Raw genomic sequence first — 55,384 nt, forward strand, 5'->3', positions numbered from 1 at the left:
TGGACTGGCGAACGCCGCTGGAAGTTTACGCCGAGGTGCTCAAGAAATCCGTCGGTGGACCGAGCACCCTTCAATAGCGTTGCGCTTGGAACTTGAGACCGCCGTTCTTATTGGTGTTTATACCTTTAGGTCTCTTTGGCGGTCCCTTGTAGGACCAGTTGCGATTGATGTATGGTGCCAGTGAGGTTTTTACCTTCGGCTATCGTTTAAATCGTTGTTTTTAAAAAGTTTTCTGGTGCGCTTCTATTTCGTGAGGGGATTCTGATGTAGATAAATTAATCGCACGATTGTATACAATAAAAATAAATTTTCTCAAATTGTTAGTTGCAATTCTAATTCAGTACAGGGTTATGTTTAAGAGCGAATACCATTCAAGCTATTGATTTTAAAAATGAAAAAATAATAAATGGATATGATTTTTTATAGGAAAAGTTTCGAGGGAATGTTTGTGATAGTATATGCTCATATTTTTTATAATCTTCGTATACAAAATAGTTATTTGGATTGATTTTTATATTGTATTGGCTAACTTTTATCGAAAGTTGTTGTGTGCAGTGACTCTCAAGGTGGTTGTCGTGTCTGATCACTTTCACGCCGCTCCCTTTTCTGGGCGGATCCGGTGCCCCTAACCTGCTGAATCGCCAATTCATGGTGGCTGCACCGAATCGGGCCTGGGTGGCCGAAATCACTGTGATCTGGACGCTGGCTCTATCTGGCGGCGGTGTTCGACCTCCATGACCGGCAACTGGCGGGCTGGGCGATGTCGGACCAAATGCGCACGCCGCTGGTACTGGACGCCCTGGAGATGGCCGTGGGTCGCCGGCAGCCTGGGAGAGGGTGGGTACATCACAGCGACCCCTTGAACCTAAGCAGCACGCGTTGCAGGAATACCGCTCCACGCTGGATTGGCACGGATTCCAGGCTCGATGAGCCGCAAGGGGTAACTGCTAGGACAATGCTGTCATGGAGCGATTTCGGCTCACTGAAAAGCGAACGGCTGACCAGCGATACGAGTCCCGCCAGACAGCACGGCGGGATGTGATTGAATACATCGAGATGGAATACAACAGTTGCCGGCTCCACTCGACCCTGGTCTACCCGACGCCGAGGGAGATCGAAATGGCAGCTGCTGCTTGAAAATGTGTCCGCTCTGACTTGACCTGAACAATGCGTCCCGGTTCAGCCAGCAATCTCGCACAACCGCCAGGCGCCGCCCTCGATGGGTAGGAAGGCGGCGATCGCCGCGGTGGCGATGACGTGGGTGGTGGCGTTGTCCGGGTCGTGGACGTTGAGCCCGCCGTGGACCACCTTGACCTCCGGCCGGCCGCGGGGCAGCTCGGTCGCCACGACCCCGGCGTCGACCCGCTCGGGGGCCTGCACGCCGATGGTCACCTCGACCCGCATCTCGCGGTGGTCGATGCCCAGCGACGTGAACAGCACGAGGGACGAGTGGTGCAGGGCGTCCTGCACGGCGCGGCAGGCCGCCTTGGTGTAGTCCTCGCCGTAGAGGTCGTTGCCGGTGCCCAGCTCGAGGATGAGGCGTCGTTCAGTCATGGCGGTACTCCATGTCGAAGGAGACGATGACGGCGGCGTTGGCGATCACGGTGGTGCCGCCGCCGTCGGGCTTGTCCACGTCGAGGCCGCCCTCGACCACCGAGATGCTTGGCTGGCCGTAGGGGAAGATGCCCAGCAGGGCCGCGGTCTCCACGGCCTCGGGCTGCTGCACGCCGATCTCGACATCGATCAGCATCGCCTCCTTGGGAAAGCCGAAGGCATCGGCCACATTGAGGGAGTGGTGCCACAGGGCGTCGCGGATCGCCCGTGCCGCGGCCGCGGTATAGTCGCGGCTGCGGATCGAGCTACCCATGCCGAACTGGTGCACCAGGCGGGTCTTGGCCATAGCGGTCTCCTCGGTATCGGCACGAATGCCGTGTTCTGGTCGTGCGATCGTCAACGCCGGTGGCGGCCGCCGATCAGCGCGACGATCTCGTCGAACAACGCCGTGTCCAGCGCCTCGGACATGTCGGTGGCCAGGCAGCGGCGGTAGAAGGGGCTGAGGTCCAGGCCCACGCCCAGGCCCAGGATCTCCACCCGGCCCTCCCGGGTGCGCCGGGCGACGACCTCCTTGAGGTGGTTGTCCAGGTAGTAGGCGTCGTTGGCCAGGTGGGTGGCGCCGTCCGCCGGGCAGCCGTCGGAGATCACGATCAGCAGGCGCCGGGTCTCGGGCCGTGCAAGCAGGCGCTCACAGGCCCAGTCCACCGCCTCGCCGTCGATGCCCTCGCGGAACAGGTCGGGCTTGAGCAGGGCGGCGATGTCGGTGCGCGCGCGTCGCCAGCTGCGCTCGGCGTCCTTGAACACCAAGTGGCAGACCTCGTTGAGGCGCCCCGGTCCGCGGGGGCGCCCGCCGCGCATCCATTCCCGGTAGGCGCGGCCGCCGTTCCAGGCCCCGGTGGTGAAACCGAGCAGCTCGGTGCTGGCGCCGATCATCTCCAGGGCGCGAATCAGGCTCTCGGCCATCATCGTCACGGGCATGATGTGGTGCTTCATGGAGCCCGAGCAGTCGATCAGCAGGCTCACGGCGCAGTCGGTGCCCAGCTTGACCTGCTCGCGATAGAACAGGCGCCGTTCGGTGGGCGAGCTGACCAGCTGGGCGAGGCGCCGGCCGTCGATGCGGCCTTCCTCCTCGCCGAAGGCCCAGCCGTCGGGGCGCGGCTCCCAGAGCACGCTGCCGAGTCGGCGGGCCAGGCGGGGCAGGTTGATGCCCTGCTCGGCGGTGGCCTGGTCGAGGCGTTCGCGGTTCTCGCGCAGCAGGGCCCGGCGCACCAGGCGGCCGGCGGCGACCTCGCGATCGAAGCGGGTGGTGAAGACCCGGTAGGCGAGGGCGGCGTCCTCGAATACCTTGCTGCGGCCGGTGGTCGCGGCGGCGATGCCGTCCTCGTCGCCGTCGCCCTCCTCGAAGTCGAGCAGCAGGGCGAAGGCGCCGGTGGCCTCCTCGTCCCGGTCCGCCGCCACGTCGTCGTCCCCGGTCCGGGCCCGTTCGGCGCGCACCCGCTCGCCGACGACCCGGGCGATCGCCAGGGCGTGCCCGGCGTAGGCGGCCTGGTCGTGGCGATGCCGGCGCAGGCCGTAAAGCGCCGTGCCCAGCTCGCCCACCAGGGAGGCGCGGGTGCCCTCGATATAGTCCTCGGTCTCCTCCAGCACCGGCCGGGCCTGCAGCCGCGACCAGCACATCTGGGCCACGGTGTAGAGCAGCAGGCCGAGGCTGCCCTCGGTCAGCCCGGAGCGATGGAAGGCCCGCGACCAGCGCGCGAAGCGGCGCAGCAGGTTGTCGGCCATGCCCGGCATGTCATGGGGGGCCCGGGTCTCGACGCGCAGCTGCTCGAGCAGCTCGAAGACCAGCCGTTCGACCGGGTCCTCCGGGCAGTGCCGGCGGTGGAGGGCCGCGTCGGAGTGCAGCAGACGCAGCGCCATGCCGTCGGCGGCGGCCCGGCAATCGGCGAAATCGTCCTGCGCGGGGTCGATGCGCAGGTGGGGCGCATGGGTCGGCAGGCGCGCCTCGCCCCGATAGAGGCGCCGCCCGCGATAGTGCAGGTCGGCATGGCCGGTCAGCGCACGCAGGCTGGCCGCGCACAACTCCTCGATCCGCTGCTGGCGGCGCGCCTGCTGCTGGGCGCTCGCGGTCATGACGGAGTCGCCTCCCGCATCCAGGACTCGTCGAGTTCCTCGCCGAAGCAGCGCTGGTAGTACTCGGCGACGAGGGGGCGCTCGGCCGCGTCGCACTTGTTGAGGAAGGAGAGGCGGAAGGCCAGGGCGGGGTTGCGGAAGATCTCGCAGTTCTCCGCCCAGGTGATCACCGTGCGCGGCGACATCAGCGTCGACAGGTCGCCGGCGGCGAAGCCCCGGCGGGTCAGGTTGGCCACGGCCACCATGGCGGCGATGAGCTTTCGCCCCTTCTCGCTGTCCTTGGACGGGACCCGGCCGAGCACGATGGCCGCCTCCTCGTCGCGGGGCAGGTAATCGAGCTTGGCGACGATGTTCCAGCGATCGATCTGGGCGTGATTGAGCACCTGGGTGCCCTGGTAGAGCCCGCTGAGGTTGCCCAGCCCCACGGTATTGGCGGTGGCGAACAGCCGGAAGTGGGGATGCGGGTGAATCACCCGATTCTGGTCGAGCAGGGTGAAGTGACCGTCCCGCTCGAGGATGCGCTGGATCACGAACATCACGTCCGGCCGGCCGGCATCGTACTCGTCGAAGATCAGCGCCACCGGCCGCTGCAGCGACCAGGGCACGATGCCTTCCTGGAATTCGGTGACCTGCATCCCGTCGCGCACCACGATGGCGTCCTTGCCGACCAGGTCCAGGCGGCTGATATGGCCGTCCAGGTTGACCCTCAGGCAGGGCCAGTTGAGACGGGCGGCGACCTGCTCGATATGGGTCGACTTGCCGGTGCCGTGCAGCCCCTGGACCATCACCCGGCGATTGCGGGTGAAGCCGGCGAGGATCGCCAGGGTCACGTCGGGGTTGAAGCGATAGGCCGCGTCGATCTCGGGGACGTATTCGTCGCGTTCGCTGAAGGCGGGCACCTGCAGGTCGCTGTCGATGCCGAAGAGCTCGCGTGCCGAGCGCATGACGTCGGGCTGGGCATTCATCGGGTCGGTCATCACTGTCTCCTCGGCCCGCCGGGGACCTTTCATCATGGGGACCCCGCATCTCGCCTGGCAACGACGACACGCTCGGGGTGTTCCGCGAGCATAGATCAATTCCATAAAAAGAATCAAATCGTACCGATTTATGGGATTTTTCTCGTTGGGCGGCGGGCCGGCCGGGGCGAGATCGCTGGACGCCTGTCGGATGCCATGTCCCGGGCAGGCGCCTGGCCCAACAAGCCGGGCGAATCTGGCGCTAATCCGGTGGGTGTCCGGCCAGTAGGCTCGGTTACCAGAGGTGGGGGCGAGCCGAGGGGCTTCTGCCATCCGCAAATGCACGACGACACATCCAGGAGAGAGCGATGAGCCTGCCCACTGTGGAATTCCTGAAAGCCTTCAGCGATGCCTTGAACCGTCACGACATCGATGCCGTGATGGCGATGATGACCGAGGATTGCGTGTTCCACGCCATCGCCGGTCCGGAGCTGATGGGCAAGAGCTTCGTGGGGCAACGCGAGGTCCGCCAGGCGCTGGAGAATGCCTGGAAGACCGCGCCCGACGCGGCCTGGGTCGACGGCGAGCATTACGTGGTCGGCGATCACGGCTTCTCGGAGACCACCTACCAGGGCACCGCCGCCGACGGGGCCCGCTCCGAGGCGCGCATGGTGGATGTCTTCACCTTCCGTGACGGCAAGATCGCCGTGAAGAACGCCTTCCGCAAGAACCGGCCGCCGGTCAACGTCTGATCGGCGTCACCAGCGAGTCACGGCATCCAGACTGCGAGGAGTCCGATCATGGAAACCACGACGCCAACCGAGGGGGTGGGGGCCGGACGCAGCACCGCGCCGTCCCGACCCTATGACCCGGCCTATGATCCCCTGAAGAGCGCCAATCCGGGGCAGGGGCGCGACTACGCGCCCACCTACTGGATCGGCACGGCGGGCGAGCCGCCGGCCGACGACGGCCCGGTCGGCGGCGACATGGACGCCGATGTGGTGATCATCGGCTCCGGCTTCACCGGACTGAGCGCGGCGATCTTCCTGGCTCGGGAGCATGGCATCAAGGCCACCGTGCTCGAGGCCAATCGCGCCAGCTGGGGGTGCTCCACGCGCAACGGCGGCCAGGCCCAGTGCGCCTCGGGCCGCCTCAAGCGCTCGCAGTGGATCCAGCGCTACGGCCTGGATGCCGCGCTCAGGCTCCACGAGGAGTGCCTGGCCGGCATGGCGACCTTCAAGGAGCTGATCGCCGACATCGACTGCGATCCCCAGCCGGGAGGGCATCTCTATGTCGCCCATCGCGACAAGGTGATGCCCACCCTGGAGAAGGAGGCCAGGCTGCTGCGCGAGACCTTCGACTACGACGCCCGGATCCTGGATGCCGAGACGGTCAAGCGCGACTGGCTCGGCGACCGGGAGGCCGCCGGGGCCATGCACGAGCCCGAGGGCATCGGCATCCATGCCGGCAAGCTGGCCTTCGGCTATCATCGCAAGGCGCGAGCGCTGGGGGTGAAGATCCACCCCTCGAGCCCGGTGCTGGGCTTCGAGACCCGCGGCGGCGTCCACTACCTGACGACCCCGGGCGGGGTGGTCAAGGCGCGCGCCGTGGGCATCGCCACCGGCGGCTACACGTCGCAGCGCCTGCATCCCTCGCTGAAGAATCGCCTGTTGCCCATCCTCTCCAACTCGATCGTCACCCGGCCCCTGAGCGATGACGAGCTCGCGGCCTGTAACTTCAAGACGCGTCAGGTCATCACCGACACCCGGGTGCTGCGTCACTACTACCGCCTGCTGCCCGACAATCGCGTGCAGATCGGCAGCCGCAGCGCGGTGACCGGCCGCGATGCCCCACAGCAGAAGTACGAGGACCGGCTGATCGGCGACCTGCATCGCAAGTTCCCGGCCCTCGAGGGCATCCAGATCGACTACTCCTGGTGGGGCTGGGTCGACGTCAGCCACGACATGATGCCGCGCATCCATCAGCCCGACCCGCGCGAGACGGTCTACTACGCGCTGGGCTACGGCGGCAACGGCGTGATGTACTCGGCCCAGGCCGGGCGTCGCCTGGCGCAGTGGATCGCCGGGCAGGGCCGGACTCTCGACCTGCCGATCTTCACCTCCAGGCTGCCGTTCCCCAACGTCCGCGAGAGGGTCGAGTCCCAGGCCTTCGCCCCCTTCCGGCGCCTCGGCCAGCGCCTGCTGTACCGCTGGTACCACCTCAAGGACGAGGTGCTCTGAGCTTCCCGGAATCCCTCCCCCTACGCCATGGCCATCCACCGGGTGACCATGGCGTGGTCTTCCATCCCTAGCGTCGAATCGCCCGGGGAATGAGCGCCGCCAGGCGCTCGATGCCGGGCTCGATACGCTTCTCGGCGATCGCCGAGAAGCCCAGCCGGAAGAACTCGGTGCGCGGCCGGTCGAAGAAGTGGATGTCGCCGCACTCGATCAGGATGCTCTGCTCGCGGGCCAGCCGCCGGAGTTCGTGACAGTCGAGGCCGGCCGGGCCCTGGATCCAGAAACAGGAACCGCCGTAGGTCGAGGGTACCGAGGACTGCGGCATGTGCCGCGCCAGGGCGTCGCCCATGCACTGCCAGCGGCTGTGGAAGACCTGGTGGATCTGGCGCAGCAGGGCATCGTGATAGCCGCGGTCGAGGAACAGCGCCACGGCGCGCTGGTTGTTGGTCGGCGGGTGACGCAGCATCAGCCGCCGCAGCGCTCGCGCCTCGCGGATCAATGCCGGCGGCCCCACCATGTAGCCCAGCCGCAGCCCCGGGGCCAGGGTCTTGGACAGGCTGCCCACGTAGATCACCCGGTTGTGCCGGTCGAGGCTCTTCAGCGCCGGGGTGGGGTTGTCGAGGTAGTTGGTCTCGCTCTCGTAGTCGTCCTCGATGATCAGGAAGTTGTCGATCTCGGCCAGGTCGAGCAGCGCCCGGCGCCGCTCCAGCGGCATGGTCACTGTGGTCGGCGCCTGGTGGCTGGGGGTCACGTAGACCAGCTGGCAGTCGCTGATCGGGGGCTCGGGGCGCATGCCCTGCTCGTCCACCGGCAACAGCCGGATGTCGTCGGTGAAGGTGCGGGCGATGTTGTACATGTCGACGTAGCCGGGATTTTCGATGCCGAACCGCCGGCCCGCCTTGAGCAGCAGCATGCTGGCGATCCACAGCGCCTGCTGGGCGCCCACCGTGACCAGGATCTCGTCGGGCGAGGCCCACACCCCCCGGCGCGGCAGCAGACGCTTGTGGATCTGCTCGATCAGCAGCGGGTCGTCGTCGTTGAGGTGGTCCACCGACCAGCTGCGGATGGCCGGCACGCTCATGGAGTCGCGGCTGCACTCCCGCCAGTGCTGGGTGGGGAAGAGCTCGGGATCGATCTGGCCGTAGATGAAGGGATAGTCGTAGCGGGGCCAGTCGCTGGGCTTGTTGATCGTCTGCTGCTGCGACGGCCGCATGGTCAGCAGCTCCTCCCAGGGCAGGCGGTCGGCCTCGATGTCGTTGAGCCGTTCGGGCTTCTCCACGCGCCCCTCGAGGATCTCCGGGTTGACGAAGTAGCCGCTGCGGCTCTTGGCCACCAGGTAGCCGTCGTCGAGCAGCTGCTCGTAGGCCAGCATCACGGTATTGCGGGCGATATGCAGCTCCCTGGCCAGTTTGCGGCTGGAGGGCAGGGCCTCGTCGAGGGGGATATGACCATCGAGGATGGCGCGGGCGATCTGCTCGCGCAGCTGCTGTTGCAGGCTGGCCGGCAGGTCGGCATCGAGATGGAAGAGGAGCTGGCTCATGGACTCGTCGTTGTCGGGGGAAGGGGCGCAGGGAATCGGTTGCCCGAGCGCACGAAGCGCCCATCGCGTCTCCTCCGACTATAGCGGCATCCCGGCCCCGGGAAAATGCCCGCCACCCCCGCAGGCGCCGCCCAGGCTCGAGAAGGCTTTGCCGCCCCCGATCCCGCGTATCGTCCTCCCTCTTCCGCCATTTTCCCGTTGCCATCGTCGACCGCACGCGCCTGGACTCATCGACGAACCGGCACTGGTACTACTGGCGAAGCGGGGGAGTGCGTACAAGTGACACTCGAGGCGTGACGGCATGCCGACACGCCCGAAACCGCCCCGGCGAGGGGCGATCCTCGATGCAGAGGAAACCGATGGAATACTCACCGCATGGCAAGGGTCTCGTCGACAAGATCATCAACCGCGAGACGATTGCCATGTCGACTCCAGCAGGCACGACAGGGGACGGCCTTGCCGTGCCGACAACAAGAACCCTCGGAGGACGAAATGAGACTATCCAAGCGTATCATCCCCACCGCTGTCACCGTCGCCACCCTGGCCATCAGCACCCAGGCCATGGCCGATACCTGGAAGATGGCTCTCGGCGATGCCGCGGGCGGTACCCAGTACGAACTCGGCACCACCTTCGCGGACCTTCTCGAGGAAAAGACCGATGGCGAGATCCGCGTGGATCTCTTCCCCAACGGCCAGCTCGGCAGCGAACAGGACACCGTCAACAATGCCAGCATGGGGCTGCTCGACCTCTCGGTGCTGGCCATCAACAACATCACGCCGTTCTCGCCCACCGTGGGGGTCATGACCCTGCCCTACGTCATCCGCAGCCCCGAGGACGCCAGGACTCTGACCCAGGGCGAGATCGGTGAGGAGCTCACCGAGAACACCATCCGCGACGCCGGCGTGCGCATCCTGGCATGGGCCTACTCGGGCTGCCGTCGCCTGACCAACTCATCCCACCCGGTGGCCGAGCCGTCCGACCTCGAGGGCCTGGTGATCCGCGTGCCCAAGAACGAGATCATGATCTCGTCCTACCAGTCCTGGGGCGTCAACCCCAACCCGCTGGCCTGGTCCGAGACCTTCACCGCCCTGCAGCAGGGCGTGGTCGATGGCCAGGACAACCCCTACATCACCATCGATGCCATGAAGTTCTACGAGGTCCAGAACCACGTCACCGACGGCTGCTACGTGTTCTCCCTGGAGCCGCTGATCATCAGCGAGTCGAAGTTCCAGGGGCTCGGTCCCGAGCTGCAGCAGACCGTGCTCGAGGCGGGCCAGGAGGCGACGCAGCAAAGCTACGACTACCTGCTGGATACCGAGGCCTCGATCAAGAAGAAACTGGTCGAGGAGCACGGCATGGAGATCACCGAGCCCGCCAATGACGAGCAGCAATGGATCGAGATGGCGACGCAGATCTGGCCACAGTTCTACGACAGCATCGGCGGCAAGGAAAAGCTCGACCAGGCACTCGCGGCCCTGGGGCGCGATCCCGCGCCCGCCGAGTAAGGATTCCGGCCACCCGATGGGGGACATTCTCCTGCACCGGCTCGCGTGAGCCGGTGCCACGAGCCCTCGTCATTCGGAGGGGCAACCCATGAAAGTGCATCCCGTCTTCAAGCTGATCGACAACCTGGAAAACATCCTTTGCCAGGTATTGCTGGTGTCGTTCGTCGTCATCCTGTTCCTGCAGATCGTGCTGCGTAACCTGTTCAGCTTTTCGCTGTCATGGGGCGATGAACTGGCGACCTATGCCTTCGTCTGGTTCGCCTATCTGGGGGCGGTCTATGCCGCCAAGATGTCGGCACACAATCGCGTGACCTTCCAGTTCAAGTTCTTTCCCCGTTGGGTGGAGACGGCGTGCGGCGTGCTCACCGACCTGATCTGGCTGGGCTTCAATGCCGTGTTCATCTACCTGAGCTACGACTTCGTGTTCCACAAGATGAACCTGTTCTGGAAGTCGCAGACGCTGGGCGTGCCCATGAAGTATTTCTACCTGATCCTGCCCATCGCCTTCATCGCCATGTCGCTGCGGATCCTCCAGAACAACTATCTCAAGTTCGTCAAGCATGTGGATCTGGTCGACCCCGAGACGAAGGGCGTCGAAGAGCTGAAACACGCCCATGATCCGGGCAGCGACGCCCTCGGCCAGTCGGAGAAATGACCATGGATGCCACCATCATCTATATCCTGTTCGGCACCTTCTTCCTCTTGCTGATCATCGGTGCCCCGATCACCGTGTCGCTGGGGGGGGCGGCGCTGGCGACCTACCTGGCGCTCGGCGAGAATCCCATGGCCTTCGTGCAGATCGCCTTTACCTCGGTGGGTTCCTTCCCGCTGATGGCGCTGCCGGCCTTCATCCTGGCGGGGGCCCTGATGGAGGCCTCGGGTATCTCCAAGCGCCTGGTGGACATCGCCGAGGCCTTCGCCGGCCCGGTGACCGGGGGCCTGGCCGCCGCCACCGTGTTCGCCTGCATGTTCTTCGGTGCCATCTCCGGCTCGGGACCGGCCACCACCGCGGCGGTGGGCATGCTAATGATCCCGGCCATGGCCAACCGCGGCTACGACAAGGGCTACGGCTCCGCCATCACCGCCTCCTCCGGCGGCCTGGGGGTGGTCATCCCGCCCTCGATCCCGATGGTGATCTTCGGCATCTCCGGCATGGGGCTGCAGCCGCCCCCCGAGGCGGTGGCCGAGCACGGCGCCTTCCAGACCCTGTCGATTCCCAAGCTGTTCATCGCCGGCATCTTCCCGGGCATGGTCATCGCCGCCTGCCTGCTGACCATCAACTACCTGATCTCGCGCCGGCGCGGCTACCGCGGGTTGACCGATCGCTGGTCGTACGACGAGATCCGCACCACCCTGCGCCGGGGCGTCTGGTCGATCCTGGCGCCGATCATCATCCTCGGCGGCATCTACAGCGGCCTGTTCACGCCCACCGAGTCCGCCATCGTGGCCATCGCCTACACCCTCGTGGTGGGCCTCTTCCTGCACCGCGAGCTGAAGTGGAAGCCGGCCTTGAAGACCCTGGAGACCACCACCTGGATCACCGGGCGGGTGTTACTGATCCTGTTCACCGCCACGGTTTTCGGGCGGCTGCTGGTCGAACAACGGGTGCCGGCCTATATCGCCGAGCAGATGCTCAGCGTCACCGACAACCTCTACCTGATCTGGGCGATGATCATCTGCTTCCTGCTGTTCGTGGGCATGTTCATGGAGACCCTGGCGGCGATCATGATCCTCACGCCGGTGCTGCTGCCGATCATGTACATGCTGGGCATGGACCCGGTGCATGTGGGCATCGTGGTGGTCTGTGCGCTGGCAATCGGCTTCCAGACCCCGCCGCTGGGCGAGAACCTGTTCGTCGCCTCGGGCATCGGCGGTGCCTCGATCGAGGAGATCTCGCTGAAGGCGCTGCCCTTCGCCGCGGCCTCGATCGTGGCGTTGTTCATCATTGCCTACTTCCCGACCATCTCGCTGTTCCTGCCCCGGCTGCTGGGCTACTAGCGGACACATCATGACAACCGGTGCGGGGGCCGGCGAAAGGCCGGTCGCCCCGCCGGTGGAGGAGCAAGCATGGACCAACCGATCACCCGGATCCTCTGCTGTGTCGGCCTGCGGGGCGACTGCGACGTGGTCCTCGAACGGGCGGTGAGCCTGGCCCTGGCCTGTGGCGCCGAGCTGCAGGTGCTGCACGCCGTCAAGTCGCTGGACGACGACGTCATGAACACCCTCAGGGTCAACATCCGCAGCCAGGAGGTGCTCGACAAGCTGATGCGCCAGCGGCTCGCACAGGCCAGGGAACAGCTGGACTACCGCATGGACGCCTTCTGGAGCACCCATCCCGAGGCCCGTCGGGCGCTGGGCGACAAGCTCGCGCGCCAGGAGGTCGTCGAGGGCTATCCCGCCACGCTGATCACCCGCCTCGCCGCCCAGCGCGGCTGCGACCTGATCGTCATGGCGGCCAACAAGCGCGGCTTCGCGGCCTCCTATGCGGGCAAGGTGACCCGCGGCGTGATCAAGCGGGCGACCGTGCCCGTGGTGGTGGTGCCGCCCCCCGCCTGACGGCGGTCCGGCCGCCGTCCTCCACCCCTTTCGTCCATCACGCGGCGCCCCCTGGGGCGTCGCCAGGGCCCCGCGTATCGGTCTCGGCCGCGCGGGCCACCGACAACCGAGGGAGATCCCATGAGTCTCGAACGTGGCAAGCAGGCCCTGCACTGGCCTCTCGGCATCGCCAAGGGCGCGATGATCACCGTTCCGCGGGTGGCCCAGGGGGTGCTGATCTGCATCACCATCGCCCTGGCGACCACCTTCATCGCCGACCACTACGGGGGGCCGACGCTGCTGTATGCGCTGCTGTTCGGCATGTCGCTGCACTTCCTCTCCGAGGACCAGCGCTGCCTGGCCGGCGTCGACTTCGCCGCCCGCACCATCCTGCGCCTGGGGGTGGCCCTGCTGGGGGTGCGCATCACCATCGAGCAGGTCATGGCGCTGGGCATCGGCCCCTTGCTGACGGTCGTCGCCGGTGTCGCGCTGACCATCCTGATGGGCGCGGTGCTGGCCCGCTGCCTGGGGCTGCATCGCGACCTGGGCCTGCTCACCGGCGGCTCGGTGGCCATCTGCGGCGCCTCGGCGGCGCTGGCGCTGTCGGCGGTGATGCCGCGCCACGCGACCAGCGAGCGCAACACCATCCTCACCGTGGTGGGGGTGACCACGCTGTCGACCCTGGCCATGGTGACCTATCCGCTGATCGTCGGGGTCCTGGGGCTCGGCGACGACCAGGCGGGCATCTTCCTCGGCGGCACCATCCACGACGTGGCCCAGGTGGTCGGCGCCGGCTACATGATCTCCGAGAGCACCGGCGACGTCTCGACCTTCGTCAAGCTGCTGCGCGTGGCCATGCTGGTGCCGGCGGTGATGGCCTTCATGTTCCTGTTCCGCCACGCCCGGCGCGAGGAGAACGGCAACCGCAAGGTGCCGATGCTGCCGGGCTTCCTGGTGGCCTTCGTGGCGCTGGTGATCGTCAACAGCCTGGGGTGGATCCCGCCGCTGGTCACCGAGGGCTTCACCGACCTGTCGCGCTGGTGCCTGGTCACGGCGATCGCCGCGCTGGGGATCAAGACCTCCTTCCAGAAGCTGGCGGTGGTCGGCTGGAAGCCGGTGATCCTGATGGCCGCCGAGACGCTGTTCCTGCTGCTGGTGGTGCTGGCCTTCATCCTCTTCGGCGGGGTCGGCGGCTGAGGGGGGCGACCCTGGGCGCTGGGCGATGCGCTCCCGGGAGGCTATGGCCAGGGAAGCTCGGCATGCCCCCACCACAGGAGTAACAGGGCGATCAGCGCGAAGTGGCCGGGATACCAGCCGAGCCACAGGCGGCGTGGCATGGCCCTGGGCACCTCGCGGACGTAGCGGTGGGCGCCGGCGGCCAGCCACAGCACCGCCAGGCAGGTGGCCACGGCGAACGACTTGGCCAGGTCGGTACTGTTCATCAGGCCGGTGACGACTAGCGCCGGTACCGCCATGGCCACCGCCGCGGCGCGCTCCGGCAGGGGCGAGTCGGCGCGGTGGAGCGCCTGGAAGGCGAGCATGTAGAGCGGGATCAGCAGCAGGCCACGGTGGCCGTACTCCACCCGGTCGCCCAGCCACTGCCAGGCCAGCAGCGAGGCCGCTCCCGCCAGCACCAGCCAGGGCAGGGCGAGGATGCCGCGACGCTGGCGGGCCAGCAGCTCGCGCAGGCCGGCGCCCCACGCCAGCCCGGCGGCCAGGGTGAAGCAGACGTTGAGGAGGTAGGCGTCGCGGGGTATCAGGGCATAGGGCAGCTGGGCGACCAGGCCGATCGCCAGGATGCGCCGGGCGTAGCGTAGCGGGTTGCGGGTGTTGAAGAGCCCGTGCCAGGCGACCATGGCGGCGAACAGCGGGAAGGCGATGCGTCCCAGGGTGCCGCCCACCCACTCCAGCCCCCAGCCGGGCGGTGTCACATGGCGGCTCAGGTGGTCGAGGGTCATGGTGACCAGGGCCAGCCACTGGGCCCAGCCGGTCCACCTGGAGCAGGGACGGGGCGTGTCCCCTTCCAGTAGGGTGAGTTGTCCCTGGGCATTCATAGGGTTCCTCCCGATTGGCGTCTCGGCCTGGTGGACTGGCATGGCTCGTGGGGGTTCCCTGTCGGCATCGGACGACAGGGCGAGAGCCGTCCCGCATCCGACCTCCCTTCGGCTCGCCGCCATGTATCGGTGCAGCGGCCCTGGGGAGTGCCCTCGCCGCTACGTGATCGACCTGTCCTTTAGCGCCGTCGTCGTTGTCAGCGATGCCGCCTACGTATCGTTGCGGGCCTTGCCAACATTCCGATTACCTCCGGTAATGGAGAGAGCGCGGCGACCATGTCGAGGCCGTCCAGGCAGTGTCACGATCGGGAGGGGCCATGAGCCGATTGCAGGCAAGAGAGATCACCGACGCCGACCAGGCACGACGCCTCGTCGAGGAGCGCGGGCTCAGCCACGTCAAGGTGGGGATGTTCGACATCGACGGCGTGATGCTCGGCAAGTACATGGGGCGCGAGAAGTTCTTCTCCGCTCTGGAGAAGGGGGTCGCTTTCTGCGACGTGGTGCTGGGCTGGGACAGCAAGGACGAGCTCTACGACAACGTGCGCTTCACCGGCTGGCACACCGGCTACCCGGACGCGCCGCTGCGCATCCTGCCGGAGAGCTGCCGGGAGGTGCCCGCCGAGGGCGACATGCTGCTCTTCCTGGCCGAGTTCGACGGCCGCGCCGAGGCGCTCTGCCCGCGCGGCGTGCTGCGCCGGGTGCTCGCCCGCGCCGCCGAGCTGGGCTACACGGCGCGCGCCGCCCTGGAGTACGAGTTCTTCCTCTTCCAGGAGACGCCGGAATCGATCCGCGAGAAGGGCTTTCGCCACCTGCGTCCCTTCACCCCCGACATGATGGGCTACTCCATGCTCAGGAGTTCGGTGCACGGCGAGCTCTACCATGACCTGCTGGGCATGGCCGAGGCGATGGACTTCCCCATCGAGGGGCTGCACACCGAGACCGGCCCCGGGGTGCTGGAGGCCGCCATCGCGGTGGACGAGGCCCTGGCCGCCGCCGACAAGGCGGCACTGTTCAAGACCTTCACCAAGGTGTGGGCCCAGCGGCGCGGCCTGATGGCCACCTTCATGGCCAAGTGGTCGCCGGACTATCCCGGCCAGAGCGGGCATATCCACCTGTCGCTGCGCGAGGCGGCCGGCGGCCGCTCGGCCTTCTTCGATGCCGCGGCGCCGGATCGCATGAGCGACGTCCAGCGCCACTTCGTGGCCGGCCAGCAGGCGCTGATGCCCGAGCTGCTGGCCATGCTGGCGCCGACCGTCAACAGCTATACTCGGCTGATTCCCGGCTTCTGGGCGCCCACCGACGCTACCTGGGGGGTGGAGAACCGCACCACGGCGCTGCGGGTGATTCCCGGCGGCGACGCCGCCCAGCGCGTCGAGTATCGGCTGGGCAGTGCCGACGCCAACCCCTATCTGGCCATGGCCGCGGCCATCGCCTCGGGCCTCCACGGCATCGAGCATCGCCTCGAGCCCGACCCGCCGGTGACGGGCAACGCCTACGACCGCGATCACCCGGCCCACCAGGCGCTGCCGCGCACCCTCTGGGAGGCCGCCCAGCGCCTGCGCGGCTCCGCGGCGGCCCGCGAGTTCTTCGGCGACGACTTCGTCGAGCACTTCGCGGCGACCCGGGAGTGGGAGGAGCGCCAGTTCCGGCGCCATATCACGGACTGGGAGTTGGAGCGCTACTTCGAAATCATCTGAGTCATCACACTTCGTCGTGAAGGTTGCCAGTAGGAGGGCAATTCATTGCGCGACTGGCGCCGCCAGGCGCCCGGCGGTGCTAGCAAGCGTCGAGGTGGTCTCCACTGGGGAGGCCTTCGGCCTCCATCGCCCAATAAATTGGCCTCCTACAACGCGGTTTCACGCTGATCGGCGATGAACCAGTCATTTGAGGCTCGGGCCGGCTACACGCCAGCCCTCAGGACAAAGTGAGCATCTTGTATGGCCATACAGCAGACGATTTCGCCGGTGGACGGCTCGGTCTACGTGGAACGGGAACAGGCCGAGGCAGCGGCCATCGAGGCGGCCCTCGAACGGGCGGTGGCGGCGCAGCGCGCCTGGCGCGAGGTGCCGATCGCCGAGCGGGCCGCCTGCTGCTCGCGCATGGTGGACGCCTTCGTGGCGCGGCGGGACGACCTGGCCCGCGAGCTGACCTGGCAGATGGGCCGCCCCATCGCCGCGGCACCCGGCGAGGTGGGCGGCTTCGAGGAGCGGGCGCGGACCATGATCGCGCTCGCCGAGGAGGCGCTGGCGCCGCTGAGGCTGGCCGAGAAGCCCGGCTTCACGCGCTACATCACCCGCGAGCCGCTGGGCGTATCGCTGGTGGTGGCGCCCTGGAACTATCCCTACATGACGGCGGTGAACGCCATCGTGCCGGCGATCATGGCCGGCAACGCGGTGCTCCTCAAGGCCTCGGCCCAGACGCCGCTGAGCGCCGAGCGCCTGCAAGAGGCCTTCGATGCGGCGGGGCTGCCCGCGGGCGTCTTCCAGTACCTGCACCTGGCGCATGATGACACCGAGGCATTGATCCGCGACGCCCGCCTCGACCACGTGGCCTTCACCGGCTCGGTGGCCGGCGGGGCCATGGTGGAACGCAACGCCGCCGGACGCTTCATTGCCACCGGCCTGGAGCTGGGCGGCAAGGATCCCGCCTACGTGCGCGCCGACGTCGACCTGGAGGCGGCCGTGGCGGGGGTGATGGACGGTGTCTTCTTCAACTCCGGGCAGAGCTGCTGTGCCGTCGAGCGGGTCTACGTGGACCGGCGGATCTTCGACGCCTTCGTCGAACGGGCGGTGGCCTGGGTGCGTCAGCTGCGGCTCGGCAACCCCACCGACTCGGCCACCACCCTGGGGCCCCTGGTGCGCCCGGCCGCCGCCGACCTCGTGCGCGGCCAGGTGGAGGAGGCCGTGGCCGCCGGCGCCCGGGCCTGGATCGACCCCGGCGACTATCCGCTGTCCACGCCCGGCAGCGCCTACCTGGCCCCGCAGCTGCTGACCGGCGTCGACCACGGCATGCGGGTGATGACCGAGGAGAGCTTCGGCCCGGTGGTGGGCATCATGCCGGTGACCTCCGACGACGAGGCCGTGGGACTGATGAACGACAGTGCCTTCGGCCTCACCGCCGCGGTGTTCACCCGGGACCTCGCCGCCGGCGAGGCCATCGCCCGGCGCCTGGAGGCGGGCACGGTGTTCACCAACCGCTGCGATTACCTGGACCCCGAACTGGCCTGGACCGGCGTCAAGCGCTCGGGACGCGGCTGCAGCCTGTCGCGGCTGGGCTACGAGACCCTGACCCGGCCCAAGTCCTATCATCTGAAGCACTGACAAGAGGGAAGAGCGAAGTCGGAAGAGGGAAGAGTTTGTCGTTTCTTCCCTCTTCCAGCCGCGTAGCGGCGATCTTCCGTCTTCCATCTTCGAAACGAGGTCACCATGCGTCACGTCGATATCCACCGCTTCACCATGGCCTGGAACTATCCGGCCCCGATCCTGACCGGAGCCGGCCGCATCCGCGAGCTGCCCGACCTGTGCCGCGAGCTGGGCTTGCGCGCCCCGCTGCTGGTGACCGACCCGGGCCTGGCGCGCCTGCCGATGGTCGAGGAGGTCGTCGCCCGGGCCCGCGACGCCGGGCTGACCCTGCGGGTGTTCAGCGACATCAAGGGCAATCCCACCGGCAAGAACGTCATGGACGGCGTGGCAGCCTTCAACGACGGTGGCCACGACGGCGTCATCGCCTTCGGCGGCGGCTCCGGCCTGGACGCCGCCAAGGCGGTGGCGCTGATGGCCGGCCAGCGCGAGGGACTGTCGCTGTGGTCGCTGGAGGACGTGGGCGACAACTGGAAGCACGCCGACGCCGCGGCCATCGTGCCCTGCATCGCCGTGCCGACCACCGCCGGCACCGGCTCCGAGGTGGGCCGCGCCTCGGTGATCACCGATGAGGCGGCGCAGCTCAAGCGCATCATCTTCCATCCCGGCATGGTGCCGGTGCGGGTGATCCTCGACCCGGAACTGACCCTGGGGCTGCCGCCCTCGATCACCGCCGCCACCGGCATGGATGCGCTCTCCCACTGCCTGGAGGCCTGGTGCTCGCCGCTCTACCACCCCATGGCCGAGGGCATCGCCGTGGAGGGCATGCGCCGGGTACGCGACTTCCTGCCCCGGGCCTTCGCCCACGGCGACGACCTCGAGGCGCGCATGAACATGCTGGTGGCCTCGAGCATGGGCGCCACCGCCTTCCAGCGCGGCCTGGGCGCCATGCACGCCCTGGCCCATCCGCTGGGGGCCCTGTATGACGCCCACCACGGCACCCTCAACGCCGTGCTGATGCCCTATGTGCTGCACGCCAACGAGCGCGCCATCGGCGAGCCCATGGTACGCCTGGGGCGCTACCTCGCCCTGGACCAGCCCGGCACCGCCGCGGTGATCGACTGGGTGCTGGCGCTGCGCGAGCGGCTGGCGATTCCGCATACCCTGGGCGAGTTGGGCATCGATACCGCCCAGGCCGACAGGGTGGGGCGGATGGCGGAGGCGGACCCCTCCGCCGCCACCAACCCCATCGCCTTCGATGCCGAGGCGTATCGGGAGATCCTGGTGGCGGCGGTGGAGGGGCGGCCCTGATCCAACAGGCGAGGCAATGGGAGGACGGGAGATGGTGATCGGACTGCTGCAGTGCGACGACGTGGCCCCCGAGCTGCAGGGCCGGCATGGCAACTACCCGGCCATGTTCGAGGCGCTCTTCCACCGGGTCGACCCGAGCCTGGCGTTCCGCGTGTGGCGCTGCCTGGACGGCGAGATCCCCGACGACATCGAGGCGGTGGACGCCTGGATGACCACCGGCTCGAAGTTCGGGGTCAACGACGACCTGGCGTGGGTCGCCGAATTGGAGGCCTTCGTGCGTGAGCTCTGGGCGGCGGACAAGCCGCTGGTGGGGATCTGCTTCGGCCACCAGCTGATTGCCCGGGCGCTGGGCGGCGAGGTGACCAAGAGTGCCCGGGGCTGGGGCGTGGGCATGTCGTTCAACCGGGTCGAGGCGCGCGCCGACTGGATGCGGCCCTGGCAGCCGGGCCTCGACCTGCTGGTCAGCCACCAGGACCAGGTCGAGCACCCGCCCCCCGGGGCGCGGGTGCTGGGCGGCAGCGACTTCTGCCCCGTCTACCTGATGCAGGTGGGAGAGGCCTTCCTGGGCGTGCAGGGCCATCCCGAGTTCACCCGGGAGTACTCCCGGGAGCTGATGGCGCTGCGCGCCGGCCAGGTCGGCGAGCACCGGGTGCGCGAGGGGCTGGCCTCGCTGTCGGCGCCGGTGGACGACCTGGTGATGGTGCGCTGGATCCTCAGCTTCCTGCGCTCGCGGTCGCCACGCCGGGGCTGACCTCGGCGGAGCGAGGAGCCGGCGCGGCGCGCAGCAGGCGCATGCCGTTGGCCACCACCAGCAGGCTCGAGCCCATGTCGGCGAACACCGCCATCCACAGGGTGGCATGGCCGGTGAGGGCGAGCAGTAGGAACACCAGCTTGATGCCGATGGCCAGGGCGATGTTCTGCTGCAGCACCCGGTAGGTGCGGCGCGACAGGGCCACGAAGGCGGGCAGCTTGCGCGGGTCGTCGTCCATCAGCGCCACGTCGGCGGTCTCGATGGCGGCGTCGCTGCCCGCCGCGCCCATGGCGAAGCCGATGTCGGCGCGGGCCAGCGCCGGGGCGTCGTTGATGCCGTCGCCGACCATGCCGACCACGCCCTGGCGGGCGCGCGCCTCGATGGCCGCCAGCTTGTCCTCCGGCAGCAGCTCGCCGCGCGCCTCGTCGATGCCCGCCTCGCGAGCGATGGCGGCGACGCTGGCGGCGTTGTCGCCGCTGAGCATCAGCGTCTTGACGCCCAGGGCGTGCAGCGCCGCGACCGCCTCGCGGGCCGTGGCCTTGAGCGGGTCGGTCACGGTGAACAGGGCCAGCACCCGTTGCGCGTCGCCCAGCAGCACCAGGCCCTGGCCGTCGCCCTCGGCGGCGTCGAGGTGAGGCGCCAGGTCCGGGGTGTCGAGGCCGAACTCCGCGGCCAGGCGGCGGTTGCCCAGCCACCAGGTCGCGCCGTCGATCTCCCCCTGCACGCCGCGCCCGGGCAGTTCGGTGAAGGCCTCCACCTCGCCGGCGGCGATGCCCGCGTCCTCGGCCGCTCGCCACAGGGCGCGCGAGACCGGATGGTTGGAGCGCGCGGCCAGGCTCGCCGCGCTCGCCTGAAGGCGTCGGCGCTCGGCGTCGGTGGCCTCCGCCAGCGGCCGCCAGTGACGCTGGCGCGGCTCGCCGCGGGTCAGGGTGCCGGTCTTGTCCAGGGCCACCCAGGCCAGGCGGTGGCCGCGCTCGAGGAAGCTGCCACCCTTGATCAGGATGCCGGCGCGGGCCGCCGCCGAGAGCCCGCTGACGATGGTCACCGGGGTGGAGATCACCAGGGCGCAGGGACAGGCGATCACCAGCAGCACCAGGCCGCGGTAGACGCCCTCCAGCCAGGCACCGCCGAACAGCAGCGGCCAGGCCAGGGCGGTGGCGATGGCCAGGGCGAACACCGCCGGGGTGTAGACGGCGGCGAAGCGGTCGACCAGGCGCTGGGTGGGGGCGCGGCTGGCCTGGGCGCGCTCCACGGCGTGGATGATCCGCGCCAGGGTGGTGTCGTCGGCCACCCGGGTGGTGCGGTAGTCGAACTCGCCGTCGCGGTTGATGGTACCGGCGAAGACGTTGTCGCCCATGGCCTTGTCGCGGGGCAGGCTCTCGCCGGTGATCGGCGACTCGTCGAGCACCGGCTGGCCGCGCGCAACCTCGCCGTCCAGCGCCACCCGCTCGCCGGGACGCACCCGCACCAGGCTGCCCACGGCGACCTGGGAGGCGGGCACCTCGTGCCAGTCGCCGCACGCCTTCTGCACCCGGGCCTGCTGCGGGGCCAGGGCCAGCAGGTCACGGATGGCATGGCGGGCGCGCTCCATGGAACGCGCCTCGAGGCGCTCGGCGAGGGTGAACAGCACCAGCACCATGGCCGCCTCGGCCCAATGGCCGATCAGCAGGGCGCCGGTTACCGCCACGCTCATCAGGGCGTTGATGTTGAGGGTGCGGTGGCGCAGCGCCACCAGCCCCTTGCGCCAGGTGGGCAGTCCCACCATGGCGATGGCCACCAGCGCCAGCACGGCGGCCGGCCATTCGGGCCCCGGGGCGAACCAGTGGCTGGCCTCGGCACCCAGGGCGATCAGCGCCGCCAGCACCAGGGGCCACCAGCGCTCGCGACGAGCGGGCGCCGGGGTGTCGGAAGATGCCGCCGTGGCATCGAGCGGGGTGGGCGTCATGCCCAGCTCGCGGATGCGTGCCTGCAGGGCCTGAGGGTCGGCGTCGCGGTGGTGGACGGTCAGCACCTGGTTGACCAGGTCGAACTCCAGCGCCTGGACCCCCGGCCGGTCGGCGAGGGCCTTGCGCAGCAGGCCCTCCTCGGTGGGGCAGCACATCTCCTGGATGCGCAGGCGCAGTGCGTCGGCGTCCGCCGGGGGCGGCGTCGTCTTGGGGGTGGCCTCGGCGCCGGGGGCACCGCAGCAGGAGGAGGCGGTGTCGTGTCGGGACATGACGAACTCCGGGTGGCGGATTCCTGTCTGATGACACACCCTGTAGTCACTACAGGGTCAAGGATTGTTAATTGAGGGAAGAGGCGTGTAAATACCGGAGGAGGGACGAGATGAAGATCGGTGAACTGGCCCGGCGCACGGGCTGCCCGGTGGAGACCATCCGCTATTACGAGCGTGAGGGACTCTTGCCCGAGCCGGCGCGCAGCGCGGCCAACTATCGGCTCTACGGCGAGCCTCATGCCGAGCGGCTGGCCTTCATCCGCCACTGTCGCGCCCTGGACATGACGCTGGGCGAGATTCGTGCCCTGCTCGACTGCCACGACCATCCGCAGCGCCCCTGCCAGGAGGCCGATGCGTTGATCGACGAGCACCTGCGCCATGTCGAGACGCGCATCGCCCAGTTGCAGGCGCTGAAGGGCGCGCTGATCTCGTTGCGAGCGCGCTGCAATGGCGAGAGCGCCGCCGGCGACTGCGGCATTCTCAACGAGCTTGCCCGGCCGCTGCAGACCTCGGAATTGGCGCCCCGGGGCGGGGACGACGTCCATGTGCCGGGCACCCATCGAGGGATCTGAACCGCCGCCTGCCGGGCAGCGACCACGGCGACTCCCGACCGGTGGAGCAGGCGTCAGGCGGGGCGCCAGGCCGCGGCGGCACCCTCGGGGCGGTGTCGCCGCGGCCTGTCGTCAGGCGGGGGTCACTCGGTGCCGAAGTACTTGGCGTGGATCTCGTCGTAGGTGCCGTTGTCGCGCAGGGTGGCGAGCGCCTCGTTGAAGGCCGCGGCCAGTTCCTCGTCGCGCTGGCGGAAGGCGATGCCGAAGCCGTCACCGAAGTATTCCTTGGGCTCGGTGATCATCTCGCCGACCACCTTGTAGTCGCCGGCCTCGCTGTCGAGCAGGGTCGACTTGCCGATCGGGAAGTCGAGGAAGACGATGTCCAGGCGCCCGGCGTCCATGTCCAGCACCATGTCGTCGGCGGTGGCGTAGCGGTTGACGTCGGCCACGTCGCCGTAGTGGTCGGTGACGTAGTTGTCCTGCAGGGTGCCGCGCTGCACGCCGATGGTCAGGCCCTCCAGGCTCTCGTCGCTGGGCGTGCCGACCTCCACGTCGGCCGGGGCGAACCAGGCCGAGGGCGGGGTGATGTAGGGGTCGGAGAACAGCACCTGCTCGCGGCGCTCGTCGTTGATGGTCATCGACGACATGATGGCGTCGTACTTGCGCGCCATCAGGCCGGGGATGATGCCGTCCCAGCCCTGCACGACCCACTCGCACTGGATGCCGATCTCGGCGCACAGGGCGTTGCCGAGCTCGATGTCGAAGCCGGTCAGCTCGCCGTCCGGGGTGCGGTACTCCATGGGCTCGTAGGGCACGTCGACGCCGATGCGGATGTCGCGGACCTCGGCGCTGGCGGTGCCGGCCAGCAGGGCGGCGCCCAGTACGCCGAGACTCAGGATCTTCTGGATCTTCATGGTTGTTGTCCCCTGTGTGGGTGGATTCACCTCGTGGGTGATGACAGGCCAACCTTAGCGGATCGCCGGCTGGCCCGGAAAGGGGAGCCGGCGGGGATTCAAACGCCGGTTCCCAACGAACGTTTTACGGTGGCTCAGCCGCCCGCCGGCTTGAGGTGGGCCAGCAGCCGCTTCTCCAGCCAGCGGAAGAGGTAGAGGATGGCGAAGGTCAGGCAGAGGTAGATGGCCGCCACGAACAGGAAGGCATCGAAGGGGGCGTAGAAGCGCGCATAGACGAAGCGCGCTGCCCCGGTGAGGTCCATGATGGTCACCACGCTGGCGATGGCGCTGGCGTGGAGCATGAAGATCACCTCGTTGCCGTAGGCGGGCAGCGCGCGGCGAAATGCGCTGGGCAGCACGATGCGCCGCAGCATCAAGGCGCGGGACATGCCGTAGGCCCGCGCCGCCTCGATCTCGCCGCGGGGGGTGGCCTTGATGGCGCCGTGGAAGATCTCGGTGGTGTAGGCGGCGGTGTTGAGGGTGAAGGCGATCAGCGCCGGCACGAAGGGCTCCTCGAGGATCACCCACAGCCAGCTCTCCTGGATCCCCTCGACGAACACCACGCCGTAGTAGATCAGGTAGAGCTGGACCAGCAGCGGCGTGCCGCGGAACACATAGGTGTAGGCGAAGATCGGCCACTTGATCCAGGGGCGCCTGGCGCCGCGGCCGATGGCCAGGGGCACCGCCGCCACCAGGCCGATCACCAGCGAGAGGAACACCAGCTGCACCGTGGTGACCAGCCCCTCCCCGTAGTAGGAGAGGGTCTGCAGGGTGAAGATGCTGTTGTCGGCCAGCAGCCCTTCCAGGCGTTCGAGCAGGGCGTCCATCAGTCCACCTCCCCGTAGCCGATGCTGTAGCGTTTCTGCAGTCGGGCGAAGGTCCACTCCGAGACGCTGGCGATCAGCAGGTAGATGGCCGCCACGATGATCATGAAGGTGAAGGGTTCACGGGTCGCCTTGGAGGCCTCGGAGGCCACCCGCACCATGTCGGAGAGCCCGATCACCGAGACCAGGGCGGTGGTCTTGAGCAGCACCATCCAGTTGTTGGAGAGGCCGGGCAGGGCGTGGCGCATCATCTGCGGGAAGCGGATGCGGCGGAACACCAGCCAGGGGCCCATGCCGTAGGCGCGGCCCGCCTCGATCTGGCCGCTGTCCACGGCCAGGAAGGCGCCGCGGAAGGTCTCGCCCATGTAGGCGCCGAAGATCAGGCCGATGGTCACCACCCCGGCGACGAATTCGTTGATGTTGATGAAGATGTCGATGCCGAAGCGGTCATAGAGGGCGTCGGTGATCAGGTTAACGCCCATCTGGCCGCCGAAGAACAGCAGCATCATCAGCACCAGGTCGGGGACGCCGCGGATGATGGTGGTGTAGAGGGTGCCGATGCCGTGGGCCACTCGGCTGCGCGACATCTTGGCGCTGGCGGTGACCAGGCCCAGGACGATGGCCAGGAGCAGCGACAGCAGCGCCAGCTCCACGGTGATCAGGGCGCCCTCCGCGAGACGTGGGCCGTAGCCGTGCAGGTCGATCATGGGTCTCTCCTCGTGGGCCCGTCAGTGCTTGGGCGCCAGGAACTGCCGGAGCCGCTCGGAGCGCGGGTTGTCGAGCACCTCGCCGGGGGCGCCGGCCTCCTCGACGACCCCCTGGTGCAGGTAGATCACCTGGCTGGAGACGTCGCGGGCGAAGGCCATCTCGTGGGTCACCACGATCATGGTGCGGCCCTCGTCGGCCAGGTCGCGCATCACGCGCAGCACGTCGCCCACCAGCTCCGGGTCCAGCGCCGAGGTGGGCTCGTCGAAGAGCATCACCTCGGGATCCATGGCCAGCGCCCGGGCGATGGCGCCGCGCTGCTGCTGGCCGCCGGACATCTGGGCCGGGTAGTAGTCGGCGTGCTTGGCGAGCCCCACCCGGGCGAGCAGCTCGCGGGCGTGCTCGACGGCCTCCTTCTTCGGCTTGCCGAGCACGTGTACCGGCGCCTCGATGACGTTCTCCAGCAGCGTCATGTGGGCCCAGAGGTTGAAGCTCTGGAAGACCATGGAGAGCCGGGCGCGCATGCGCACCACCTGCTTCCAGTCCGCCGGCTCGCGGCCGTGCTTCGCCTGCTTGAAGCGGACCGACTCGCCGTGGACGAGCAACTCGCCCTCGTCGGGTTGCTCGAGCAGGTTCATGCAGCGCAGGAAGGTGCTCTTGCCGGAGCCGGAGGCTCCGATCAGGGTGATCACGTCACCCTTGTGGGCCGACAGCGACAGACCCTTGAGGACTTCGGTGTCGCCGAAGCGCTTCTTGATGTTGTGCACTTCCAGCGGAATCGGGGTTGCGGCCATGGAATGGGCTCCGGGTCAGGCGTGTCGCGGGACGGGGTGGCCCGACTCTTCGCGCGGGCGGCGACACGGGACGGATGCGGATCGGCAAAAGCGCACGATTTTACCTCCTGTTTGGGGTTGTTATAAGGATTTTTCCGCTGCCGGAGCGGCTTTTTTCCGCGAGTCTTGCTGTCAGGTGGGGGCCGGTGGCGGGGCGTCGGGCCTCACCAGCAGCGCCGCCCGGGCGCCGATCTCCACCGCGGCGTTGGGAAAGACCACCGCCAGGGGCTCGTCCCCCACCCGGATCTCGCCGCCCCGGCCGTCCTCGGCCAGCAGGGCACCGGGGGCGAACTCGGTGAAGTTCGGCGTGTCGTCCGGGAAACCCAGACGGAAGTCGGCGGACTCGCGCATCACTTCCCGCTCCACCCGGAAGAAGGCCATGCGGCTGGGCTCGGCACCGGGCGGTTCGCGGCCCTCCAGCAGGCTGAGCAGCAGCCGGCCCATGGGAGCCAGCGGTGCCGGGTCATTGTGCCCGAAGGGCAGGGCGCGGCCCAGTTCCAGCGTCAACGCCTGGGCGCCGTGGTAGTGCCGGCTGTAGTGGGAGAAGGTCCAGCTGTGGCGGTGCTGGTGCAGCACCGCCTGTATCCCGGCGGCGGCCAGCCAGCGCCACTGCTCGGGGGCGACGGCGCCGGCCTCGCTGAAGGGGCCGACCACGAAGCGCGGATAGCGGCTGTCGCGGATCGCCGTATGCAGGTCGTAGTGCAGGGCGGGGCGTTCCGGGTAGCGGGCCAGGAAGGCGTCTACCGCGGCCATCAGCGCCCGGGCGCGGTCCGGCTCCATGCCGGCCTCGGCCAGGTCGCGACGGAACAGCCGGTTGAGGTTGGTGCCCAGGTAGCGCACGCCCCGGCGGATTGCCTCCGGGTTGCCGAGGATCACCAGGGCCGGGGCGCCCAGTCGCGACACCCCGGCCTCGAGCCGCGCCAGGCAGTCGCCGAGCAGCTCGATGGGGGCGGTCTCGTTGCCGTGGATGCCCGCGGAGATCATGCAGGCCCGGGCCCCCGGCAGCGGGCGGTCGGGCATCAGTTCCAGCACGCCGGGGGCGTGCAGGTGGTAGCGGCCGCCGGGCAGTTGCCCCTGGCTCGGGGCGGCCGCCGCCTCGGCCGGCTCGCCGAGGCTCAGGTCCAGCCATTCGTTCAGCATCGTCGCGTCCTGTGCCGATTCGGGTCGACCTACCATCGCCGGCCGCCTGCCGCCGGGCAAGGGACGAGGTCGACGGCGTGAAAGCCCGGGTGCGATCCTGAAAGTGGCCGGCTGACGCCCTTCACGTCCCGACGCGACGACGCGGCCCGTCCCGACATGCCGGGGCGGGCCGCGTGGCGTCCGGGCGAGCCGGGTGGCGGTCAGCCCCGGGCGATGCGCTCGGCGATGGCCCGGCCCAGCGACTCGGTGGTGCCGGTGCCGCGGATATCCGGGGTCAGCACCGCCGGGTCGCCTTCCGCCAGTATCGCCTCGAAGGCGGACACGATGGCGTCCGCGGCCTCCCGGTGACCCAGGTGCTCGAGCATCATGGCACCGGACCAGACCTGGCCGATGGGGTTGGCGATGCCCTGGCCGGCGATGTCCGGGGCGCTACCGTGCACCGGCTCGAAGAGGCTGGGGAAGCTGCCCTCGGGGTTGATGTTGGCCGAGGGGGCCACGCCAATGGTGCCGGTGCAGGCCGGGCCCAGGTCCGAGAGGATGTCGCCGAACAGGTTGCTGGCCACCACCACGTCGAACCAGTCCGGGTGCATCACGAAGTTGGCGGTGAGGATGTCGATATGGAACTGGTCCACGTCGACGTCCGGGTAGTGCTCGCCCATGGCGGCCACCCGCTCGTCCCACCAGGGCATGGTGATGGCGATGCCGTTGGACTTGGTGGCCGAGGTGAGCTTCTTGCGGGGACGCGACTGGGCCAGGTCGTAGGCGAACTTCAGCACCCGGTCGACGCCGTGGCGGGTCATCACCGTCTCCTGGATCACCACCTCGCGGTCGGTGCCCTCGAACATCTTGCCGCCGACGCTGGAGTATTCGCCCTCGGTGTTCTCGCGCACCACGTAGAAGTCGATGTCGCCGGGCTGGCGGTCGGCCAGGGGGCTCTTGATGCCCGGCAGCAGCTTGCAGGGGCGCAGGTTGATGTACTGGTCGAAGCGGCGGCGGAACTGCAGCAGTGACCCCCACAGCGAGACGTGGTCGGGCACCGTGTCGGGCCAGCCCACGGCGCCGTAGTAGATGGCGTCGAAGTCCTTGAGGGTCTCGAACCAGTCGTCGGGGAGCATCTGGCCATGCTCGGCGTAGTAGTCGCAGCTGGCGAAGTCGAAGTGCTCGAGTTCGAGTGCGATGCCATAGCGGTCGGCGGCGGCCTGCAGGGCGCGCAGGCCTTCCGGCATCACCTCTTTGCCGATGCCGTCGCCGGGGATGATGGCGATACGATGGGTCATGGCGTGTCTCCTTCTCGTCTCGGGTCGATGCCTGGCAGTCTAGCCCTGTCAGGGGCGGGGATAATCAGGCTATGATGCAATCTACTATTGAGCTCAAGTGGAGAATGGCGTGACGCCCCTGGACGACCTGGCCTTCTTCCGTCGCCTGGCCGCGGCGGGCAGCCTCACCGCCACCGCCCGCGAGCTGGGCCTCTCGCTGTCGGCGGTCAGCAAGCGGCTCAAGCGGCTCGAGGCGCGGCTGGGCGTGGAGCTGGCCAGCCGCACCACCCGCCGCCTCACCCTGACCGCCGAGGGCGAACGCTACCTGGCCCGGGGAGGCATCATCCTGGAGGAGCTGGCCGAGCTGGAGGAGAGCCTCGGCGCGGATCGTGCCGACCTCTCGGGGCCGCTGCGGGTCAACGCCACCTTCGGCTTCGGGCGGCGCCACGTGGCGCCCCTGCTTTCCGCCTTCTGCCGGCGCCATCCCGGCATCGAGGCGGTCCTGGAGCTCTCCAACTTCCCGCTGAGCCTCGGCGACCAGGCCTTCGACCTGGGCATCCGGGTCGGCGAGCCGCCGGACTCCCGGCTGGTGGCGCGGCGAATCCTGGCCAACCGGCGCATCCCCTGTGCCGCCCCCTCGCTGGTCGAGGCGCTGCCGCCGCTGCACGAGCCCGCCGACCTGGCCGGCCAGCCCTGCCTGCTGCTGCGCGAGAACGACAGCGACTTCGCGGTATGGCGCTTCCGGCGGCGCGGGCCCGGCGGGGGCGAACAGGCGGTGAAGGTGGGCGGTGCCCTGGCCAGCAACGACGGCGAGGTGGTGCTGCGCCTGGCGCTGGATGGCCATGGCATCGTGCTGCGGTCCTGGTGGGACGTCCACGAGCACCTGGCCCGCGGCGAGCTGGTGGCGCTGCTGCCGGAATGGCAGGGGATCGCGGCCGACTTCCATGCGGTCTACCTGCAACGGCGCCATGTACCGGCGCGTATCCGCGCCTTCGTCGACTACCTTGAACAGGAGATGGCGGGGCGCGTGCCGCCCCTGGAGCGCCACGTCGTCCCACGGAAGGAGGCCTTGTCGTGAACGTGTTGATGTTCACCAATACCTACCTGCCCATCGTCGGCGGGGTCAGCGAGTCGGTGCAGCGGCTCAAGCGCTGCCTGCAGGCGGCCGGCCACCGGGTGCTGGTGGTGGCCCCGCGGCTCGAGGGCCAGCCACGCGAGGAGCGCGACGTGGTCCGGGTGGCGGCGGTCCAGCACTTCAACGGCAGCGACTTCTCGCTGCCGGTGCCGATCCCCGGCCAGCTCCACGACGAGGTCGAGGCCTTCGAGCCGGACATCGTCCACTCCCATCACCCCTTCCTGCTGGGCGACACCGCGGCGCGCACGGCGGAGACCTACGGCCTGCCGCTGATCTTCACCCACCATACCCTCTACGAGCACTACACCCACTACGTGCCCGGCGACTCGCCGCGCATGCAGCGCTTCGCGGTGGCGCTGGCGACCCAGTACACCCGGCTGTGCGACGAGGTCATCGCCCCCAGCGAGAGCATCCGCGACCTGCTCTACGAGCGCGAGGCCAACCCGCGGATCAGCGTGGTACCGAGCGGGGTCGACACGGCACGCTTCGCTACCGGCGACGGGGACGGCTGGCGCCGGCGCCTGGGGATTCCCGGCGACGCCTACGTGATCGGCCACCTGGGGCGGCTGGCCCGGGAGAAGAACCTCGACTTCCTGGCTCGCGGGGTCGCCGAGGCGCTGGTGAATGCCTCCGGGGCACACTTCCTGGTGGTCGGCGACGGGGATGCCCGGGCCGCCATGCAGGCGACCTTCGCCGAGGCCGGGGTGGAGCAGCGCGTGTACTTCGCCGGACGCCTGCAGGGACGGGCGCTGATCGACGCCTATCACGCCATGGACGTCTTCGCCTTCGCCTCCCACAGCGAGACCCAGGGCATGGTGATCGCCGAGGCCATGGCCGCCGGCCTGCCGGTGGTGGCGGTGCAGGCTCCCGGGATACAGGAGGTGGTATGCGATGGTCGCAACGGCCGGCTGCTCGTCGATGACGATGCCGCGGCCATGGCCGCGGCCCTCGTCGAACTGGCCGACGAGGGCCGGCGGCGGCCGTTGGCCGAGCGGGCCCGGCAGACGGCTCACCGCTATGACGAGGCGCGCTGCGCCAGGCGCTGTCTGGCGGTCTACCGACGGGCCATCGCCCGGGGCGGTCCCTTCACCCACGCCGACGAGGGGGGCTGGGAGCTGGTGCGCAGCCGGCTGGGAGCCGAGTGGCAGATGCTGCGTCACCGCGGACGCCTGCTGCGCCACCTGGTGCAGGAGGAGTGGGAGCACGAGCGCCCCGACTGGTGGCCCCGCCAGCGCGAGGATGACGAGGCCGACCTCTCCGGCCGCTGAGAGCCTGTCGGACTCGGCGCTGATCTACTGCGCAAGCCGAATCTCTCGCGGCGCTCGACCCAATCCGACAGGCTCCCAGGCGTTCAGCGCCGGCGCCGGCGACGTTCCGCCCAGCGCTTCAGCCCGGCCAGCAGGGCGATGGCCGCCAGCAGCCCAGCGATGCCCCAGGCCAGCTCGCCGCGGCTCTCGGCGGTGGCCAGCTGGCCGAGCTGGCTGCCCAGCAGGGTCACCCCGGCGAGCCCCGGGAGGATGCCCAGGGCGGAGCCGATCATGTAGTCGCGGAAGCGCAGGTGGAAGGCCCCGGCCATCAGGTTGGTGAGGGTGAAAGGCGCCAGGGGCAGCAGGTTGACCAGGGTCATGGTGCGGATGCCGCGGCCGGCCAGGTAGCGCGACAGGCCGTGCAGGTGTCGCCCGCCGTGGCGGATCAAGGCCTCCCGGCCGAGGCGGCGGCCCACCCACCAGGTTAGCATCGAGGCGGCCAGGGTGCCGGCCAGGGCGTAGGCGAAGCCCCACCAGGGGCCGAACATCAGCCCCGTCGCCGCCACCAGCAGGCTCAGCGGGAACATCACCAGCGAGGCGCCGGCGTAGACCGCCATCACCACCAGTACCGCCCAGGGCGCGTCGCGCCAGGCCAGGGATCCCTGGACCAGACGCTGCAGCGTGGCGACGCTGAGCAACCCCTCGCCGGCCAGCCACTGCCAGCCGATGGCCAGGCCGACGAGCACGGCGAGGGCGATCAGCGGAAACAGGAGCGTACGGGGCATGCGGGGACGCCTTGGCTGCGGTGAGGGCTACAGCATACGGGGCCGGCGCCGGCCGGCCAATGCGCCCGCGCTACGTCCTCAGAGCTCCAGCGCCTCGTCGGCCGGCGGGTCGCGGTCGCCGCCGGCGCGGGAGGGGGGCGGCGTGATCAGTGGGCGTGGCGGGCCAGCACTCGCAGGCGCGACTCGATCGGGTCGCGATCGAGGTAGGTGCCCTGCAGGTGGCGCCGGCCGGAGTTGGGGTCGAAGGCGCCGCGGCCGTGCAGCACGCGCCGGTTGTCGAAGGCGATCATGTCGCCCGGGCGCAGGCTCAGCTCCAGCTGGTGGCGCGGCTCGTGGAGCAGTTCCCAGAAGCGGTGGTAGGCGCGGTACCAGGCGTCGATGGCCTCCTCCGGCAGGCGCAGGGTGTCGCGAATCCAGTTGTTGAAGCGCACCTCCACCACCCGGCCCTGGGCGTCGCAGCTGAGGATCGGCGCGCGCACGGCGATGTCATGGGTTTCGTCCTGGAAGCGGAAATCGATGGGCGTCTCGGCGAGCACGCGGAAGGCCTCGGGGTCCTCGCTGCGCAGGGTCTCGGCGACCCGGTAGCCGTCGGCGAACTGCGACTCGCCCCCCTCGGCGTCGTTCTCCAGGCAGTAGAGCAGCTGGATGTCGGGCGGATGCTGCCAGTTGGGCAGGTCGGTGTGCAGCGCCAGGCCGATGGCGGTATAGGCGGCGTTGTTGGGATTGGGCTTGGAGCGGACGTCGAAGCGGGCGCCGAAGTTGGTGGCGCGCAGCGGCCCGATGCGCGTGGCCAGCCGGCTCACCTCCTCGTCGGCCAGCGGGCCCTCCTCGAGCAGCACCAGGCCGTCGCGCAACAGCGCCTCCAGCCAGGCGCGCTCGCCGGCGTTGCCGACGACGAAGTCGGCGTGGCGCACCCGGGCGAGGGAGTAGTCGTCGCGCCAGGGCCGCGGTACGGGCAGCGGGTCGGCGGGGGCGGCGGCGGGGCGGCGCTGATGCAGCCAGCCGCCGTGGAAGTCGCTGGCGTGGCCGTCCGGCCAGGTCAGCCGCAGGTGGCCATCGCTCAGTTGGACCCCGATGGCGGGCTCGGCCGCGGCACGCGGCAGGACCAGGCGCTCGCGGGTCTGGGGATGGCGGCACTCGGGGCAGGCGCAGTGGTCGCGCAGCCACAGCCAGGGCAGGCGGGCACGGGCGCCGTCCTCCCAGGTCAGCCCGAGGCCTCGTGCCTCGGCCCGGGCGTCCTGCAGCCGCGGGGCCTCGGCGTAGGGGGCGAGTTCGTGCATCTCGACCGGCGTGGCCTGGGGTTCGAGGGTTGGGGCGGTGAGCATCCGGGCCTCCTGTGAGGGTGGGGAATCGAGAGTGCCCAGGATGGGGACTGGCCGGCCGGGTGACAAACGATTAATCTGGCGGCTATGGCCAAGCTGAGCTTATAGGCGGCTTTCTCATGGATTCCCTGCCTCCGCTGATCTGGCTGCAGGCCTTCGAGGCCGCGGCACGCACCCTGAGCTTCACCGCCGCCGGTCGCGAGCTGGGCGTGACCCAGGCGGCGATCAGCCAGCGCATCCGCCTGCTCGAGGATCGCCTGGGCCAGAAGCTCTTCGTCCGCCATCCGCGCAGCCTGTCGCTGACCCCGGCGGGGCGCGCCTGGCTGCCCAGCATCCACGACGCCTTCGCACGCCTCGCCGAGGGCACCCAGGAGGTGTTCGGCGCCGCGCCGTCCCGCTCGGTGACCCTGCGCACCACCCCGGTCATCCAGCAGAACTGGCTGGCGCCACGCCTGCTGGCGTTCCACCGTGCGCATCCCGAGATCGCCGTCCGGCTGGTGAGCGCCATCTGGCCGGATGACTTCGGGCCCCAGGGCGCCGACATCGAGATCCGCTACGGCGACGGCGGTTGGGGGGAGATGGAGGCGGTGTCGCTGGGCACGGAGAGCCTGCTGCCGGCCTGCAGCCCCGAGCTGGCGGCGGAGCTCGGCGAGCCGGCGGACCTGGCCGGCCACACCCTGCTGCATGCGGCGGGCTTCGCCTTGGGCTGGCCCACCTGGCTGGAGCGGGCCGGGGTGGCGGGGCTCGACCGCCACTGCTTGGCGCTGACCTGCGATAACCAGGTGATGAGCCTGGCCCTGGCCGGCCGCGGCGGCGGGGTGGCGCTGACCCATCGACGCCTGCTCGAGGGCCGCCGGGACCTGGTTGCGCCCTTCGCGCTGGCGGTGCCCAGCGAGGAGGCGTTCTGGCTGGCCAGGCCGCGACGGCGCAGCGCCCACCCCGAGGCGCAGCGGCTGTGGGCCTGGCTGCACCCGCAGGAGGCGGCGACAGCGCGCCCGTCCTGAGCGCGCGGGGCGTTCAGGCGCCGGCGGGGGAGGGCGGCGCCCAGGCCCGCGGGTCCTGGCGGAAGTAGCGGACCAGCAGGGCATGGAGCTCGGGGTAGGCGCCGTGGAGCCGCTCGGGGGCGGTGAAGAAAGCCTCGCAGCACACCGCGAAGCACTCCCCGGGATGGCTGGCGGCGTAGTCGTCGATGGGCGGTGCCTCGCCGCGTTCGAGGTGCGCCTGGAGGTCGTCCCAGACGGCGCTGAACACGCGGTGCCACTCCCGGGGATCGAGGTCGCCGGACAGCGGCGGGAAGCCGTCCACGTCCAGGGAGTTGCCCAGGTCGAGCTTGTGGGCGAACTCGTGGATCAGCACGTTGAAGCCGCTGAAGTCGCCGCTCTCCATCAGGTCGGGGAAGGCCACCACCACCGGGCCCTGGTGGGAGGTCTCACCGGCGCGCTCGTCGTCGTACTCGTGCATCACGCCGAACTCGTCCATCTCCTCCACCCGGCGCTGGAAGGCGTCGGGCAGCACCAGCACCTCGTGGACGTTGTCGAAGGCCTGGCGGTGGTCGGCATCGTCCCAGCCCAGGGTGAGCAGGCAGGCCTGGGCGGCCAGGGCCAGCCGGGCGGGGAGGTCGAAGGGCGTGGCCTCGGCGAGTTCCGGGTGCAGGCTGACCCGCTTGGCGTGCAGGAAGCGCCAGGCGCGCCGGCCCAGCCGCGCGGCCGCTGGCTCGGGCAGGGCGGCGAGCAGCGGCAGCCGCGCGCGGGCCTCCCGCCACGCCGCCTCGGGAAAGGGGTGGCGCGCGGCGAAGCGCGCCTCCCGCCAGCGGCGCAGGCGTTCCAGCACCGCCTCAGCCCTCCTCCAGGTTGGCCCCGGATTGCCGGCCACCGGACTTCCACGACCAGTCGCGCCAGCGCAGGTCGAAGAGGTCCTTGCGGCGATCCTTGAGGTTGGTCACCGAGCCCTCGTTGCGCACCATGACCAGCCGCGTCAGGTCGAGGTCCGAGAACATGATCATCTCGGTGTTGGGCGTGGTCTCGGCGAGCACGGCGTCGTGGGGGAAGAGGAAGTCCGAGGGCGAGAAGACCGACGACTGGGCGTACTGGATGTCGAGGTTCTCGATGGACGGCACGTTGCCCACGCTGCCGCACAGCACCACGTAGCACTCGTTCTCGATGGCCCGTGCCTGGGCGCAGTGGCGTACCCGCAGGTAGCCGTTCTTGGTGTCGGTCCAGAACGGCACGAAGAGGATGTCCAGGTCCTGTTCGGCGAGCAGCCGGCCGAGCTCGGGGAACTCCACGTCGTAGCAGATCAGGATGCCCACCCGGCCGGCGTCGGTCTCGAACACCTGGAGGTCGTCGCCGCCCTCGATCACCCAGTCGCGGCGCTCCTGGGGCGTGATGTGCAGCTTGGCCTGGCACTCCAGCTCGCCGTCGCGGTGGCAGAGGTAGCTGACGTTGTAGAGGCGGTCGTCCTCGCCGGCCTCGATCATCGAGCCGGCGACGATGTTGATGTTGTAGGAGACCGCCATGCGCGACAGCTCGGCCTTGAAGCGCTCGGTGAAGCCGGCCAGGAAGCGGATGGCGGCCATCTGGTCCTGCTGGGCGGCGCGGTCCTGCAGGCCCATCAGCGGGCCGTTGAACAGCTCCGGGAAGACCGCGAAGTCGCTCTTGTAGTCGGACAGGGCGTCGACGAAGTACTCCACCTGCTGCAGCACCGCCTCCACCGAGTCGAACTCGCGCATCTGCCACTGCACGGCGCCGACCCGCACCTGGGTCCTGCGGGTATCGAGCACCAGCTCGGCGGGCTCGTAGAGGAAGTTGTTCCACTCCAGCAGGGTGGCGTACCCCCGGGAGCTCTCGTCCTCGGGCAGGTAGTCGCGCAGCAGGCGCTTGACCTGGAAGTCGTTGGCCAGCTGGAAGGAGAGGATGGGGTCGTGGATCTCGCGGCGGGTGACCTTGTCGATGTACTGGGTGGGGGAGAGCTCCTCGGCGTGCGCGTGGTACTGGGGGATGCGTCCGCCGGCCAGGATGGCGCGCAGGTTGAGCGAGCGGCACAGCTCCTTGCGGGCGTCGTAGAGGCGACGGCCCAGGCGGTAGCCGCGGTAGTCGGGATGGATCAGCACGTCCAGGCCGTACATGGCGTCGCCGTCGGGGTCGTCGAGGATCACCTCGCGCTTGCCGAGCAGGTCGTCGTACTTGTGGGGGTTGGTGAACTCGTCGTAGTCGACCCGCGCGGTCAGCGCCATGCCCACCAGGGTGCCGTCGTCCTCGATGGCGATCTGGCCGTCGGGGAAGGACTCGATCAGCTTGTCCATGGTGTGCCGCGACCAGGCGCCGCCGATGTCGTGATAGACGGCGTCCATCAGCGTCTCGAGTTGGGGATAATCCTCCGGGGTCAGGTTGCGGAGGGTCAGGTGCAGGTCGTCGAGGGACATGGCGCGGCTCCTGAGCGGGAAGGGGAGGGCATTCTAGCACGCTGCGACCCGGCGACTCCCGGGCGCGGCGTCATCCGCCTGTCATCGGTTCGCACCAGGATAGGGGCCACCCTGCCGAATTAGCGGCTACGCTGAGTTCGAGAATGCCGATGAGCGTCATGTCACGCCTATGAATCACCATCACGACCATGCCGACCCGCCCCGGGAAGAGACGCAACGCATCCGGCTCGAGGCCGTCAGCAAGCGCTGGGGCAGCACCACCGCCGTGGACGGGATCGGCTTCACGGTGGTCCCGGGGGAGTTCGTCATCCTGCTGGGCCCCTCGGGCTGCGGCAAGTCGACCACCCTGCGCATGATCGCCGGGCTCGAGCCGGCCAGCGCCGGGCGCATCCATATCGGCGAGCGCGACGTCACCCACCTGCCGCCGGGGGATCGCGGCATCAGCATGGTCTTCCAGTCCTATGCGCTCTTTCCGCATCTCAGCGTCGCCGACAACATCGTCTTCGGCCTGCGCAGCCGCAAGGTGCCCAGGCCCGAACGCCAGGCCCGGCTGGCGAGGGTGGCCGCGCTGGTCGACCTCGAGGCCTACCTGGACCGCAAGCCGGCCCAGCTTTCGGGCGGCCAGCGCCAGCGGGTGGCCCTGGCCCGGGCGATCATCTCCGAGCATCCCATCTGCCTGATGGACGAGCCCCTCTCCAACCTCGATGCGCGCCTGCGCGGCGAGATGCGTCGCGAGATCAAGGCCCTGCAGCAGCGGCTGGGCATGACGGTGATCTACGTCACCCACGATCAGGTGGAGGCGATGAGCATGGGCGACCGGGTGATCCTGATGCAGGACGGCCGCCTGGTCCAGGACGGCACCCCCGATGAGCTCTACGAGCGACCGGCCAGCGCCTTCGCCGCCGGCTTCATCGGCAGCCCGGCGATGAACCTGGTGCCCCTGGCAGCCGCCGCCGACGGGGCGGTGATCGACGGCGAGCCGCACTGCAACGTGGCGCCCCACGAGGCCGCCGGGCAGCTGCTCGGGGTGCGCCCCGAGGACATCCGGGTGCTGGCCGAGGACGCCACCGGCGTTCCCGCCCGGGTGCTGGATGCCGAATACCTGGGCGCCGACAGCATCGTGCGGCTCGAGGTCGGCGACCAGACGCTGCGTGCGCGCCTCGACGGCCGACCGCCGCTGGGCGCGGGCGCCGCCTGCCGGCTGCAGTGGCGGCGCGAGGCTACCCACTTCTTCGCCACCGAGGACGGCCGTCGCCTGGAGATCGCCGGGCACGACCTGGCCGCCCCGCCGGGCCGCCGACGCTTCGCGACGTCCCGGTCCGGCCCGCTTTCGCAGCAGGACGGCGAGGCCCGGGCCTCGTCCAACCAGGTAGGGAACGACACGCCAGGAGTGAACCGATGAACGCACGCTTCCCCGTCAACAAGCGCGGCCTGGCCATGGCCGCCCTGCTCGCCGCCGGCTCGCTGAACGCCCAGGCGCAGACCGAGCTGACCATGTACTACCCGGTGGCCGTGGGCGGTGCCCTCACCGAGGTGATCGACGGCCTGGTCGCCGACTTCGAGGCCGAGCATCCGGACATCGCGGTGGAGGCCATCTATGCCGGCAACTACGACGACACCCGGGTGCGCGCCATGTCCGCCGTCGAGGCCGGCGACGCCCCGCAGCTGTCGGTGATGTTCTCCATCGACCTCTACGAGCTGATCGAGCAGGACGTCATCGTGCCCTTCGACGACCTCGTCGAGAGCGATGCGGAGCGCGAGTGGCTCGACAGCTTCTATCCGGGGCTGATGGAGAACGGCCGGCTCGACGGCCAGACCTACGGCATCCCCTTCCAGCGCTCGACCATCGTCTTCTACTGGAACAAGGACGCCTTCGCGGCCGCCGGGCTCGACCCCGACACCCCGCCCGAGACCTGGGCGGAGATGGCCGAGATGGCCGCGGCGGTGCGCGAGGCCTCCGGCGGCGAGCAGTGGGGTGTGATGGTGCCCTCCACCGGCTATCCCTACTGGATGTTCCAGGCCTTCGCCTTCCAGAATGGCCACCGCCTGATGAGCGAGGACGGCACCGAGGTGTACTTCGACGACCCGGCGGCCGTGGAGGCCCTGGAGTACTGGGTAGCGCTGGCCGACGAGCACGGGGCGATGCCCGACGACACCATCGAGTGGGGCACCCTGCGCCAGAACTTCATCGAGGAGTCCACCGCCATGATGTGGCACAGCACCGGCAACCTCACCGCGGTGCGCAACGAGGCCGACTTCGATTTCGGCGTGGCCATGCTGCCCATGAACACCCAGCGCGGCAGCCCCACCGGCGGCGGCAACTTCTACCTCTTCAAGGATGCCAGCGAGGAGGAGCGGCGCGCCGCCATGACCTTCATCCGCTGGATGACCGCGCCGGAGCGCGCCGCGGCCTGGTCCATCGAGACCGGCTACATGGGCGTCAGCCCCGCGGCCTACGAGACCGAGGCGCTGCGCGACTATGTCGAGGCGTTCCCGCCGGCGGCGGTGGCCCGCGACCAGCTCGAGCACGCCACCGCGGAACTGGCCACCTACCAGGGCGGCCGTGTGCGTCGGGCGCTGGACAACGCCGTCCAGGCGGCGCTGACCGGGCAGATGTCGCCCGCCGAGGCGCTGGCCCAGGCCCAGCGCGAGGCGGACGCCGCCCTGCGGCGCTACGCGCGCTGAGGCGCAGTCCCCGCCGGCGCCGTGTCGCCGGCGGGGCATGATTTCCGGATGTCCGAGGAGCGGGAATGGCGAGGCTGACCTCCGATCGACGCATGCAGGTCTATGGTGCCCTGCTGCTGTTGCCGGCGGCGGTGCTGCTCGGCACCTTCGCCTACCTGCCCACCGTCGCCACCCTGATCAACAGCCTCTTCCTGCCCGGTTTCCGCGGCGCGGCGCCGGAGTTCGTCGGGCTGGAGAACTATGCGCTGCTGCTCGAGGATCGCACCTTCTGGACGGTCGCCCGCAACAACCTGTTCTATGCGCTGGGCACCATTCCCACCTCCATCGCCCTGGCGCTGGGCATGGCGCTGTTCGTCAACGCCCGGCTGCCGGGGCGCGGCCTGGTGCGCATGGCCTACTTCACGCCGACCATCCTGCCGATGATCGCCGCGGCCAATATCTGGATGTTCTTCTACGCACCGCAGATCGGCCTGTTCAATCACCTGCTGGGGGCGCTCGGCATCGAGGGCCCGAACTGGCTGGGCGATCCGGGCGTGGCACTCGGCGCGGTGATCGTGATGACCATCTGGAAGGAGGCCGGCTTCTTCATGATCTTCTACCTGGCGGCGCTGCAGAGCATCCCGCCGGACCTCGAGGAGGCCGCCGACCTGGAGGGCACGAGCCGCTGGAGCTTCTTCTGGCGGGTGACCTTCCCGCTGCTGATGCCGACCACGCTGTTCGTGCTGATCAATGCGCTGATCAACGCCGTGCGGGTGGTCGACCACCTGTTCATCCTCACCAAGGGCGGGCCCAACAACGCCACCAACCTGCTGCTCTACTACGTCTACGAGAACGCCTTCTCGTTCTTCGACCGCACCTACGCCGCCACCATCACGGTGGTGATCCTGCTGGTGCTGGCGGTGGTGGCGACCATCAAGTTCCGCGTGCTCGATCGCCGGACCCATTACCAGTGACGGCCGAGAGGAGATGCCCATGACCACCCCGACCGCCGCCGCTGTCGCCTCGCGCCGCTTCGCTATCCGCTTGCCCGGCCTGGAAACCACCGCCGCCTGGCTGCTGGCGATCGTCTGGATCTTCCCGCTGCTCTACGCCTTCTGGGCGGCCTTCCACCCCGCCGAGTTCATGGTGCGCTTCGAGCTGCTGGCGCCGCTGACGCTGGACAACTTCACCGACGCCTGGGAACAGGCGCCCTTCGCGCGCTACTACGTCAATACCTTCCTGCTGGTCACCGGCATCGTCGCCGCCCAGTTCGTGGTCTGCACCCTGGCCGGCTTCGCCTTCGCACGCTTCCCGATCCCCGGCAAGGACGCGCTGTTCATGCTGGTGCTGATCCAGCTGTTCGTCTTCCCCGAGGTACTGATCGTCGAGAACTACCGCATCGCCAGCGGCCTGGGGCTGGTCGACACCATCGCCGGCATCGGCCTGCCCTACGTGGCCAGCGCCTTCGGCATCTTCCTGCTGCGCCAGACCTTCAAGACCATTCCCCGGGAGCTGGAGGAGGCCGCCCGGGTGGAGGGCTGCGGCTGGATGGCGATCCTGCTCAAGGTCTACGTGCCCCTGGCCAAACCGACCTACCTGGCCTACGGCCTGGTGTCGATCAGCCACCACTGGAACAACTTCCTGTGGCCGCTGGTGGTCACCAACTCGGTGGAGAGTCGCCCGCTGACCGTGGGGCTGGGGATCTTCTCGGCCCCGGAGACCGGTGTGAACTGGGCCACCATCAGCGCCGCCACCCTCCTCAGCATCGCCCCGCTGCTGGTCGCCTTCCTGCTCTTCCAGCGCCAGTTCGTGCAGTCCTTCCTGCGCGCCGGGATCCGCTGAGCTCAGCGCAGTTGGCTGTCCTTGCTGCCGCGCCGGTTATAGCCGCTGAAGGCGGTCCGCTGCTTGTCGCGCTCGCTCTGGCAGGCGATGCAGAGGCGCACACCCGGCACGGCCTCGCGGCGGGCCTGGGGAATCTCGTCGCCGCACTCCTCGCAGTGATGCCGGCTCTCGCCCCGCTGCAGCTCGCTGCGCGCCCGCTGCAGCGCATCCTCGATGGTGCTGTCGATCTGCTCCTGCACGGCACCGTCCCTCGACCAGCCACCGGCCATGGTGTCGCCTCCTCCGGCTCTCGGTGAGCCGTATGCTCGTTCGTGACCCTCACGGCAAGCCGACCGGCCCATCGCCGGGCGATGCCGGTCCCGCACATGTCTACTCTAGCGTTCTCGACGGCCCAAAGCGATGCTGGGTGCGACAGCCGGGACCTCCCCCTGGCCATCGCCGCCTTCCGGCCGGCGCATGCCCAGGGGGCGGTGGTTTCATGACGCGATCGAGTGCTTCAGGCGGCCTTGCGGCGCAGCTGGCGCAACTCGCCGTTGAGCGCCCTGATGATGGAGTAGCACATCAGCAGCATCACGATGGAGAACGGAATCGCCGTCGCCGTCACCCCGGCCTGGAGCGCCGACAACCCGCCGCCGATCAGCAGCACGATGGCGATCAGGCCCTCCACCGTGGCCCAGAACATGCGCTGGGGCCGGGGAGCGTCGATCTTGCCGCCGGCGGTGATGGTATCGATCACCAGCGAGCCGGAATCCGACGAGGTGACGAAGAAGATCAGCGCCAGCGTGATGCCGAGGGTCGACATCAGGCCCGTCAGCGGCAGTTCGTTCAGCATGCCGAACAGCGCCAGCTCGGGGTTGTAGTTGTCGATCACATAGTCCTTGACCAGGCTGCCGGCGGGGTCGGCATAGAGCTGATCGAGCGCGGTGGCGCCGAAGACGCCCATCCAGACGAAGATGAACAGGCTGGGAACCAGCAGCACGCAGATCACGAATTCGCGCACCGTGCGGCCCCGCGACACCCGGGCGATGAACATGCCGACGAAGGGCGCCCAACTGACCCACCAGGCCCAGTAGAAGATGGTCCAGGCTTGGCGATAGGCGTCATCGTCGCGACCGAAGGGCGCCGACAGGGGGAGGAAATCCGTGACATAGGTCGAAAGCCCCGTCCAGAACCCGCTCAGGGCCACCAGGGTCGGGCCGGCGAACAGCACGAAGAAGAAGAACAGCACGGCCAGGACCATGTTGATCTCGGAGAGCTTCTTCACGCCGCCCTCGAGTCCGCGCCAGACCGATACCAGGGCCACTGCCGTGACCAGCACGATGACGATGACCTGGGTGGTGGTATTGACGTCCAGGCCGAAGACGAAGTTCATCCCCGCATTGGCCTGCTGTGCCCCGAGCCCGAGCGCCGTGGCCAGGCCGAACAGGGTGGAGAACACCGCCAGGATGTCGATCACATGCCCCCACCAGCCCCAGACGCGCTCGCCGAGGATCGGGAAGAACGCCGAGCGGATGGAGAAGGGCAGGCCCTTGTTGTAGGTGAAAATGGCCAGCGCCAGGGCCATCACCACATAGACGGCCCAGCCGTGGATGCCCCAATGCAGGAAGGTGCCGGCGAGGCCCAGGGCGCTGGCCTCGGGAATGGCCTCCGGGTTCAGCGCCCCATCGGCGCCGAACGGAGACGCGACGCCCAGGGGCAGGGAGACGTTGGCATGGTAGACCGGCTCCAGCACGCTGAAGAACAGCAGGCCGATGCCGATGCCGGCGGTGAACAGCATGGCGAACCAGGACAGGTAACTGTGCTCCGGTCGGGCATCGGGCCCGCCCAGCCTGACCGACCCGTAGGGCAGGACGACCAGCGCCAGGCAGAACAGGATGAAGAAATCCACCAGGATCATGAAGTACCAGTCCAGGCTCCCGGTGGAGAAGGCGACGATGGACTGGAAGACGCTCCCCGCCCGTTCCGGAAACAGCAGGGTGAGAACGATGAAGAGGACCGAGGCGAGCGCCGATACGACGAAGACCCGGTTGTGGATATCGAAGCCGACGGGCCCGAGTCGACCCTGGATGTTGTCCTGGCCGACGATGTAATCCGTCTGCATGTCGCTGGTCTCGGCAGGCGATGCCGGATCGCTCGAAGTATTCATGCGATACTCCTTGTTATCAGATATGAAACAGCGAGGATATTGTCATATTAGGCCTTATCGTCCTGAACTCGTGGGCTCAAGGCAAACCGGCATTGAAGCCGGCCTCCAAGCCTTGTACGGCGACGCGATTCAAGCGGTTCGCCTGTGGAGGGGAGGGATGGTGGGTCATGGGGCAGTACCTCTCGTCTTGTTATGCCTGCGGCCCTCTGCGGGCCGACAAGGGCCACCGGCGGGGCCGGTGGCCTTCTGAACGCGGCGTCTGCCGGCCGGCCCCGAGCGGCTTATGAACCGGAGGGGACCGGGAAACGGGCGCGCGCCTCGAGGTCGTCCAGGTCGATGGTGTTGCGCATGTACTGGGTGCTGGCATCGAACACCGGCTGGTGATCCCAGGGGGTGACCCTGCCCTTCATGTTGGCGCGGGCCACCAGCTTGCGGCGGCGCTGGCTGTCCAGCACTTGCTGATGCAGCTTCTCGGTATCCCAGTGACGGGCGATCTCGTCGCGGAACTGCTTGCACAGGTCCAGGTGCGCGGGATCCTCGGCCAGGTTGGTCAGTTCCAGCGGATCGGCCTCGAGATCGAACAACTGGTCGGGGTCCGGGGCGGTGTGGACGAACTTGTAGCGCCCGCGGCGGATCATCAGCAGCGGGGCGATCGCGCCCTCGCCGCAGTATTCGCCAATCGCCTCGTCGTGGCCGCCGTTGCCGGTCAGGTGCGGAATCAGGCTGCGGCCGTCGACGGGCACGGCGTAGTCCGGCGCGGTACCGTCATGGGCGAGTTCGGCGAAGGTCGGCAGCAGGTCCATGGTGGAGACGGACTCCTTGACTCGCCCGGGGGTGAAGCGGCCCGGCGCGTGGACGATCATCGGCACCCGGGCGGAATCCTCGAACCAGCTCATCTTGTACCACAGGCCACGCTCACCGAGCATGTCGCCGTGATCGCCGGAGAACACGATGATGGTGTCCTCGTCCAGCCCGGTCTCCTCGAGGGCCTTGAGCACGGCGCCGAGCTGATCGTCGACATAGCTGAGCGCCCCGTAGTAGGCATGGCGGGCATTGCGGATCTGCGCGTCGTTGATGGTGTCCTCGTCGCACTGGTAGACGTAACGCAGGCGCTTGGAGTGCGGATCCATCAAGTCGCGGGAATAGGGCACGCGAGGCATGTCGATGTCGTCATGGTCGTAGCGGTCCCAGTACTCCTGCGGGATGGTGTAGGGGTCGTGCGGGTGGGTCAGCGACACGGTCAGGCAGAAGGGGCGCTGCTCGCCGTTCCGCGCGTAATCGTAGAGGAAGCGCTGGGCGCGGAAGGCGACCTCGTCGTCGAAATCGAGCTGGTTGGAACGCACGCAGGGGCCGGCCTCAATCACCGAGGACATGTTGTGGTAGTAGCTCGGACGCTTTTCGAAGTCCTCCCAGTCGACGTACCAGCCGTAGTCGGCCGGGTAGATGTCGGTGGTCAGGCGTTCCTCGAAGCCGTGGAGCTGGTCGGGGCCGCAGAAGTGCATCTTGCCCGACAGCGCGGTGGTGTAGCCGGCATCGCGCAGGTAGTGGGCGAAGGTCGGGGTGTCGGCAGGAAAGTCGGCGGCGTTGTCGTAGGCGCCGATGCGCGACGGCAGCTGGCCGGCCATCAGGACGAAGCGCGACGGCGCGCACAGCGGGCTGTTGCAGTAGGCGGAGTCGAAGACCACCCCTTCGGCAGCCAGGCGCGACAGGTGCGGGGTCTTGACCAGCGGATGGCCGTAGAAGGGCAGGGCCGATGCCGCCATCTGGTCGGCCATCAGGAACAGGATGTTGGGCTGCTTGCGCGTCATGGGGCCTCCTCTTGTCATTGATGCGAGCTGGGGGTACGGGGACTCGCTTCCAGCCTTGACTGGCTGTCGCAACAGTCTCTCTGCTAATCTCATACCCTGTAAACTCGGTAAATTTTTATGGGAGGCATCGCTATACCTAATGTCATGGATAGCCCGGGCGGCGTCGCCCAACAGCCTGCGGGTGTTCGAGGCGGCGGCTCGGCACCTCAGCTTCACCGCCGCGGCCCGCGAGCTGCGCTCGACCCAGTCGGCCGTCAGCCAGCAGGTTCGCAGCCTGGAAGAGCAGCTCGGCCTGCCCCTGTTCGAGCGGATCTACCGTGGCGTGAGGCTGACCGAGGCGGGACAGGCGCTGTTCGTCGGTGTGCAGGAGGGGTTCGCCACCATCGATCGTACGATCGACCGGCTCCAGCACCGGCATCGCCATCCCCACGTGAACATCCTCACCGACTTCTCGTTCGCGGCTTACTGGCTGATGCCCCGGCTGCCGAGCTTCCGCGAACGGCACCCGCATATCGACGTGCGCATCGTGACCAATCAGGGCGTCCTCGACTGGCGTACCCAGGAAGTGGACATCGCCATCCTGTTCTGCGACGAGCGGACCCTGGCGGGCGGGGTGCCGCCGTTGTTCCGGGAAGAGGTCTTGCCGGTGTGCAGTCCGGGCTTCCTGCGGCAGCACGGCCCGATCGCCTCGCCGCAGCGGCTGGCGGAGCTGCCGCTGCTGACGCTGCTGGCCGAACAGGGGCAGAGCTGGCTGGACTGGCCGCGCTATTTCGCGCAGCAGGCGGGCATCGACTACCTGGAGTCGTCGGAGCTGACGTTCAACAACTACACCCTGCTGATCCAGGCGGCGATCGCCGGCCAGGGCATCGGGATGGGCTGGCGGGGGTTGATCGACGACCTGCTCGACGGCGGCATGCTGGTAAGCCTGCCGGAACTGCAGATCCGCTCGTCGCGTGGCTACGGGTTGATCGATGCCCAGCCCGACGCATCGAGCGAGGCGAAGCGAGCGCTGTGGGCGTGGGTGCTGGACTGTGCGGCGGAAGCCGGGAGAGAAAAAGCCGGCCGGACGCAGGCCTGAAGGGTCCTCCGGCCGGCCGGTGGCGATCAGCCGAGGGCGGCGACGCCGGCCTTGGCGACCTGGACGTCCTGGTCGGGCTTGACGCCGGAGATGCCCACGCTGCCGGCCACCTCGCCGTCGACGAGCACCGGTACGCCCCCCGAGAGCAGCGCCTGCATGGGGGCGGTGACGAAGGCGGTGCGGCCGTTGTTGATCATCTCCTCGAAGACCTGGGTCTCCTTGCGGCCGATGGCGGCGTTGCGGGCCTTCTCGGTGGCCACGCCGGCGCTGAAGGGCGCGGCCCCGTCCAGGCGGCGCAGGCCCAGCAGGTGACCGCCATCGTCGGCCACGGCGATGGTCACCGCCCAGGCGTTGGCCTCGGCCTCTTGCTGGGCGGCGTCGAGGATGGCGTTGACGTCGTCCTGGGTCAGTACGGGCTTGGTCTGCATGTCACTCTCCTTGGATTCGCATCTTGTGATTTATTGGTCTTGGCACATGGGTGCTCGGTGACCGGGACGCGTGCTGCGCCCGGTACAATTCAAGTGGCGCCGGTCAGGTCAGGGCCTCGTCGACGATCTCGATCCAGTGCCTGACAGGCATGCGGCCGGCGCCGGCGAGGTGGGTCTGGCACCTGAATGATTGAGCGCGGTGACGATCATGTGAGTGCCTCGTCGACGATCTCGATCCAGTGCCTGACTGGCGTGCGGCCGGCGCCGGCGAGGTGGGTCTGGCACCTGAATGATTGAGCGCGGTGACGATCATGTGAGTGCCTCGTCGACGATCTCGATCCAGTGCCTGACTGGCGTGCGGCCGGCGCCGGCGAGGTGGGTCTGGCACCCGATGTTCGCGGTGACGATCACCTCGGGGTCGCCGGCCTCCAGGTTGTCGAGCTTGTTGTCGCGCAGCTGGGTGGCGAGCTCCGGCTGGGTGATGCTGTAGGTGCCTGCCGAGCCGCAGCACAGGTGGGCGTCGGCGACCGGCGTGAGGGCGAAGCCGAGCCGCGTCAGCACGCCCTCCACGGCGCCGCCCAGCTGCTGGGCGTGCTGCAGGGTGCAGGGACAGTGGAAGGCGAGCCGGCGGCCCTCCTTGACCTTCAGGTCGTCGAGGTCCTCGTCGCGCAGTATCTCCGAGAGGTCCTTCGCCAGTTCGCTGACCCGGGCCGCCTTCTCGGCGTAGGCCGGGTCGTCGGCGAGGATGTCGACGTACTCCTTGACGAAGGCCCCGCAGCCACTGGCGGTCTGGACGATGGCTTCACAGCCGGCCTCGATGTGTGGCCACCAGGCGTCGATATTGGCGCGGGCTCGGGCCCGTCCGTCGTCCTGGGCATTGAGGTGGAAGTCGATGGCTCCACAGCAGCCCGCCTCGGCGACCGGGGTGAGCCCGATCCCCAGGCGGTCCAGCACCCGGGCGGTGGCGGCGTTGGTGTTGGGCGACAGGCCCGGCTGCACACAGCCCTCGAGGATCAGCATCCGGCGCTCGTGGCGGTGATGGTCGGGGCGCGTGCCGGCGTCCACCGGCGCTGGCGGCAGCTTGTCGCGCAGCGTGCCGGGGACCAGCGGGCGGAAGGTCAGGCCCAGCCTGAGCAGCGCCTGGAAGCGTTTGGGATCCACCAGCGCCTTGCGCAGCCCGAAGCGCAGGGCGCGTTCGGCGGGCCCCCGCGGCACCCGGCGCTCGATCTCGGCGCGGCCGATGTCGAGCAGCTTGTGGTACTCCACGCCCGAGGGGCAGGTGGTCTCGCAGTTGCGGCAGGTGAGGCAGCGATCCAGGTGCAGCCGGGTCTCCTCGGTGACCTGGTCGTCATCGTCGCGGCTCTCCAGCAGCTCCTTCATCAGGTAGATGCGCCCGCGCGGGCCGTCCCGCTCGTCGCCGAGCAACTGGTAGGTGGGGCAGGTGGCGTTGCAGAAGCCGCAGTGCACGCAGGTGCGCAGTACGCGATCGGCCTCGCGGATATGCGGCTGCTTGAGGGCTTCCTCGGTGAAGTGCGTCTGCATTCAGACCTCCGCGTAGAGTCGGCCGGGGTTGAAGATGCCGTGGGGGTCGAGCTCGGCCTTGAGGCGGCGGTGGTACCCGAGCAGCGCCGGCGTCAGTGGGGTGAAGGGCTCGGCGGCACCGGGCGTCAGGCAAGTCGCATGGCCGCCGACCCGGGCGCAGGCCGCGCGGATCGCCTCGGCGTCGGCATCGCTCTTCACCCAGCGCTGGGTGCCGGCCCAGTCGTAGAGCACCGGAGGCTCGCCCGGCAGGTCGAGGGGCGGGGTATTGGCGGGCAGCGAGAGACGCCACAAGGGAGCCTCACCGGCGGTAAAGAAGGGCAGGCGATGCTCGCGCAGGTCCGTCCAGAAGCCCGCCTCCAGGTCGTCGCCGCCCAGGCGTTCGGCGGTGGCGGCCACCGAGCTGGGGCCGCCCTCGAGACGCAGGTGCAGGGCACCGTCGAGCCAGGCGGCGGCGCTGATCGGCATGGGCTTGCGGCCCCAGTCGGCGAGCTTCTCCAGGGCCACGTCGAGGGGCAGCTCGAGGCGCAGGCTGCGTGAGGTGCCCGGCTTGGGCAGCACCTTCAGGGTCACCTCGCTGAGCAGGCCCAGGGTGCCCTGGGCGCCGGCCATCAGCCTCGACAGGTCGTAGCCGGCCACGTTCTTCATGACCTGGCCGCCGAAGCGCTGTTCGACGCCCTCGCGGTTGATCACCCGGGCGCCGAGCATGAAGTCGCGCACGCTGCCGGCCCAGGGACGGCGCGGGCCGGAGAGGCCGCTGGCCACCATGCCGCCGACGGTGGCGGCGTCGCCGAAGTGGGGCGGCTCGCAGGCGAGCATCTGGCCCTGCTCGGCGAGCGCGGCCTCCAGCTCGGCCAGTGGCGTGCCGGCGCGCACCGAGACGATCAGCTCCACCGGGTCGTAGTAGGTGATGCCGCGGTGCTCGCGGGTGGAGAGGGTGCGGCCCTCCACCGGCCGGCCGTAGAAGGCCTTGGTGTCACCGCCGACGAAGCGCAGCGGCGTCCCGTCGCGGTCGGCCGCGCGCACCTGTTCGGCGAGGGCCGCGGCCATGTCTTGGGCATTGTGCTGGGTCATGGTCATCTCTCAGAAGCGCGGCAGGTCGGGGTGCGGCAATTGACCCTTGTGCACGTGCATGGCGCCGAACTCGGCGCAGCGGGCCAGCGTGGGGATGTTCTTGCCCGGGTTGAGCAGCCCCGACGGGTCGAAGGCGGCCTTCACCGCGTGGAAGGTGGTGATCTCGTCGGGGCGGAACTGGGTGCACATCTGGTTGATCTTCTCGCGACCCACGCCGTGCTCGCCGGTGATGGTGCCGCCGACCTCGACGCACAGCTCGAGGATCCTGCCGCCGAGCTCCTCGGCCTGCTCGAGCTCACCCTCGCGGTTGGCGTCGAACAGGATCAGCGGGTGCATGTTGCCGTCGCCGGCGTGGAAGACATTGGCCACGCGCAGGCCGTATTCCTCGGAGAGGTCGGCGATGCCCTTGAGTACCCGCGGCAGCTCGCGGCGCGGGATGGTACCGTCCATGCAGTAGTAGTCCGGCGACATGCGGCCCACCGCCGGAAAGGCGTTCTTGCGGCCGGCCCAGAACCGGGCGCGCTCGGCCTCGTCGCGGGCCTGCCGGACGTCGGCGGCGCCGGCCTTCTCGAGCACCTCGCGCACGGTGGCGCAGTCGTCGTCCACGTCGGCCTCGACGCCGTCCAGCTCGCAGAGCAGGATGGCCTCGGCCTCCACCGGATAACCGGCCCTGACGAAGTCCTCGGCGGCACGGATCGCCAGCTTGTCCATCATCTCCAGGCCGCCCGGGATGATGCCCGCGGCGATGATGTCGCCCACCGCGCGGCCGGCCTTTTCCACGTCGTCGAAGCTGGCCATCAGCACCTTGGCGGTCTCCGGCTTGGGCAGCAGCTTGACGGTGATCTCGGTGACCACGCCGAGCATGCCCTCGGAGCCGGTGAACAGCGCCAGCAGGTCGAAGCCGGGGGCGTCCAGGGCCTCGGAGCCCAGCGTCAGGCGCTCGCCCTCGATGGTCAGCACCTCGACCTTCAGTACGTTATGCACGGTGAGGCCGTACTTCAGGCAGTGCACGCCGCCGGCGTTCTCGGCGACGTTGCCACCGATGGAGCAGGCGATCTGCGAGGAGGGGTCGGGGGCGTAGTAGAGCCCGTAGGGTGCGGCGGCCTCGGAGATGGCCAGGTTGCGCACCCCGGGCTGGACGCGGGCGATGCGCGCTTCGGGGTCGACCTCGAGGATGCGGGCGAAGCGCGACATCACCAGCAGTACGCCCTGCTCCAGGGGCAGGGCGCCGCCGGAGAGGCCGGTGCCGGCGCCGCGGGTGACCACCGGCACGCCCAGTTCCCGGCAGCGCCGGAGCAGGGTCGCCACCTGGTCGAGGGTCTCGGGCAGCGCCACCAGCATGGGTAGCACCCGGTAGGCGGAGAGGCCATCGCACTCGAAGGGCCGCAGGTCCTCCTCGCGGTGCAGCAGGGTCAGGTCCGGCACGGCCCGCTGCAGGTCGGCCAGCACCTCGGCCTTGTCGTTGCTCGGCAGTTCGCCGTCGAGCCTGGCGTCGTAGAGGATGTTCATGGTGACTCCCCCTGCATCGCGTCGTCGTGGAACGGAGTGGTTGGCTGCATGGTCGTTGGATCGGCTTGTCCATGGAAGGTGGTACAGGCCAATCTGTGACTTTGGCGGCCGTCTGTCCAGCCTGTGGTGCAGTGGTCAGACCAGTAATTCGTGTATAATATGAAACGATTTTCCAATTCCTCGTCTCGCAGGGTAAACGGGAGACGGCGTGCTGGCCAGCACGAAGAAGGGGCCGGAGGTGAGGCATGAAGGCATGGGGTGAAGAGGCATCGGCGGGGCAACGCACACCGGAGAGCGTGGCGGCCCGGCTGGAGCAGTTGATCCTGGATGGGATCTTCCGTCCCGGGCAGTTGCTGCCCTCGGAGCGGCGGCTCTGCGATCGTCTGAACGTTTCCCGCGCCTCGCTGCGGGAGGGGCTACGCATCCTGCGCGGCAAGGGCATCATCGAGACCCGCCACGGCCACGGCTCCACGGTGGCCGCGCTGCTGCCGGCCCGGGAGCAGAGCCCGCTGATGCACCTGTTCCGGGATCATCCGCGGACCCTCTTCGACCTGCTCGAAGTGCGCGCCCTGCTGGAGGGGGAGTCCGCGCGGCTGGCGGCCAGCCGCGGCACCCCGGCGGACCGTGTGCTGATCACCCGGCGCTATCGGGAGATGGCGGATTACGTCGAGTCGGTCGACCCGGTCGATGTGGAGCGGTTGGCGCGGCTGGATCACGCCTTCCATCTGGCGGTCTCCCAGGCCTCCCACAACCCCGTGCTGGTGCATACCCTGCAGAGCGTGACCGACCTGTTGCTCAGTTCGGTGTTCGCCTCGGTGAAGAACCTCTACCACCGGCCGGGGCCCAGGAAGATGATCAACCGACAGCATGCCCGGCTGCACGACGCCGTGGTGCAGGGCAAGCCCGAGCTGGCCCGCCGCGTGGCCCTGGAGCACCTCTCCAGCGTCGGCGACGCCCTCAGGGAGATCGAGGCCGAGGACGAGCGCCTGGAGCGCTCGGCCATGCGGCTGGAAGAGTGGGGATGAGCCTGGTACCTGGAATGATCGGGTTGACCATATGGCCTTATGAATTCATAATTAGGATTTAATGATTCCATTGCATGATGCGATCGCCAGCCAAGGTCTGTCGAATCGCGCCTTGCACAAGGTCGGGATGATTCCTCATGGAAAAAATCAGGCAGAACACCCTGCATGGTGAGGTTGCCGAGCGGATTCGCGATCTGATCGCTCAGGGTACGCTGGCGCCCGGTAGTCGTGTTCCCGAAAAACAGCTGTGCGAGCAGTTCGGGGTGTCCCGGACCCCCCTCAGAGAGGCCCTCAAGGTCCTGGCCTATGAAGGCTTCGTCGAGCTGTTGCCGAACCGCGGTGCCCGGGTTGCCAAGTTGACCAGGGCAACGCTCAAGAACACCTTCGAGGTCATGCAGAGCCTCGAGGCCCTGGCTGGCGAACTGGCTGGGGAGCGAATCACCGAGACGGAGCTGGCCAACATCGAGGCGCTCCATTACCAGATGCTGTCACACTACAAGCGTGGCAACATGCAGGAGTACCTGCTGGCGAACCAGCAGATTCACGAGGCCATCGTGGTGGCCTCCCAGAATGACGTGCTCATCGACGTCTACAAGAACCTTAACCATCGCGTGCGACGGGTGCGTTTCACCGCCGAGTTGAGCAACGACTACTGGTCTCAGGCGATCAGTGAGCACGAATCCATGGTCGAGGCGCTGCGGGCCCGCGACGGCGCTGCCCTCGGGGGGATTCTCAGCCGTCACCTGCGCAACAAGGTGGAGATGTCGGCACTGGAGGAAATGGCTGAATAGCGCCAGGCCCCTGCCGGTCGCGTCGCGATCGACAAGGCCCGCAGCGACGGGCGGTGCGCCCTGCACGGCGCGCCGCCCTCGTCATGGGCTCAGCCGGCTGCGGGAAGGTCGATGCGGTAGAAGTGTCGGGCATTGTCGTAGAATAGCCGGAGTCGCTCTGCCTGGCTGAACGCCTCGGTAATCGCCAGGAAGCCCTCGTAGAGGGTCTCGAAGGTGGCGACCAGGCTGTCCACCGGGAAGTTGCTGGCGAACATGCAGCGCTCCACCCCGAAGCAGTCGATGGTTTCGAGCACCACCCGACGATTGCCCTCCGCCGTCCAGGCGGTCCCGGGCACACCAATCCCTGAGATTTTCACCGCCACGTTGGGGGCGGTGGCCAGGTGCTCCATGGCCTGCCGCCACGCCGACAGCCCCGCCTCGCTGCGATCCGCCGGCAGACCGGTGTGGTTGACGATGATCTGTGTCTGCGGATAGGCGGCGGCGAGTTCGACTGCCTCTGCAAAGTGCCACCAAGGGGTTTGTAGGTCGAAAGAGAGGCCATGCCCGGTCAGTCGGGAGAAGCCGCGGCGCCAGACCGGGTCCCCCATGGAGCCCGGGGCGCCGGGCTCCACTTCGGCGGGAGAGGCTGCCGCTCGCGGCTTGTGGCGGATGCCGCGGACCCGCGGAAAGGAGGCGTGGGCGGCGAGCAGCTCGTCCACATCCGGCCGATCGAGACGCGCCTGGGCGACCATCACCGTCGGCAGGTCCTCGCGGTCGGCCAGCTCATGGACCCAGCGGGTCTCCTCCAGGGGGGTGCGGGGATCCCATTCGGTCTCCACGAATACCGAACCCACCACCCGGAAGTTCGCGGTGTCGCGGCGATAATCCGCCGGCAGGTAGTTGCGCCGGATGGCGCGGTAATTCCCATAGCGAAACGGGATCAGCGGCTCGTCGCACAACCAGGGAATATAGTTGCGCTCGAGATCCCAGAAGTGCTGATGGGCATCGATGATCGGCAGTGAGGGCATGCTCATTCCTCCTGGGTAATCCCTTCCATCAGCGAGACGATGGCCGCGCCATCCAGCTCCCCCTTGCCCTGGGCGACCAGCATGCTGTAAAGCGAGTTGGCGGTGCCGGCCATGGGCATGGGCACATTCAGTGCATTGGAGGCATCCTGCAGCATGTGCAGATCCTTGAGGATCTGGCGGGCATAGCCACGTGGTTCGAAGTCGTTCTCGACCATACGCGGTAGTAGGTCATTGAGTAGGTTACTACCGGCATAGCCGGAGGAGAGGGCGTCAGGGATTTTGCTGACATCGATGCCGAAACGGTTACCAAGGTTACAGGCTTCGGCGATCACGCAGTAGTTGGAGAGCACCAGTGCCTGGTTGATAAGCTTGGTGGCTTGTCCGGCGCCGACCTCGCCCATGTGCGTAAATTGTCCCAGGGTGGTCATCAAGGGTTGGATAGCATCGATGGCGGCCTGGTCTCCACCGGCCATGATGGCCAGGCGTCCCTCGGCAGCGGCGCCGGGACCACCGGATACCGGGGCGTCGACGAATTGCATGCCGGTACGCTCCCGCAGGGACCGTGCTAGGCGCTTGGTGGTCTCGAGTTCTGTCGTGGAGTGGTCGATCAAAGTCTTGCCTTGGCCCTGTGCGACCTCGACAATGCCACCTTCACCGAGGATGACCGCTTCCACGGCAGTCGTGGAGATCACGCACACCTGGATGATCTCGGCACGCTCGGCGACCTTGGCCGGTGACTCGGCAATGTCGACACCCCTGGCCCTGGCGGCCTGGCAGCAGGTGTCGTCGATGTCGTAGCCGATGACGGAATAGCCACTTTCGATGAGACGCGAAGTGAAGCCGGCACCCATCTTGCCGAGGCCGATGAAACCGATAGGGGATGTATTCGTCATTGTGTCGCTCCTTTTGCGGATTTCAGAGGTTACATCGTCTTGGCATCATCCGACGCTGGCGTGAGCCTAACCCCGAACAAACCGGCCACTTCTCGCAACACCATCACGCCGGACTGAAACATGATCAAGGCGCCACCGATGACGATTGACATGCGTGGCCAATAAAGCGAAAAGGTTTGACTGGTGACCAGCTGGTTACGGCCGAGATCGACTAACGCATGGCCGGATTGGTAGACCTTGAGGGCGAAATACAAGATCAGCAGATTGATGGCGATAACGAACAGGCTTCTTAGCACCCGCGGCATCGCATCAAGCAGGATTTCGACCTTGAGATGCGAGCCATGCCGGATGCACACGGCTGCTCCCCAGAGCGCCAGGATCGGCAGTTGATACGCGGCCACTTCTTCGATCCAGGCAAAGGGAGTGTGGATGACGTAGCGCAACAGCACCTGGGCGAACATCAGCAGGAAAATGCTTGACATCACTACGACCAGGATGGCTTGCAGCGCCTTGTCGATCCAGCCGGCGAACCGGTCGACAGCAAGCACGAAGCGCTTGAACGAGTATCTGACGGTCTGGTGGCTCATATCAGATACCTCCGAAGCCAAGTGCGCGAGGGAGTGCCTCGCTGAGGGCTGGAATCGTCACGATGAACGCGGTCAACAGGACCTTGATCAGGATGAAGGGCCAGGCATAACGACTGATTTCAGCTACTGACATCTTGCCCACCAGCGAGGCCGTCAACAGGGTGCCACCAAAGGGTGGGGTGAGGTGACCGACCCCCAGGGCCGAGATGAGGATCATGGCTGTCTGAACATCGCTGTATCCCAGTTCCGTGGTGAAGATCGGGATGATGATCGGCCCAAGCAGCAGCAGATTCGAGTTGCGATCGATGAACATGCCGGCGATCAGCAGGACCAGAATGATTAGCGCCACGATACCTATCGGTGATTGTGTGATCTGCAACAGGAAGTCCACCACCTGTGTGGGAATGTTGCGGCGTACCACGACATAGGAAAACATCGCCGCGACGCCCACCAGGATCGTGATGGCGGCACTGGTGATAGCGGTTTGGCGCAGGATGGGGATCAAGTCGCGAACGCGAATGGTGCGATAGACCACCACCGTGACGACCAGCCCGTAGGCCACCGCGACTGAAGCCGCCTCGGTGGCGGTGAAGAAGCCGCCGAGGATGCCGCCGACCACGATGATGGGCATCCCCAGCGGAATGGCGGCCTTGAGGAAGGCTCGGCCCAACTGGCGCATGCCTAGCCAGTCGTGGGAGGGGATGCCATAGCGCCAGACCATGGCGTAGGTGAC

50 protein-coding genes and 1 pseudogene (1 of these 51 cut by a window edge) are annotated in these 55,384 nt (G+C 68.4%); 23 read left to right on the forward strand and 28 right to left on the reverse strand.

What is annotated here, in order from left to right; all coding sequences use genetic code 11:
* Positions 1-621: 621 nt before the first annotated feature.
* Positions 622-1,137 (forward strand): annotated as a pseudogene (locus QWY80_RS08800) (DDE-type integrase/transposase/recombinase); the annotation flags it as partial.
* Between the two features lie 42 nt (positions 1,138-1,179).
* Here the strand turns inward: QWY80_RS08800 and QWY80_RS08805 are convergent.
* From QWY80_RS08805 to QWY80_RS08820, 4 genes are read right to left on the reverse strand one after another with little or no spacing between them, the layout of a single operon-like run.
* Positions 1,180-1,554: a Lin0512 family protein gene (locus tag QWY80_RS08805; protein ID WP_290230415.1), complete on the reverse strand. Its 375-nt coding sequence runs from the start codon at positions 1,552-1,554 to the stop codon at positions 1,180-1,182.
* Positions 1,547-1,900, reverse strand: coding sequence for a Lin0512 family protein (locus QWY80_RS08810; RefSeq protein ID WP_290230417.1), 354 nt, complete (start codon positions 1,898-1,900; stop codon positions 1,547-1,549). Before QWY80_RS08810 ends, QWY80_RS08805 begins: the two co-directional genes overlap by 8 nt.
* Before the next feature lie 50 nt (positions 1,901-1,950).
* A complete protein-coding gene (locus QWY80_RS08815; RefSeq protein WP_290230420.1) occupies positions 1,951-3,684 on the reverse strand; it encodes a cobaltochelatase CobT-related protein in 1,734 nt (577 codons plus the stop codon).
* Complete coding sequence (locus tag QWY80_RS08820; RefSeq protein ID WP_290230423.1) at positions 3,681-4,661, reverse strand: AAA family ATPase; 981 nt, start codon at positions 4,659-4,661, stop codon at positions 3,681-3,683. Before QWY80_RS08820 ends, QWY80_RS08815 begins: the two co-directional genes overlap by 4 nt.
* 347 nt (positions 4,662-5,008) lie before the next feature.
* Here QWY80_RS08820 and QWY80_RS08825 point away from each other — a divergent pair, with 347 nt between their 5' ends.
* Together QWY80_RS08825 and QWY80_RS08830 are read left to right on the forward strand one after the other, a co-directional pair.
* Positions 5,009-5,392, forward strand: a complete 384-nt coding sequence (locus tag QWY80_RS08825) for a nuclear transport factor 2 family protein (RefSeq protein WP_290230425.1) — start codon at positions 5,009-5,011, stop codon at positions 5,390-5,392.
* Between the two features lie 48 nt (positions 5,393-5,440).
* Positions 5,441-6,880 carry an NAD(P)/FAD-dependent oxidoreductase gene (locus tag QWY80_RS08830; protein ID WP_290230427.1) on the forward strand — a complete coding sequence of 480 codons (1,440 nt, stop codon included), beginning with the start codon at positions 5,441-5,443 and terminating at the stop codon, positions 6,878-6,880.
* A gap of 67 nt (positions 6,881-6,947) precedes the next feature.
* Here the strand turns inward: QWY80_RS08830 and pdxR are convergent, their stop codons facing one another.
* Complete coding sequence (pdxR, locus tag QWY80_RS08835; protein ID WP_290230429.1) at positions 6,948-8,417, reverse strand: MocR-like pyridoxine biosynthesis transcription factor PdxR; 1,470 nt, start codon at positions 8,415-8,417, stop codon at positions 6,948-6,950.
* Between the two features lie 492 nt (positions 8,418-8,909).
* On the opposite strand from pdxR, the gene QWY80_RS08840 reads away from it, so the two are divergent.
* The 5 genes from QWY80_RS08840 to QWY80_RS08860 all read left to right on the forward strand — a co-directional run bounded on the left by QWY80_RS08840 (position 8,910) and on the right by QWY80_RS08860 (position 13,655).
* Complete coding sequence (locus tag QWY80_RS08840; RefSeq protein ID WP_290230432.1) at positions 8,910-9,923, forward strand: TRAP transporter substrate-binding protein; 1,014 nt, start codon at positions 8,910-8,912, stop codon at positions 9,921-9,923.
* An 88-nt stretch (positions 9,924-10,011) separates the two neighbouring features.
* The gene (locus QWY80_RS08845; RefSeq protein ID WP_290230435.1) at positions 10,012-10,578 is read left to right on the forward strand and encodes a TRAP transporter small permease; all 567 of its coding nucleotides are present in this window, start codon (positions 10,012-10,014) and stop codon (positions 10,576-10,578) included.
* A gap of 2 nt (positions 10,579-10,580) precedes the next feature.
* Complete coding sequence (locus QWY80_RS08850; protein WP_290230437.1) at positions 10,581-11,921, forward strand: TRAP transporter large permease; 1,341 nt, start codon at positions 10,581-10,583, stop codon at positions 11,919-11,921.
* Positions 11,922-11,990: 69 nt separating this feature from the next.
* Positions 11,991-12,479 carry a universal stress protein gene (locus QWY80_RS08855; RefSeq protein ID WP_290230439.1) on the forward strand — a complete coding sequence of 163 codons (489 nt, stop codon included), beginning with the start codon at positions 11,991-11,993 and terminating at the stop codon, positions 12,477-12,479.
* A 120-nt stretch (positions 12,480-12,599) separates the two neighbouring features.
* Positions 12,600-13,655 carry a YeiH family protein gene (locus QWY80_RS08860; protein WP_290230441.1) on the forward strand — a complete coding sequence of 352 codons (1,056 nt, stop codon included), beginning with the start codon at positions 12,600-12,602 and terminating at the stop codon, positions 13,653-13,655.
* Between the two features lie 41 nt (positions 13,656-13,696).
* Here QWY80_RS08860 and QWY80_RS08865 read toward each other — a convergent pair whose 3' ends face one another.
* Positions 13,697-14,512 (reverse strand): TraX family protein, encoded by an 816-nt coding sequence (locus QWY80_RS08865; protein ID WP_290230443.1) that lies wholly within the window; start codon positions 14,510-14,512, stop codon positions 13,697-13,699.
* Positions 14,513-14,829: 317 nt separating this feature from the next.
* Here QWY80_RS08865 and QWY80_RS08870 point away from each other — a divergent pair, with 317 nt between their 5' ends.
* From QWY80_RS08870 to QWY80_RS08885, 4 genes are all read left to right on the forward strand, one after another.
* On the forward strand, positions 14,830-16,209 hold the full coding sequence (locus QWY80_RS08870) for a glutamine synthetase family protein (protein WP_290230445.1): 1,380 nt from the start codon (positions 14,830-14,832) through the stop codon (positions 16,207-16,209).
* Between the two features lie 240 nt (positions 16,210-16,449).
* Positions 16,450-17,832 (forward strand): aldehyde dehydrogenase family protein, encoded by a 1,383-nt coding sequence (locus QWY80_RS08875; RefSeq protein WP_290230447.1) that lies wholly within the window; start codon positions 16,450-16,452, stop codon positions 17,830-17,832.
* A 105-nt stretch (positions 17,833-17,937) separates the two neighbouring features.
* Positions 17,938-19,122 carry an iron-containing alcohol dehydrogenase gene (locus QWY80_RS08880; protein WP_290230449.1) on the forward strand — a complete coding sequence of 395 codons (1,185 nt, stop codon included), beginning with the start codon at positions 17,938-17,940 and terminating at the stop codon, positions 19,120-19,122.
* A 31-nt stretch (positions 19,123-19,153) separates the two neighbouring features.
* Positions 19,154-19,873, forward strand: a complete 720-nt coding sequence (locus tag QWY80_RS08885; RefSeq protein ID WP_290230451.1) for a glutamine amidotransferase-related protein — start codon at positions 19,154-19,156, stop codon at positions 19,871-19,873.
* Here the strand turns inward: QWY80_RS08885 and QWY80_RS08890 are convergent.
* Positions 19,836-22,088, reverse strand: a complete 2,253-nt coding sequence (locus QWY80_RS08890; protein ID WP_290230453.1) for a heavy metal translocating P-type ATPase — start codon at positions 22,086-22,088, stop codon at positions 19,836-19,838. The genes QWY80_RS08885 and QWY80_RS08890 overlap by 38 nt on opposite strands.
* 110 nt (positions 22,089-22,198) lie before the next feature.
* Between QWY80_RS08890 and cadR the strand changes: the two genes are divergently transcribed.
* A complete protein-coding gene (cadR, locus tag QWY80_RS08895) occupies positions 22,199-22,660 on the forward strand; it encodes a Cd(II)/Pb(II)-responsive transcriptional regulator (protein WP_290230455.1) in 462 nt (153 codons plus the stop codon).
* A gap of 122 nt (positions 22,661-22,782) precedes the next feature.
* Here cadR and QWY80_RS08900 read toward each other — a convergent pair whose 3' ends face one another.
* The 6 genes from QWY80_RS08900 to QWY80_RS08925 form a co-directional block, all read right to left on the reverse strand.
* On the reverse strand, positions 22,783-23,547 hold the full coding sequence (locus tag QWY80_RS08900; RefSeq protein WP_290230999.1) for a transporter substrate-binding domain-containing protein: 765 nt from the start codon (positions 23,545-23,547) through the stop codon (positions 22,783-22,785).
* Between the two features lie 140 nt (positions 23,548-23,687).
* Positions 23,688-24,419 (reverse strand): ABC transporter permease, encoded by a 732-nt coding sequence (locus QWY80_RS08905; protein WP_290230458.1) that lies wholly within the window; start codon positions 24,417-24,419, stop codon positions 23,688-23,690.
* The gene (locus QWY80_RS08910) at positions 24,419-25,123 is read right to left on the reverse strand and encodes an ABC transporter permease (protein WP_290230461.1); all 705 of its coding nucleotides are present in this window, start codon (positions 25,121-25,123) and stop codon (positions 24,419-24,421) included. Before QWY80_RS08910 ends, QWY80_RS08905 begins: the two co-directional genes overlap by 1 nt.
* A gap of 21 nt (positions 25,124-25,144) precedes the next feature.
* Positions 25,145-25,915: an ABC transporter ATP-binding protein gene (locus QWY80_RS08915; protein WP_290230463.1), complete on the reverse strand. Its 771-nt coding sequence runs from the start codon at positions 25,913-25,915 to the stop codon at positions 25,145-25,147.
* Between the two features lie 171 nt (positions 25,916-26,086).
* Positions 26,087-27,094, reverse strand: a complete 1,008-nt coding sequence (locus QWY80_RS08920; RefSeq protein WP_290230465.1) for a succinylglutamate desuccinylase — start codon at positions 27,092-27,094, stop codon at positions 26,087-26,089.
* Positions 27,095-27,294: 200 nt separating this feature from the next.
* The gene (locus QWY80_RS08925) at positions 27,295-28,371 is read right to left on the reverse strand and encodes a tartrate dehydrogenase (protein WP_290230467.1); all 1,077 of its coding nucleotides are present in this window, start codon (positions 28,369-28,371) and stop codon (positions 27,295-27,297) included.
* 109 nt (positions 28,372-28,480) lie between these two features.
* Here QWY80_RS08925 and QWY80_RS08930 point away from each other — a divergent pair, with 109 nt between their 5' ends.
* Complete coding sequence (locus QWY80_RS08930; protein ID WP_290230469.1) at positions 28,481-29,428, forward strand: LysR family transcriptional regulator; 948 nt, start codon at positions 28,481-28,483, stop codon at positions 29,426-29,428.
* Positions 29,425-30,753: a glycosyltransferase gene (locus tag QWY80_RS08935; RefSeq protein ID WP_290230472.1), complete on the forward strand. Its 1,329-nt coding sequence runs from the start codon at positions 29,425-29,427 to the stop codon at positions 30,751-30,753. Before QWY80_RS08930 ends, QWY80_RS08935 begins: the two co-directional genes overlap by 4 nt.
* Positions 30,754-30,836: 83 nt before the next feature.
* Here the strand turns inward: QWY80_RS08935 and QWY80_RS08940 are convergent, their stop codons facing one another.
* Positions 30,837-31,517 (reverse strand): TVP38/TMEM64 family protein, encoded by a 681-nt coding sequence (locus QWY80_RS08940; protein WP_290230474.1) that lies wholly within the window; start codon positions 31,515-31,517, stop codon positions 30,837-30,839.
* 146 nt (positions 31,518-31,663) lie between these two features.
* On the reverse strand, positions 31,664-32,842 hold the full coding sequence (locus tag QWY80_RS08945; RefSeq protein WP_290230476.1) for a TauD/TfdA family dioxygenase: 1,179 nt from the start codon (positions 32,840-32,842) through the stop codon (positions 31,664-31,666).
* A gap of 116 nt (positions 32,843-32,958) precedes the next feature.
* Between QWY80_RS08945 and QWY80_RS08950 the strand changes: the two genes are divergently transcribed.
* A complete protein-coding gene (locus QWY80_RS08950) occupies positions 32,959-33,843 on the forward strand; it encodes a LysR substrate-binding domain-containing protein (protein ID WP_290230479.1) in 885 nt (294 codons plus the stop codon).
* Positions 33,844-33,856: 13 nt separating this feature from the next.
* Here QWY80_RS08950 and QWY80_RS08955 read toward each other — a convergent pair whose 3' ends face one another.
* Complete coding sequence (locus QWY80_RS08955; RefSeq protein WP_290230482.1) at positions 33,857-34,669, reverse strand: M90 family metallopeptidase; 813 nt, start codon at positions 34,667-34,669, stop codon at positions 33,857-33,859.
* Positions 34,670-34,673: 4 nt separating this feature from the next.
* On the reverse strand, positions 34,674-36,260 hold the full coding sequence (locus QWY80_RS08960; protein ID WP_290230485.1) for a bifunctional GNAT family N-acetyltransferase/carbon-nitrogen hydrolase family protein: 1,587 nt from the start codon (positions 36,258-36,260) through the stop codon (positions 34,674-34,676).
* Between the two features lie 169 nt (positions 36,261-36,429).
* On the opposite strand from QWY80_RS08960, the gene QWY80_RS08965 reads away from it, so the two are divergent.
* The 4 genes from QWY80_RS08965 to QWY80_RS08980 all read left to right on the forward strand — a co-directional run bounded on the left by QWY80_RS08965 (position 36,430) and on the right by QWY80_RS08980 (position 40,766).
* The gene (locus tag QWY80_RS08965; RefSeq protein WP_290230488.1) at positions 36,430-37,662 is read left to right on the forward strand and encodes an ABC transporter ATP-binding protein; all 1,233 of its coding nucleotides are present in this window, start codon (positions 36,430-36,432) and stop codon (positions 37,660-37,662) included.
* Entirely contained in the window at positions 37,659-38,945 is a 1,287-nt protein-coding gene (locus tag QWY80_RS08970) for an ABC transporter substrate-binding protein (RefSeq protein WP_290230489.1), read from the forward strand. Before QWY80_RS08965 ends, QWY80_RS08970 begins: the two co-directional genes overlap by 4 nt.
* Positions 38,946-39,010: 65 nt before the next feature.
* On the forward strand, positions 39,011-39,898 hold the full coding sequence (locus QWY80_RS08975) for a carbohydrate ABC transporter permease (RefSeq protein WP_290230491.1): 888 nt from the start codon (positions 39,011-39,013) through the stop codon (positions 39,896-39,898).
* 19 nt (positions 39,899-39,917) lie between these two features.
* Positions 39,918-40,766: a carbohydrate ABC transporter permease gene (locus tag QWY80_RS08980; RefSeq protein WP_290230493.1), complete on the forward strand. Its 849-nt coding sequence runs from the start codon at positions 39,918-39,920 to the stop codon at positions 40,764-40,766.
* 2 nt (positions 40,767-40,768) lie between these two features.
* Here QWY80_RS08980 and QWY80_RS08985 read toward each other — a convergent pair whose 3' ends face one another.
* The 3 genes from QWY80_RS08985 to betC all read right to left on the reverse strand — a co-directional run bounded on the left by QWY80_RS08985 (position 40,769) and on the right by betC (position 44,720).
* Positions 40,769-41,035 carry a DksA/TraR family C4-type zinc finger protein gene (locus QWY80_RS08985; RefSeq protein WP_290230495.1) on the reverse strand — a complete coding sequence of 89 codons (267 nt, stop codon included), beginning with the start codon at positions 41,033-41,035 and terminating at the stop codon, positions 40,769-40,771.
* Between the two features lie 227 nt (positions 41,036-41,262).
* On the reverse strand, positions 41,263-42,912 hold the full coding sequence (locus QWY80_RS08990; RefSeq protein ID WP_290230497.1) for a BCCT family transporter: 1,650 nt from the start codon (positions 42,910-42,912) through the stop codon (positions 41,263-41,265).
* Positions 42,913-43,193: 281 nt separating this feature from the next.
* Positions 43,194-44,720 (reverse strand): choline-sulfatase, encoded by a 1,527-nt coding sequence (gene betC / locus QWY80_RS08995; protein WP_290230500.1) that lies wholly within the window; start codon positions 44,718-44,720, stop codon positions 43,194-43,196.
* A 181-nt stretch (positions 44,721-44,901) separates the two neighbouring features.
* Between betC and QWY80_RS09000 the strand changes: the two genes are divergently transcribed.
* A complete protein-coding gene (locus QWY80_RS09000; RefSeq protein WP_290230502.1) occupies positions 44,902-45,798 on the forward strand; it encodes a choline sulfate utilization transcriptional regulator in 897 nt (298 codons plus the stop codon).
* A gap of 26 nt (positions 45,799-45,824) precedes the next feature.
* Here QWY80_RS09000 and QWY80_RS09005 read toward each other — a convergent pair whose 3' ends face one another.
* From QWY80_RS09005 to glcD, 4 genes are all read right to left on the reverse strand, one after another.
* Entirely contained in the window at positions 45,825-46,226 is a 402-nt protein-coding gene (locus QWY80_RS09005) for a heme-binding protein (RefSeq protein WP_290230504.1), read from the reverse strand.
* Between the two features lie 309 nt (positions 46,227-46,535).
* Positions 46,536-47,768: a glycolate oxidase subunit GlcF gene (gene glcF / locus QWY80_RS09010; RefSeq protein WP_290230508.1), complete on the reverse strand. Its 1,233-nt coding sequence runs from the start codon at positions 47,766-47,768 to the stop codon at positions 46,536-46,538.
* Positions 47,769-48,839: a glycolate oxidase subunit GlcE gene (gene glcE / locus QWY80_RS09015; RefSeq protein WP_290230510.1), complete on the reverse strand. Its 1,071-nt coding sequence runs from the start codon at positions 48,837-48,839 to the stop codon at positions 47,769-47,771.
* Between the two features lie 9 nt (positions 48,840-48,848).
* Positions 48,849-50,348: a glycolate oxidase subunit GlcD gene (gene glcD / locus QWY80_RS09020; RefSeq protein ID WP_290230511.1), complete on the reverse strand. Its 1,500-nt coding sequence runs from the start codon at positions 50,346-50,348 to the stop codon at positions 48,849-48,851.
* A 245-nt stretch (positions 50,349-50,593) separates the two neighbouring features.
* Here glcD and glcC point away from each other — a divergent pair, with 245 nt between their 5' ends.
* Together glcC and QWY80_RS09030 are read left to right on the forward strand one after the other, a co-directional pair.
* Positions 50,594-51,373 carry a transcriptional regulator GlcC gene (gene glcC / locus QWY80_RS09025; protein ID WP_290230515.1) on the forward strand — a complete coding sequence of 260 codons (780 nt, stop codon included), beginning with the start codon at positions 50,594-50,596 and terminating at the stop codon, positions 51,371-51,373.
* A gap of 137 nt (positions 51,374-51,510) precedes the next feature.
* On the forward strand, positions 51,511-52,164 hold the full coding sequence (locus QWY80_RS09030) for a GntR family transcriptional regulator (protein ID WP_290230518.1): 654 nt from the start codon (positions 51,511-51,513) through the stop codon (positions 52,162-52,164).
* Positions 52,165-52,253: 89 nt separating this feature from the next.
* Here QWY80_RS09030 and QWY80_RS09035 read toward each other — a convergent pair whose 3' ends face one another.
* The 4 genes in view from QWY80_RS09035 to QWY80_RS09050 are tightly spaced (at most 29 nt apart) and all read right to left on the reverse strand, a layout consistent with a single transcriptional unit that may run on beyond the window.
* Positions 52,254-53,171 (reverse strand): amidohydrolase family protein, encoded by a 918-nt coding sequence (locus tag QWY80_RS09035; RefSeq protein ID WP_290230521.1) that lies wholly within the window; start codon positions 53,169-53,171, stop codon positions 52,254-52,256.
* Between the two features lie 2 nt (positions 53,172-53,173).
* Positions 53,174-54,064 (reverse strand): NAD(P)-dependent oxidoreductase, encoded by an 891-nt coding sequence (locus QWY80_RS09040; protein ID WP_290230523.1) that lies wholly within the window; start codon positions 54,062-54,064, stop codon positions 53,174-53,176.
* 29 nt (positions 54,065-54,093) lie between these two features.
* Positions 54,094-54,651: a TRAP transporter small permease gene (locus QWY80_RS09045; protein WP_290230525.1), complete on the reverse strand. Its 558-nt coding sequence runs from the start codon at positions 54,649-54,651 to the stop codon at positions 54,094-54,096.
* Between the two features lies 1 nt (position 54,652).
* Positions 54,653-55,384, reverse strand: the 3' portion of a protein-coding gene (locus QWY80_RS09050; RefSeq protein WP_290230527.1) for a TRAP transporter large permease. The gene runs 564 nt beyond the window's last position; only the last 732 of its 1,296 coding nucleotides appear in the window; its start codon lies off the right edge, out of view — the gene reads right to left on this strand; its stop codon occupies positions 54,653-54,655.

The organism is Halomonas ramblicola (assembly GCF_030409215.1).
Lineage (GTDB): Bacteria > Pseudomonadota > Gammaproteobacteria > Pseudomonadales > Halomonadaceae > Halomonas > Halomonas ramblicola.

What these genes read in the sequence shown, in the direction of transcription:
- pdxR (WP_290230429.1), bottom strand. Translation starts at nt 8,417, where the DNA reads ATGAGCCAGCTCCTCTTCCATCTCGATGCCGACCTGCCGGCCAGCCTG.
- QWY80_RS08865 (WP_290230443.1), bottom strand. Translation starts at nt 14,512, where the DNA reads ATGAATGCCCAGGGACAACTCACCCTACTGGAAGGGGACACGCCCCGT.
- QWY80_RS08965 (WP_290230488.1), top strand. Translation starts at nt 36,430, where the DNA reads ATGAATCACCATCACGACCATGCCGACCCGCCCCGGGAAGAGACGCAA.
- QWY80_RS09045 (WP_290230525.1), bottom strand. Translation starts at nt 54,651, where the DNA reads ATGAGCCACCAGACCGTCAGATACTCGTTCAAGCGCTTCGTGCTTGCT.
- QWY80_RS08825 (WP_290230425.1), top strand. Translation starts at nt 5,009, where the DNA reads ATGAGCCTGCCCACTGTGGAATTCCTGAAAGCCTTCAGCGATGCCTTG.
- QWY80_RS08855 (WP_290230439.1), top strand. Translation starts at nt 11,991, where the DNA reads ATGGACCAACCGATCACCCGGATCCTCTGCTGTGTCGGCCTGCGGGGC.
- QWY80_RS08840 (WP_290230432.1), top strand. Translation starts at nt 8,910, where the DNA reads ATGAGACTATCCAAGCGTATCATCCCCACCGCTGTCACCGTCGCCACC.
- QWY80_RS08890 (WP_290230453.1), bottom strand. Translation starts at nt 22,088, where the DNA reads ATGTCCCGACACGACACCGCCTCCTCCTGCTGCGGTGCCCCCGGCGCC.
- QWY80_RS09005 (WP_290230504.1), bottom strand. Translation starts at nt 46,226, where the DNA reads ATGCAGACCAAGCCCGTACTGACCCAGGACGACGTCAACGCCATCCTC.
- QWY80_RS08885 (WP_290230451.1), top strand. Translation starts at nt 19,154, where the DNA reads ATGGTGATCGGACTGCTGCAGTGCGACGACGTGGCCCCCGAGCTGCAG.
- QWY80_RS08940 (WP_290230474.1), bottom strand. Translation starts at nt 31,517, where the DNA reads ATGCCCCGTACGCTCCTGTTTCCGCTGATCGCCCTCGCCGTGCTCGTC.
- QWY80_RS08975 (WP_290230491.1), top strand. Translation starts at nt 39,011, where the DNA reads ATGGCGAGGCTGACCTCCGATCGACGCATGCAGGTCTATGGTGCCCTG.
- QWY80_RS08905 (WP_290230458.1), bottom strand. Translation starts at nt 24,419, where the DNA reads ATGGACGCCCTGCTCGAACGCCTGGAAGGGCTGCTGGCCGACAACAGC.
- QWY80_RS08810 (WP_290230417.1), bottom strand. Translation starts at nt 1,900, where the DNA reads ATGGCCAAGACCCGCCTGGTGCACCAGTTCGGCATGGGTAGCTCGATC.
- QWY80_RS08915 (WP_290230463.1), bottom strand. Translation starts at nt 25,915, where the DNA reads ATGGCCGCAACCCCGATTCCGCTGGAAGTGCACAACATCAAGAAGCGC.
- glcC (WP_290230515.1), top strand. Translation starts at nt 50,594, where the DNA reads ATGAAGGCATGGGGTGAAGAGGCATCGGCGGGGCAACGCACACCGGAG.
- QWY80_RS08875 (WP_290230447.1), top strand. Translation starts at nt 16,450, where the DNA reads ATGGCCATACAGCAGACGATTTCGCCGGTGGACGGCTCGGTCTACGTG.
- QWY80_RS09040 (WP_290230523.1), bottom strand. Translation starts at nt 54,064, where the DNA reads ATGACGAATACATCCCCTATCGGTTTCATCGGCCTCGGCAAGATGGGT.
- QWY80_RS09035 (WP_290230521.1), bottom strand. Translation starts at nt 53,171, where the DNA reads ATGCCCTCACTGCCGATCATCGATGCCCATCAGCACTTCTGGGATCTC.
- QWY80_RS08870 (WP_290230445.1), top strand. Translation starts at nt 14,830, where the DNA reads ATGAGCCGATTGCAGGCAAGAGAGATCACCGACGCCGACCAGGCACGA.
- QWY80_RS08950 (WP_290230479.1), top strand. Translation starts at nt 32,959, where the DNA reads ATGGATTCCCTGCCTCCGCTGATCTGGCTGCAGGCCTTCGAGGCCGCG.
- QWY80_RS08990 (WP_290230497.1), bottom strand. Translation starts at nt 42,912, where the DNA reads ATGAATACTTCGAGCGATCCGGCATCGCCTGCCGAGACCAGCGACATG.
- betC (WP_290230500.1), bottom strand. Translation starts at nt 44,720, where the DNA reads ATGACGCGCAAGCAGCCCAACATCCTGTTCCTGATGGCCGACCAGATG.
- glcD (WP_290230511.1), bottom strand. Translation starts at nt 50,348, where the DNA reads ATGAACATCCTCTACGACGCCAGGCTCGACGGCGAACTGCCGAGCAAC.
- QWY80_RS08805 (WP_290230415.1), bottom strand. Translation starts at nt 1,554, where the DNA reads ATGACTGAACGACGCCTCATCCTCGAGCTGGGCACCGGCAACGACCTC.
- QWY80_RS08945 (WP_290230476.1), bottom strand. Translation starts at nt 32,842, where the DNA reads ATGCTCACCGCCCCAACCCTCGAACCCCAGGCCACGCCGGTCGAGATG.
- QWY80_RS08850 (WP_290230437.1), top strand. Translation starts at nt 10,581, where the DNA reads ATGGATGCCACCATCATCTATATCCTGTTCGGCACCTTCTTCCTCTTG.
- QWY80_RS08880 (WP_290230449.1), top strand. Translation starts at nt 17,938, where the DNA reads ATGCGTCACGTCGATATCCACCGCTTCACCATGGCCTGGAACTATCCG.
- QWY80_RS08925 (WP_290230467.1), bottom strand. Translation starts at nt 28,371, where the DNA reads ATGACCCATCGTATCGCCATCATCCCCGGCGACGGCATCGGCAAAGAG.
- QWY80_RS08970 (WP_290230489.1), top strand. Translation starts at nt 37,659, where the DNA reads ATGAACGCACGCTTCCCCGTCAACAAGCGCGGCCTGGCCATGGCCGCC.
- QWY80_RS08830 (WP_290230427.1), top strand. Translation starts at nt 5,441, where the DNA reads ATGGAAACCACGACGCCAACCGAGGGGGTGGGGGCCGGACGCAGCACC.
- QWY80_RS08910 (WP_290230461.1), bottom strand. Translation starts at nt 25,123, where the DNA reads ATGATCGACCTGCACGGCTACGGCCCACGTCTCGCGGAGGGCGCCCTG.
- QWY80_RS09030 (WP_290230518.1), top strand. Translation starts at nt 51,511, where the DNA reads ATGGAAAAAATCAGGCAGAACACCCTGCATGGTGAGGTTGCCGAGCGG.
- QWY80_RS08845 (WP_290230435.1), top strand. Translation starts at nt 10,012, where the DNA reads ATGAAAGTGCATCCCGTCTTCAAGCTGATCGACAACCTGGAAAACATC.
- QWY80_RS08820 (WP_290230423.1), bottom strand. Translation starts at nt 4,661, where the DNA reads ATGACCGACCCGATGAATGCCCAGCCCGACGTCATGCGCTCGGCACGC.
- QWY80_RS08985 (WP_290230495.1), bottom strand. Translation starts at nt 41,035, where the DNA reads ATGGCCGGTGGCTGGTCGAGGGACGGTGCCGTGCAGGAGCAGATCGAC.
- glcF (WP_290230508.1), bottom strand. Translation starts at nt 47,768, where the DNA reads ATGCAGACGCACTTCACCGAGGAAGCCCTCAAGCAGCCGCATATCCGC.
- cadR (WP_290230455.1), top strand. Translation starts at nt 22,199, where the DNA reads ATGAAGATCGGTGAACTGGCCCGGCGCACGGGCTGCCCGGTGGAGACC.
- QWY80_RS08815 (WP_290230420.1), bottom strand. Translation starts at nt 3,684, where the DNA reads ATGACCGCGAGCGCCCAGCAGCAGGCGCGCCGCCAGCAGCGGATCGAG.
- QWY80_RS08960 (WP_290230485.1), bottom strand. Translation starts at nt 36,260, where the DNA reads ATGTCCCTCGACGACCTGCACCTGACCCTCCGCAACCTGACCCCGGAG.
- QWY80_RS08980 (WP_290230493.1), top strand. Translation starts at nt 39,918, where the DNA reads ATGACCACCCCGACCGCCGCCGCTGTCGCCTCGCGCCGCTTCGCTATC.
- glcE (WP_290230510.1), bottom strand. Translation starts at nt 48,839, where the DNA reads ATGACCCAGCACAATGCCCAAGACATGGCCGCGGCCCTCGCCGAACAG.
- QWY80_RS08860 (WP_290230441.1), top strand. Translation starts at nt 12,600, where the DNA reads ATGAGTCTCGAACGTGGCAAGCAGGCCCTGCACTGGCCTCTCGGCATC.
- QWY80_RS08920 (WP_290230465.1), bottom strand. Translation starts at nt 27,094, where the DNA reads ATGCTGAACGAATGGCTGGACCTGAGCCTCGGCGAGCCGGCCGAGGCG.